This window comes from Microcoleus sp. PH2017_12_PCY_D_A (genome assembly GCF_020738565.1).
Classification (GTDB): Bacteria; Cyanobacteriota; Cyanobacteriia; order Cyanobacteriales; family Microcoleaceae; genus Microcoleus.
Window position 1 is genome coordinate 53,727 of record NZ_JAEQCI010000029.1, and the last position, 47,357, is coordinate 101,083.

General features: G+C 46.2%; 42 protein-coding genes (1 of these 42 only partly in view). 19 read left to right on the forward strand and 23 right to left on the reverse strand.

Going from position 1 to position 47,357, the window contains the following annotated elements:
* On the forward strand, positions 1-186 hold the final stretch of the coding sequence (locus JGK39_RS08595) for a TMEM165/GDT1 family protein (protein ID WP_293250756.1). The gene continues 282 nt to the left of window position 1, outside the view; only the last 186 of its 468 coding nucleotides appear in the window; its start codon lies beyond the left edge, outside the window; it ends in the stop codon at positions 184-186.
* A gap of 271 nt (positions 187-457) precedes the next feature.
* On the forward strand, positions 458-751 hold the full coding sequence (locus JGK39_RS08600; RefSeq protein WP_293250759.1) for a TMEM165/GDT1 family protein: 294 nt from the start codon (positions 458-460) through the stop codon (positions 749-751).
* A 154-nt stretch (positions 752-905) separates the two neighbouring features.
* Here the strand turns inward: JGK39_RS08600 and JGK39_RS08605 are convergent, their stop codons facing one another.
* Entirely contained in the window at positions 906-1,406 is a 501-nt protein-coding gene (locus JGK39_RS08605; RefSeq protein ID WP_293250762.1) for a DUF4149 domain-containing protein, read from the reverse strand.
* A 469-nt stretch (positions 1,407-1,875) separates the two neighbouring features.
* Here JGK39_RS08605 and JGK39_RS08610 point away from each other — a divergent pair, with 469 nt between their 5' ends.
* Together JGK39_RS08610 and JGK39_RS08615 are read left to right on the forward strand one after the other, a co-directional pair.
* A complete protein-coding gene (locus JGK39_RS08610) occupies positions 1,876-3,129 on the forward strand; it encodes an MFS transporter (RefSeq protein WP_293296016.1) in 1,254 nt (417 codons plus the stop codon).
* A 334-nt stretch (positions 3,130-3,463) separates the two neighbouring features.
* A complete protein-coding gene (locus JGK39_RS08615; protein WP_293296014.1) occupies positions 3,464-3,763 on the forward strand; it encodes a hypothetical protein in 300 nt (99 codons plus the stop codon).
* Here the strand turns inward: JGK39_RS08615 and JGK39_RS08620 are convergent.
* The gene (locus JGK39_RS08620) at positions 3,760-4,098 is read right to left on the reverse strand and encodes a hypothetical protein (protein ID WP_293296012.1); all 339 of its coding nucleotides are present in this window, start codon (positions 4,096-4,098) and stop codon (positions 3,760-3,762) included. The two genes, JGK39_RS08615 and JGK39_RS08620, sit on opposite strands and share 4 nt — an antisense overlap.
* Between JGK39_RS08620 and JGK39_RS08625 the strand changes: the two genes are divergently transcribed.
* On the forward strand, positions 4,088-5,596 hold the full coding sequence (locus JGK39_RS08625) for an iron uptake porin (protein ID WP_293296010.1): 1,509 nt from the start codon (positions 4,088-4,090) through the stop codon (positions 5,594-5,596). The genes JGK39_RS08620 and JGK39_RS08625 overlap by 11 nt on opposite strands.
* A 263-nt stretch (positions 5,597-5,859) precedes the next feature.
* On the opposite strand, the gene hisIE is transcribed toward JGK39_RS08625, so the two are convergent.
* Positions 5,860-6,510, reverse strand: coding sequence for a bifunctional phosphoribosyl-AMP cyclohydrolase/phosphoribosyl-ATP diphosphatase HisIE (gene hisIE / locus JGK39_RS08630; protein WP_293296009.1), 651 nt, complete (start codon positions 6,508-6,510; stop codon positions 5,860-5,862).
* Positions 6,511-6,837: 327 nt separating this feature from the next.
* On the opposite strand from hisIE, the gene hemL reads away from it, so the two are divergent.
* Positions 6,838-8,136: a glutamate-1-semialdehyde 2,1-aminomutase gene (gene hemL / locus JGK39_RS08635; protein ID WP_293250771.1), complete on the forward strand. Its 1,299-nt coding sequence runs from the start codon at positions 6,838-6,840 to the stop codon at positions 8,134-8,136.
* 288 nt (positions 8,137-8,424) lie between these two features.
* Here hemL and JGK39_RS08640 read toward each other — a convergent pair whose 3' ends face one another.
* The 10 genes from JGK39_RS08640 to JGK39_RS08685 form a co-directional block, all read right to left on the reverse strand.
* Positions 8,425-9,480: a tetratricopeptide repeat protein gene (locus JGK39_RS08640; protein WP_293250774.1), complete on the reverse strand. Its 1,056-nt coding sequence runs from the start codon at positions 9,478-9,480 to the stop codon at positions 8,425-8,427.
* A gap of 543 nt (positions 9,481-10,023) precedes the next feature.
* Positions 10,024-11,031, reverse strand: coding sequence for an MBL fold metallo-hydrolase (locus JGK39_RS08645; RefSeq protein ID WP_293250777.1), 1,008 nt, complete (start codon positions 11,029-11,031; stop codon positions 10,024-10,026).
* A complete protein-coding gene (locus JGK39_RS08650; protein ID WP_293250932.1) occupies positions 11,015-11,710 on the reverse strand; it encodes a hypothetical protein in 696 nt (231 codons plus the stop codon). Before JGK39_RS08650 ends, JGK39_RS08645 begins: the two co-directional genes overlap by 17 nt.
* 5 nt (positions 11,711-11,715) lie before the next feature.
* The gene (locus JGK39_RS08655) at positions 11,716-13,773 is read right to left on the reverse strand and encodes an ATP-binding protein (protein WP_293250780.1); all 2,058 of its coding nucleotides are present in this window, start codon (positions 13,771-13,773) and stop codon (positions 11,716-11,718) included.
* 166 nt (positions 13,774-13,939) lie between these two features.
* Positions 13,940-14,716: a BMC domain-containing protein gene (locus JGK39_RS08660; protein WP_293250782.1), complete on the reverse strand. Its 777-nt coding sequence runs from the start codon at positions 14,714-14,716 to the stop codon at positions 13,940-13,942.
* Between the two features lie 341 nt (positions 14,717-15,057).
* On the reverse strand, positions 15,058-15,744 hold the full coding sequence (locus JGK39_RS08665; RefSeq protein ID WP_293250784.1) for a carbon dioxide concentrating mechanism protein: 687 nt from the start codon (positions 15,742-15,744) through the stop codon (positions 15,058-15,060).
* 351 nt (positions 15,745-16,095) lie between these two features.
* Positions 16,096-17,730: a ribulose bisphosphate carboxylase small subunit gene (locus JGK39_RS08670; RefSeq protein ID WP_293250786.1), complete on the reverse strand. Its 1,635-nt coding sequence runs from the start codon at positions 17,728-17,730 to the stop codon at positions 16,096-16,098.
* A gap of 182 nt (positions 17,731-17,912) precedes the next feature.
* Positions 17,913-18,218, reverse strand: a complete 306-nt coding sequence (locus tag JGK39_RS08675; RefSeq protein WP_293150650.1) for a EutN/CcmL family microcompartment protein — start codon at positions 18,216-18,218, stop codon at positions 17,913-17,915.
* A gap of 278 nt (positions 18,219-18,496) precedes the next feature.
* The gene (locus JGK39_RS08680; protein WP_293250788.1) at positions 18,497-18,838 is read right to left on the reverse strand and encodes a carbon dioxide-concentrating mechanism protein CcmK; all 342 of its coding nucleotides are present in this window, start codon (positions 18,836-18,838) and stop codon (positions 18,497-18,499) included.
* A gap of 107 nt (positions 18,839-18,945) precedes the next feature.
* Entirely contained in the window at positions 18,946-19,257 is a 312-nt protein-coding gene (locus JGK39_RS08685) for a carbon dioxide-concentrating mechanism protein CcmK (RefSeq protein WP_006635059.1), read from the reverse strand.
* 624 nt (positions 19,258-19,881) lie between these two features.
* Between JGK39_RS08685 and JGK39_RS08690 the strand changes: the two genes are divergently transcribed.
* The 4 genes from JGK39_RS08690 (at position 19,882) to JGK39_RS08705 (ending at position 26,378) form a co-directional block, all read left to right on the forward strand.
* Entirely contained in the window at positions 19,882-21,756 is a 1,875-nt protein-coding gene (locus JGK39_RS08690; protein ID WP_293250790.1) for an NAD(P)H-quinone oxidoreductase subunit F, read from the forward strand.
* 565 nt (positions 21,757-22,321) lie between these two features.
* Positions 22,322-23,836 carry an NADH-quinone oxidoreductase subunit M gene (locus JGK39_RS08695; RefSeq protein WP_293250935.1) on the forward strand — a complete coding sequence of 505 codons (1,515 nt, stop codon included), beginning with the start codon at positions 22,322-22,324 and terminating at the stop codon, positions 23,834-23,836.
* Positions 23,837-23,969: 133 nt separating this feature from the next.
* Complete coding sequence (locus tag JGK39_RS08700; protein WP_293250792.1) at positions 23,970-25,136, forward strand: CO2 hydration protein; 1,167 nt, start codon at positions 23,970-23,972, stop codon at positions 25,134-25,136.
* Positions 25,137-25,268: 132 nt separating this feature from the next.
* Positions 25,269-26,378: a HEAT repeat domain-containing protein gene (locus tag JGK39_RS08705; protein ID WP_293296008.1), complete on the forward strand. Its 1,110-nt coding sequence runs from the start codon at positions 25,269-25,271 to the stop codon at positions 26,376-26,378.
* Between the two features lie 140 nt (positions 26,379-26,518).
* Here the strand turns inward: JGK39_RS08705 and JGK39_RS08710 are convergent, their stop codons facing one another.
* The 6 genes from JGK39_RS08710 to JGK39_RS08735 form a co-directional block, all read right to left on the reverse strand.
* Positions 26,519-27,238, reverse strand: a complete 720-nt coding sequence (locus JGK39_RS08710) for a PHP domain-containing protein (RefSeq protein ID WP_293250796.1) — start codon at positions 27,236-27,238, stop codon at positions 26,519-26,521.
* An 87-nt stretch (positions 27,239-27,325) separates the two neighbouring features.
* A complete protein-coding gene (locus tag JGK39_RS08715; protein ID WP_293250798.1) occupies positions 27,326-29,797 on the reverse strand; it encodes a bifunctional serine/threonine-protein kinase/ABC transporter substrate-binding protein in 2,472 nt (823 codons plus the stop codon).
* Between the two features lie 638 nt (positions 29,798-30,435).
* Positions 30,436-30,603 (reverse strand): hypothetical protein, encoded by a 168-nt coding sequence (locus tag JGK39_RS08720; RefSeq protein ID WP_293229160.1) that lies wholly within the window; start codon positions 30,601-30,603, stop codon positions 30,436-30,438.
* Between the two features lie 13 nt (positions 30,604-30,616).
* Entirely contained in the window at positions 30,617-31,852 is a 1,236-nt protein-coding gene (locus JGK39_RS08725) for a HetZ-related protein (protein ID WP_293296006.1), read from the reverse strand.
* A gap of 572 nt (positions 31,853-32,424) precedes the next feature.
* The gene (dtd, locus tag JGK39_RS08730) at positions 32,425-32,880 is read right to left on the reverse strand and encodes a D-aminoacyl-tRNA deacylase (protein ID WP_293250804.1); all 456 of its coding nucleotides are present in this window, start codon (positions 32,878-32,880) and stop codon (positions 32,425-32,427) included.
* A gap of 322 nt (positions 32,881-33,202) precedes the next feature.
* The gene (locus JGK39_RS08735) at positions 33,203-34,354 is read right to left on the reverse strand and encodes a GTP-binding protein (RefSeq protein WP_293250806.1); all 1,152 of its coding nucleotides are present in this window, start codon (positions 34,352-34,354) and stop codon (positions 33,203-33,205) included.
* Between the two features lie 102 nt (positions 34,355-34,456).
* Between JGK39_RS08735 and JGK39_RS08740 the strand changes: the two genes are divergently transcribed.
* The gene (locus JGK39_RS08740; protein ID WP_293250808.1) at positions 34,457-34,633 is read left to right on the forward strand and encodes a hypothetical protein; all 177 of its coding nucleotides are present in this window, start codon (positions 34,457-34,459) and stop codon (positions 34,631-34,633) included.
* A 92-nt stretch (positions 34,634-34,725) separates the two neighbouring features.
* Here JGK39_RS08740 and JGK39_RS08745 read toward each other — a convergent pair whose 3' ends face one another.
* Positions 34,726-35,127 (reverse strand): fasciclin domain-containing protein, encoded by a 402-nt coding sequence (locus JGK39_RS08745; protein WP_293250939.1) that lies wholly within the window; start codon positions 35,125-35,127, stop codon positions 34,726-34,728.
* Between the two features lie 665 nt (positions 35,128-35,792).
* On the opposite strand from JGK39_RS08745, the gene JGK39_RS08750 reads away from it, so the two are divergent.
* Both JGK39_RS08750 and JGK39_RS08755 read left to right on the forward strand, forming a co-directional pair.
* Positions 35,793-36,704: a ferritin-like domain-containing protein gene (locus tag JGK39_RS08750; RefSeq protein WP_293250810.1), complete on the forward strand. Its 912-nt coding sequence runs from the start codon at positions 35,793-35,795 to the stop codon at positions 36,702-36,704.
* Between the two features lie 287 nt (positions 36,705-36,991).
* A complete protein-coding gene (locus tag JGK39_RS08755; RefSeq protein WP_293250812.1) occupies positions 36,992-37,495 on the forward strand; it encodes a YbjN domain-containing protein in 504 nt (167 codons plus the stop codon).
* Between the two features lie 76 nt (positions 37,496-37,571).
* Here JGK39_RS08755 and JGK39_RS08760 read toward each other — a convergent pair whose 3' ends face one another.
* On the reverse strand, positions 37,572-38,030 hold the full coding sequence (locus tag JGK39_RS08760) for a divergent PAP2 family protein (RefSeq protein ID WP_293250814.1): 459 nt from the start codon (positions 38,028-38,030) through the stop codon (positions 37,572-37,574).
* 14 nt (positions 38,031-38,044) lie between these two features.
* Positions 38,045-38,974, reverse strand: coding sequence for a geranylgeranyl diphosphate synthase CrtE (gene crtE, locus JGK39_RS08765; protein ID WP_293250942.1), 930 nt, complete (start codon positions 38,972-38,974; stop codon positions 38,045-38,047).
* Positions 38,975-39,120: 146 nt separating this feature from the next.
* Here crtE and JGK39_RS08770 point away from each other — a divergent pair, with 146 nt between their 5' ends.
* The 4 genes from JGK39_RS08770 to JGK39_RS08785 all read left to right on the forward strand — a co-directional run bounded on the left by JGK39_RS08770 (position 39,121) and on the right by JGK39_RS08785 (position 44,551).
* On the forward strand, positions 39,121-39,276 hold the full coding sequence (locus JGK39_RS08770) for a hypothetical protein (protein ID WP_293250816.1): 156 nt from the start codon (positions 39,121-39,123) through the stop codon (positions 39,274-39,276).
* A gap of 159 nt (positions 39,277-39,435) precedes the next feature.
* Entirely contained in the window at positions 39,436-41,226 is a 1,791-nt protein-coding gene (locus tag JGK39_RS08775) for a hypothetical protein (RefSeq protein WP_293302347.1), read from the forward strand.
* 155 nt (positions 41,227-41,381) lie between these two features.
* A complete protein-coding gene (locus JGK39_RS08780) occupies positions 41,382-42,791 on the forward strand; it encodes a family 2B encapsulin nanocompartment shell protein (RefSeq protein WP_293250820.1) in 1,410 nt (469 codons plus the stop codon).
* 353 nt (positions 42,792-43,144) lie between these two features.
* A complete protein-coding gene (locus JGK39_RS08785; protein ID WP_293250822.1) occupies positions 43,145-44,551 on the forward strand; it encodes a family 2B encapsulin nanocompartment shell protein in 1,407 nt (468 codons plus the stop codon).
* Positions 44,552-44,641: 90 nt separating this feature from the next.
* Here JGK39_RS08785 and JGK39_RS08790 read toward each other — a convergent pair whose 3' ends face one another.
* The gene (locus JGK39_RS08790; protein WP_293250824.1) at positions 44,642-45,532 is read right to left on the reverse strand and encodes a LysR family transcriptional regulator; all 891 of its coding nucleotides are present in this window, start codon (positions 45,530-45,532) and stop codon (positions 44,642-44,644) included.
* A 111-nt stretch (positions 45,533-45,643) separates the two neighbouring features.
* On the opposite strand from JGK39_RS08790, the gene JGK39_RS08795 reads away from it, so the two are divergent.
* Together JGK39_RS08795 and JGK39_RS08800 are read left to right on the forward strand one after the other, a co-directional pair.
* Positions 45,644-46,132, forward strand: coding sequence for a GNAT family N-acetyltransferase (locus JGK39_RS08795; protein ID WP_293250826.1), 489 nt, complete (start codon positions 45,644-45,646; stop codon positions 46,130-46,132).
* A gap of 96 nt (positions 46,133-46,228) precedes the next feature.
* A complete protein-coding gene (locus JGK39_RS08800) occupies positions 46,229-46,993 on the forward strand; it encodes a methyltransferase domain-containing protein (protein ID WP_293250828.1) in 765 nt (254 codons plus the stop codon).
* The last annotated feature ends 364 nt before the right edge of the window (positions 46,994-47,357 follow it).

Below are 47,357 nucleotides of genomic sequence, written 5' to 3' on the forward strand. Positions count from 1 at the left end.
GCTGAATCTCGGAATCCTTGGATTGTGTTTGCGGGTGCGGGTTCGGCTTTGATTGCAACGAGTTTGTTGGGAGTTTTGCTGGGAAGGTGGCTGGCGACTCGCATTGCTCCGCAAACTTTGGAGAGAGCAGCGGGAGTGATTTTGCTGGCGATTTCGGCGGTTTTGCTGTGGGAAGTGCTGAGTTAGACGATTTGAGATTTTGGATTTTGGATTTTAGATTGGGGAATTACTGATGATGTTTGGGTAAGTCCAAAGAAACCGGGTTTCTGCCTAAATTTAGCGATTAAACCGAGGATTTTGGACAGAAACCCGGTTTCTGGGAGTTTGTGGTGGAAAGAAACCCGGTTTCTGGCTAGATTTAGTCGTCAAACCGAAGATTTGGGAGAGAAACCGGGTTTCTCGGAGCTTGTGAGTAAGTCGTATATTTGTACAAGAGCTAACTAATAACTAAAAAAACATGGATTGGCAACTTTTAGGAATAACTTTTATTACGGTGTTTTTGTCAGAATTGGGTGACAAAAGTCAATTAGCTGCGATCGCCCTTGGTAGTAGTTGCAACTCGCCGCGGGCTGTATTTTTCGGCACGGCGTCGGCGCTGCTGCTGGCAAGTTTAATCGGGGTTTTAGTCGGACAAGGTACGGCGGAGGTGTTACCCCAGAGGTTGGTAAAGGCGATCGCGGCGATCGGATTTGCGGTGATGGGTTTGCGCTTGTTGTGGCCAAAATCAGATGAGGCCCAAGCTTCCGAGTAGGATTTGCGAGAAAGTTGATACAGTTGACCTCTGGCAAAAATAATTAGGACGGGCTCTTCGGCCCATCCCCAAAAAATTAACGGCGGGCGTCAATTCACGCCCGCCGCTACAGATTGAGTTTTTTTCTAAATTCAATCTTTGAGGATTGTGTCGGTTAAACTTGGTTTTGGTAGCACCAGCCCAGCAGGGTAGCGCCGACAGCCAACTTCAGCGCTTCCAAGGCAAAATATCCTTGGTGCAGTAGATTCATGCCGGCGGGCGCTTCTGTGGCGGAGTCGAACAGATTTAGCTGCATTCCCAAGGCGCTCATTTGAGGTGTGAGGGCGTAGGTGTCAATCAGGGCGATCGCCAGAAGTACCAATGATAAAATAATTGCTGTGCGGCTGCGCTTCCCGAAGTCACCGAGTGAATTGCTCAAAACCATCAAACCAGTTGCTACCACGCCCGAACAGATTAATTCAACGCGGTTGAATCCCCAGAACATCAAATTTCCGGCTGCGGCAAAATCTGGAGATACCATCATGCCAGATACGTAGAGACTCGGCATGACTAATAGATCCAAAATCACGCTACCGCTGAGCCAGAAAATTAAGGCTACCATGACAATTGCTTGCCAGCGGGGTCTGGATTCCACTCTCGATGTAATAGCTGTCATAAAAATTAGACCCTCTAAAATTTTCTTCTGCCTTTTCTAGAGCTTAACGAACTTTTTTCGATAATCGTGTTAAGTATTTTTAAATTAATGGTAACTTTTGTGTAACTGATTTAGAAGAATTGTTAAGCTTGCAGGCTGTAGGGTGCGTCATCCGCAGATTGTTCGATCGATAATTGACGGCTAATCGCTGACGCACCCTACTGGCATTAGCTCGTCGGGCGATCGGGCGATCGAACAGTTTAAAAGTTTTGGCGCTCGTATTATTTATGTCATTGCGAGGAACGAAGCAAACAAGAGTGTCTATTTTTTATTAGTTCTAGGAAGTTGTAAGGTGCGTCAGCAGCGGATTGTTGTATCAATAATTAACGGCTAAAAGCTGAGGCACCCTACTAACTTAATTCTTCAGTGCTTGGAGTGGACGAAAGTTTGTGTAGTGGCGGTTTCCACCGCCGACTCTTATAAATAATCTATGCCTAAATTTCAACTATCATCTTGGCTTCCCCGTCTCCCCACTCAAGTCTGGATTCTCGCCGCCGGCAGATTCCTCTCGCAAAGCGGTAGCGGTTTTACTTTATTTTACGCGCCGATCTTTTTTGTCGATCGCGTCGGTTTATCTGCAACTGCTGTCGGGATTGGTTTGGGTAGCGGTTCAATTTCGGGAATATTCGGCCGCATTTTAGGCGGTTCTTTTTGCGATTCCCAATTTTGGGGAAGGCGGCGAACTTTATTGCTGGCGGCAATGATTTCGGCTGTCGCTTCTTGGATGTTGGCGGCGACTAATGATTTCCCAGGTTTAGTTGCGGCTAATTTATTGATGGGTTTTGGTGTGGGTTTGTATTGGCCTCCAACGGAAAGTATGGTGGCGGATTTAACTGAGGGCGCGCAGCGACAGGAGGCTTTTGCTTTGACGCGGCTTGCTGATAATTTGGGTTTGCAAGTTGGGATTATTTTGGGCGGTGTTTTGATTGCGGTGACGGGGAATTATCGATCGCTCTTTATCATCGACGGTATCTCATTTTTAGTGCTGTTTGCGGTGGTTTGGGGGGCAATTTCGGAAACCTACAAACCAGCAACTATAACGGATACAGGCAAAAAGAGTCTCAAAAATGGCTGGATGGTGGCGTTGGGCGATCGCACTTTGCTAATCTATGCTGTGGTAAATACTCTGTTCACTCTCTACATTTCCCAAATTCAAACCACGATGCCGCTGTATTTTAGCAAGTTTGTGCAGGCGGGGACATCGGGAACAGGCTTTTCTACGGGTACAATTACGGTTTTGTTTGCTTTTAGCACATTTTTAACTGTGGCTTTGCAGATGCCGGTTGTTAAGGCTTTGAGGCGGTTTTCTCACCCGCGAGCTTTGATGGTTTCGGCGCTGCTGTGGGGAATCGGCTTTATGGCGATCGGCTTGACGGGAATGGCTGCAACTGGCAATCTATTTTTAGCTGTTGTAGGTTTGACTTTTTTGTCGGTGGCGACTGTTGCTTATACGCCTTTTGCTTCGGCTTTGGTGGTGGATTTAGCGCCGGAGTCTTTGCGCGGCGTGTATTTGGCGGTTAATTCTCAATGTTGGGCGATCGGGTATTTAATCGGTCCGCCCCTGGGCGGTTTCGCTTTGGATCGAGGTAAATGGGGGGCGGATAATTTCTGGTTGGGCTTGGCTATTAGTGTCGGGGTTGCTATCTTTATTTTGCAAAAGGTCGATCGAATGTTAAAAAAATAATTGCAAAAATACTATAGCCTTTCGAGAGCTCAGATGAGGTACTATCCGGCCTAGGGCCTAGGGCCTAGGGCCTAGGGCCTAGGGCCTAGGGCATACCTCAGCTTGAGAACCGCTATACTTTTTTCGTGATACCGCAATCAACCAGATAAATAAATAGCAAAAAAAATGCCTAGCAGCCTTAGATTCTGATAGGCAATTGTTTTATTTATCTTATGGTAGCCATAAGAAATATCAATTTAATACACTCAAAACCTTCTGTTTTTTGATCCCGAATAGGTTTACACTCCCTAAAAAGCTAACAATAATTTTACAATCAATTGGGTGAGGTATTCTAGTGAAAACACGTTTACTATTTAGTGCTAGTGCAGTAGGTTTATTCTATATACTTGCCGCTTCTTTACCATTAGCTGCGATGCCTCCCGCCGCAGAAAAAGAAACATCTGGTCCTCAAGACTTAAAAGAGTTAGAGGCTAAAATCAGCCTGAACGCAACAGTTGAAAATCAGCAGATCAAAATTCCTGAAACATCCGAAATAAAACAACAAGTTGATTCAGTACAAGCTGACAAAACCATCTCAACAACAAATCAAAACGCAACTCTTCCCCAAGAAACTGCCAACCTCAATCCCCCCTAAATAACAGCATTAACCGCAGAAAATCCAGCGGAAAACTCTTTAAACATTGCCGAAACACCAGCAAACCCAGCCCCAGCAGAAGTCACAGAACAAGTATCTGTTGCCCCTTCCCCAAACTCGCAGACACCAGCAGAAGTCACAGAAAAAACATCTGTAATTCCCGCCCCAAACCCTGCACCAGTTATTGCCAAAACAGAAACCTCAACTTCCGAAAAAATAGCTGAAATCGCCAACAGCGATTCCTTAGAACCCGCAGCAACCAACAGCGAAACCCCAGAATCTACCGAACTCCAACAAGTAACATCTATCTCGCAACTCTCCGACGTGCGCCCCACAGACTGGGCCTTTCAAGCATTGCAATCTCTCGTCGAAAGATACGGCTGTATAGCGGGATATCCTGACGGTACATTCCGAGGCAATCGGGCAATGACTCGCTACGAGTTTGCCGCCGGTTTAAACGCTTGTTTGGACAAAGTTAACGAATTAATCAAAGCAGGTACAACCAATTTAGCAACGAAAGACGACTTAGCCAAACTGCAAAGACTGCAAGAAGAATTTGCAGCAGAATTAGCTACTTTGCGCGGTAGAGTCGATGCTTTGGAAGCGCGTACCTCCGAATTAGAAGCAAATCAATTTTCGACAACAACTAAACTCAAAGGCGAAGCAATTTTTAGTGTTGCCGATACTACCAAAAACAATCACAGCGATACTCAAACAGTCTTCAATTACCGAGTGCGCCTGAATCTGCTTACCAGTTTCACAGGGAAAGATACATTAATAACAGGCTTGCAAGCTTACAACCTTGGCAGTTTTGGCCCTGAGTTGGGTTTGTCCAGGGGGGCATTTAAAGGCTTGTCTGACAGTCAAGCAAAGCTGAGTTTTGAGCCGCAATTCCCCGGGATTAATCCTCAGAATCTATCGAGCATCGGCGCTAATACTGTTGAACTTTACAAACTGCTTTACGTGTTTCCAGTTTCTAGCAGCATCACTTTATTTGTCGGCCCGAAAGCTGAAACTTCAGACGCTTTTCAAGCAATCACTCCTTTTGCTGGAGAAGGGCAAGAATCTATTTCGAGATTTGGAGGTTACAACCCTGTAGTGCGCGTATCCGGCGGCACTTCTGGCAGCGGTTTAGCATCGGCAGGTGGGTTTATTTGGAACCTTTCTAAAAAGGTCAATCTCACAGCTTTGTACGGCAGTGTAAATGCTGCTTTGCCTAAGGATTTGGGCTTTCCAGCTACTCCGTTGGGTGCGGGTTTATTTGAGGGCAGTACCGTTGCTGCGGCACAGTTAACTATTAAACCAACTAGCAGTATTGACATTGGTTTGAATTACGCTTACAGCCGCCACCAATTGAATATTCTGGCCACTGGATTGTCTGATGCGGATTTGGGTTCAATTTTGGGAAGGGATAAAGAACCTGTTGGTGGCGGTGTGAGGATGAATTCGTTTGGCGGTACTGCTACTTGGCGGCTTTCTCCGAAATTAGCTGTTTCTACCTATGGAGGTTGGATAATTGCTGATGCTGAAAGAAGCAATGCTTCTACAACTTTTAACAGTTGGATGGTAGGTTTCCATTTCCGAGATATGTTCAAACAGGGCAATAATGCAGGTATTCTGTTCGGACAGCCTTTGGATCGGGATTCGGTAAGCGGCGGTGCTCGTTTTCAGGCAAATAAGGCAACTCCTTATCATTTGGAAGCTTATTATCGTTTCAAAGTTAACGATAATATCAGCATTACACCGGGTGCTTTTGTGTTGTTCAATCCTGAAGGTACTAAGGATAATGATACTGTAGGGGTGGGGGTTCTCCGCACTACTTTTAGTTTCTAGAGTCGTGAAAATCTGATTGGGTTACGGGCACTATCATTGCCGTAAGATTGGTTCGTAGTGCGGACTTTAGTCCGCAGCGTTTTGCGGACTAAAGTCCGCACTACAAACTGATCTATGTATTAGCTGTTAGCCTGCAAAGGTGGATAATTTTTGGTTGGTTTGGCTTTGGGTGTCGTGTCTGTTATCTTGGTTTTGCAGGTTCTCGATCGAGTTTTGAAGAAGAGGACTGAAGTCCTCACTACAAACCTATAATCAATTATTGACTATTTTCTGCGATCGCCCAATTTGCGGTAAACCGCCCTCAAATCAACCTGATGGTGAGCCAAAGCAACCAAAGCGTGATAAAATAGATCCGCAACTTCTCCGGCGATCGCGTCTTTGTCGTCGTCTTTGCAAGCCATCACAACTTCCGCCGACTCTTCGCCAATTTTCTTGAGAATCTTGTTATCGCCACCCTCGAACAACTTGCAAGTATAAGAAGTCTCGTTAGGATTGTCGCGCCGATCGCAAATTACGTCAAATAATTGAGATAACATATCCCCCGGCGGCGCCACAATTTCCCCGTCAACTTGGTGAAAACAACTTCTTTCACCCGTGTGACAAGCAATATCTCCCACTTGTTCGACAGTCACCAGCAAAGCATCGCTATCGCAGTCGTAACGCAGCCCTTTGACATTTTGAACGTGTCCCGAAGTCGCCCCTTTCGGCCACAATTCGGCGCGAGAACGGCTCCAGAACCAAGTTTGACCGGTTTCCATGGTTTTTTCGAGTGACTCCCGATTCATCCACGCCATCATCAACACAGTGCCGTCTAAGTAATCTTGGACGATCGCAGGCACTAAACCGCGATCGTCATAACGGATCTTTTCAATTGGGATCGATCGGCTCAAACTAGACACATCATTAACAGACATAATTTTATTGCAGCTTTTTAGATAAATTAACGCTTTGGTGTCGGATATTTTTTTTTATTAACCGCAGAGAGCGCAGAGAACGCAGAGAGAAGAGAGGAGATTAGGTGAGTGATGGGCAAATTGTCAAGAACTATTTTACAAAAAATTACACTTTAGGGCTAGGAGTGCGGGTTCTACAAAGCCTGAAAAACCGAAGCTAGTATTGCTACTGATTGGTTTGTATCCTAAGATCTACTATTATAGTTTCCTTGAATCGGCTTAGCCTTTAACCAGAAGTCGCTATATTAAGTATCCTACCAACAAAAGACCTTCACTAAGGAGAAAACATTGGTTTCCACAACCTTGAAAACGACCAAATCAGAAGAAATCTTTGCCGCCGCCCAGAAAATGATGCCCGGTGGCGTCAGTTCCCCCGTGCGCGCCTTCAAATCTGTAGGCGGACAGCCCATTGTCTTTGACAGGGTAAACGGAGCCTACATTTGGGATGTTGACAGCAACCAATACATTGACTACGTAGGTACTTGGGGCCCGGCTATCTGCGGCCACGCCCACCCCGAAGTCATCAAAGCCCTTCACGAATCTTTAGAAAAAGGTACGAGTTTCGGCGCACCCTCGCTGTTGGAAAATGTACTCGCCGAAATGGTGATTGATGCCGTTCCCAGCATTGAAATGGTGCGATTTGTCAATTCCGGTACCGAAGCTTGTATGGCCGTTTTGCGGCTGATGCGAGCCTTCACAGGCCGCGACAAACTGATTAAATTTGAAGGCTGCTATCACGGACACGCCGATATGTTCCTGGTAAAAGCAGGTTCCGGCGTGGCAACTCTCGGCCTTCCAGACTCTCCCGGCGTGCCGAAATCCGTTACCGCCAACACCCTCAACGCTCCTTACAATGATTTGGAAGCAGTCAAAGCTTTATTTGCCGAACATCCGGGCGAAATCGCAGGCGTGATGCTAGAACCTGTTGTAGGAAATGCCGGTTTTATTGTACCGGATGCAGGTTTTCTCGAAGGTTTGCGGGAAATTACCAAAGATAACGGTGCTTTGTTGGTGTTTGACGAAGTAATGACTGGTTTCCGCATCGCCTACGGCGGAGCTCAGGAAAAATTCGGTGTCACCCCAGATTTGACAACCTTGGGTAAGGTTATCGGCGGCGGTTTGCCCGTGGGCGCTTACGGCGGAAGGCGCGATATCATGGGGATGGTGGCTCCCGCAGGCCCGATGTATCAAGCTGGTACGCTTTCGGGAAATCCTTTGGCGATGACTGCTGGGATTAAAACTTTGGAATTGTTGCAAAAACCCGGCACTTACGAACAGTTGGACAGGATTACTAAAAAACTGTCCGAGGGATTGCTGAAAATTGGTAAGGAAGCGGGACACGCTGTTTGCGGCGGCCAAATTAGCGGGATGTTTGGCTTGTTTTTTGCGGCGGGCCCGGTTCACAATTACGAGGATGCTAAGAAGTCTGATTTGACGAAGTTCAGCCGTTTTCACCGCGGAATGTTGGAACACGGTGTTTATCTGGCTCCTTCGCAGTTTGAGGCGGGATTTACTTCTTTGGCTCATACTGAGGAGGATGTCGATCGCACTTTGGCCGCCGCCCGCGAAGTGATGGCCAGCATTTAAAGCTTGTAGTAAGGACTTTAGTCCTTGATGAATGCGGACTGAAGTCCACACTACGAACCAATTTTATAAAGGTGTTCGTAGTGAGGACTTTAGTCCTCTGATTTTATAACGAGCGGGCTAGAAACCCGGTTTCTATGATATTTTGTGTTTAGTAACGAGGAATATACGAAAAAACCGGGTTTCTGAGGAGTTTTTATTTTTTCGATAACCTATTTAATAACTAATGACTAATGACTAATAACTAATGACTAATGACTAATGACTAATGACTAATGACTAATGACTAATTCACTCATTGAGAAATTCACCTTCACAGATTATCGAGTCTCTGTTCTCCAAATCTTCTTGATTCCAAATCGCATTTAATGCTGCCGAACTTAAGGAACTTGAAATCGTATTTAATGTGGTGTTGTAGTATTCTACAGCATTATTCAGTTCCATCTGTGGGGCTTCTTTGAAATAGGAATTGATATCAGGGGTGCAGCGCTGGGCCTGGTAGTATAAATAAGCTTCAGCATTAATACACATTACGTGGTAAAAATCCCTATTTGCTGTTGCAATATCTCCCAATTTGTACAGCGCTAAACCCCGGTTGAGATAAGCTTTAACGTAGTTGGGTTCGAGTTCCACTGCTTTGTTAAAGTCTTCAATTGCTAGCTGCATTTGTTTTAATTTATAGCGAACGCAACCTCTGTTATAATAGGCATAAACATTGTTGTGGTCGATGCCCAGTGCTGTGTTATAATCGGCGATCGCCTGGGTATTGTCTCCTAATTGGTGATAACAGAGTCCGCGATTTATGTAAGCTTTGATATATCTGGGATTCAACCGCAGCGTTTCGTTAAAGTTCTCCGTTGCTGCTTGTTTTTCTCCCAAAAGGTAGAAAGCGCGCCCTCGGTTGTAATAGGTTTTATAATTTTGCGAATTGATAGAGAGAGCTCGATCGTAGTCTTCTATTGCTTCTTCGTAATGTCCTAAATTAGCAAGTACGAGTCCCCTGTTGTTGTAGATAGCGTGGCTGTCAGGCTTATTTACTAAAGCACAGTTGAGATCGTCAATGGCTTTTTCGTTTTCTCCCAGATGGCGCCAAGCATTGCCGCGATTTAAATAGGCCTCGAACAAATTAGGATTGATATCTAGTGCTTGGCTGAGGTCTGCGATCGCCTTTTGGTAGTCTTTCATATAATAGTAAACCAAGCCGCGATTGTTGTAAGCTTTGGCATCGGCGGGATTGACTTGCAGTATCTGATCGAAGTCCTCAAGTGCCGCTTCGTAGTTGCCTTGCTTGGCGCTGTGCAACCCGCGCTTATAAAAATGGTTGAGGTTCGATTCTTTGATGTTCATAGGTCAACTTTCATTCCTTGCTGGATTCTGGATTGATTCCTTTGCACTCAGTGTTGAGTTCGACAGGGGTTAATCTGTTGAAAGAGCATCCACCTGCATCTAGAGTAACTCTTGACTTATTCCAGGAAATCTACCCGAAACAGGATTTTAAGTTTATCTTAACAGGAATTTGATGCTCTTGAGATAGTCAGCACTCTCGGCTCGATTTACTTCCCGAGTTCGACAGCGTGTCATCTCAAGTTGTACTCAAAAGCATAATTTTAGTTGCCATTCTGTGTTTTGTCCTGCGAGTGCGAGCGGCTGCGTTCCGGTATCAATTGTTGCACGCACTTTCTCGGTGTAAACTTTATATCTTTTGGCTAAACTAAGTCTGAGTATTTCCCGCAGTACGCCTTTATAAATTAATACGGTTCAGTTAGCGCTTTTTTACGAATTGAATCTCATGATTGTGTGGGAGATACCTCTTTTGGCAGTCAGATTGTTCTTAAATGAACCGTATTGCTTTATAAACTAGGGAGGAGGAGAGGAAATAAGGATCGGCTCTTATGACTCCGTTCTAACTAAAAAACGCCGACATAGTGGATTATAAACTCGATCAATAAATTCTTTGTGTGGAGCAAAGCCCGCAGCAGAAGTCGTTCTATTGCCTTCAATCTTAATTGATACAGTTCCACCGCAACAACTGTTGCTTCTGCGCCCTCTAGCAGGTAGATTGTTTAAGTGTGTAGGCTCTAAATCAGGAACGCTGTCCGCACATTGGCTTGATAGTTGAGTACATAAAATATGAGCCATTGGCACAGAAGAAACTACACCTTCTACTATTTCCTCGCGGGGATTGCTAAATCGCCCCCGACCGATTGAGAATACTACTAGATTTGGTTTGACTAAATTGCATAACTGCTGAGCAAATGCTTTGCCATCTGCGCCACCCGGTCTACCTCCATGATGCGGAAAAACCAAGATGTCAGCTTTCAAATCACTTCTTTCCTTTAGAAGTTGATCTAATCCAACTTGGTCAATATCAGCACATAATATAGCCACTCTATGAGTATTGTGAACTAGACCAATAACAGCCGATGTCGAGTTAGGATTCAATCGACGCTCATCCACAGTTTTACCTACCCCACCAAGTAGAGCTAATTCAGGAGTTGGGGCAAGAATTTCTACCGTAACTTGACCGACATTCAACTGACCTGTTTTTGTTGTTGTCAGTTCACTTGAAACTACTGTACCAAAACGTTGTCGAGCATCTTTTAAAGCAATAATTAAATCCTTCCAAATTTCAGTTTTTCTCAGTAAATCTGGGTTTAAATGTACATTATTAATTTTTATTGTTTCATTTGAAAGTAGGTTAATTATCCCTGCAATGTGGTCACCATCAGCATGGGAAATTAAAATGTGTGAAATTTCTTGAATAGATAGATTTTCCAGTGTTTCTATCAAAGTAACGCCATGCGGACAGTCAATAATTATTACGCCATTTGTATCTCGCAGAATAGCACAATTTCCATGACCAACATCTAAAATTATAAGTTCAGGTAAGCTCATCATTATCATCTAGCTCAGGTGCTAACTGAAATTTCTCAAAATAAAGATCCTCAGATTTATCAGCTCCTATATTAACATGAGCAAATAAACGGACACCTGCTTTTAGTGCGTCCTGTCGAATTTTTGCGGGAATAAGCACAGCCGGAAAACGAACAGCCTCATGGGGATTCCAACCAGGAACTATTGCATCTAGAACATCTTCCCCAGATTCTTTATCAGTATTGGTGATTCTTACTAGCGTTCTATGAGGTTTTCTGTTACTGGGGACTTGACCACTAAGTTCTAAAACACAGTTTTCCATTCCTTGTTTTATAGTCGCAGCATTGGCTTCATCTCGAGTCAAAAGCACGGGAATTTTGCGCCGCGACTTTCTAATAGAGACATTGGCATCTATTGCAGTGTACTGAGTTATGAGAATTGATGGAATTTTTAGATCGTACAACGCTGCCACTAATGTCGAGCCAGAAAAATTAGTCCGCCCATAATTAGCCAAGCGATTATCGCACAAGGCACCTTGAGCATTTTTCGCAATATACGATGCAAGTAGATTCACTTCATCGAAAGAGCCATCTAGTATTATAGGTTTAAAACCAGCAGCTTCTACATCCCATCCAGTTGATTCAGCTAAGTCTTTTTCATCATCAACTATTGCTATTGTACCGAGAAAACTTGGTGAAATCATCACAGTTAACTTCCAGAAAGCGGTAATTCTACAGCAAACTCAGCTCCTCCCAATTCGCCATTCGCTATCGCGCGTACTTTCCCTCTCATATCTTTAACAGAATCTTTGACAATTGTCAAGCCAAAACCTGTACCACCCGGTGTAGTCGTGATACCGGGCAACCAAATTTCATCTAGTTCAATATCCTTGATTCCCAAACCATTATCTAAGACTTTTAGCCGCACGTTATTCCCTAAAATTTCAGTGCTGATAATTATTTGCCGTCCTTGATTGCGTGCGCCCTCAACCTGGAAAGCATTGATAGTATTTGTCAGCAGATTTGTCAGAATAGCTTCTACCAGAGCAATGCTGCCCCGGATGTGGGGTATTTGATTAACTTTTATTTTTTTTATTTTTATTTGAGATTCTTCAAAAAAAGGTTGGAACAGTTCAACTGTATCGTCAATAACACTGTGGACATCTACCACACCAGAGCGACGCTTTTCTCGTTTTAATAAATGCAGCGGAAAATTAGCAAAACGCTTCCAAGAACTACTGACTCGATAAAGCATTTCTACAGGTTCTTTCAGAGACTTTATATATGCCTCGTCACTCAGTAGTTCTTTTCCTTTACTTTCTATTCTCTTAGCTATTTTCTCGATCAGAGTGACAGGTTTACTAGATTCGTGAGCAAAAACTGCTGCCGTTGTTCCCGCTGTGGCCAAACTGCGATAGAGGTGAAGGTCATCGCGCAATGCTTTTATTTCTCGCTCTTTTGCACTTTCATACTGTTTAACTATATTCCGCACAATCGCCCGATTTTCTTGCGGTACTGCTTCTTCAATCGCTTTTTCAAGGCGTATTTTGACATCCTGAACATCTTGACTAAATTCTTGCTTGATGTCCTCTCGTTTTTTTTCTGTTTCTTTCAACCGCTCTTTAGCGATCCATTCCAACACATCGACAGCAAAGCGTCTCAGCTCTAAAAAAGCTTCATTCTCAATGAAACCGAGCCGATCGGTTTTTTGAATTAGGAAGTCATCAGGATCGCTCGCAATTACCCTGCCAATAACCGTGCTGGTGGAAGGACGCACCTCAGGGTTCCTAGCCCGTGCTAAATTTATATTCAGCCAATCATCGGTGCGATCGCCGTAAGGCTTGACCCGCAAACCTCGGTGGTAAAGATGAACACCTCCTACCTCAGTCAGCCAACTTCTGACTTCTGCGGAAGAAACTTTTTTGGCTGAGAAATTTTGAGGATTTAGCAGAAAAACCCACATCTCAAATTCCGCTGGAACACTTCTGTATGGTTCTTTAGAGGGATTTCGAGAAATATTTTCATGCTCAGCGCTAAAAATTAAATCTCCCTTCCAATCTAACAGTGTCGCTTCAGCAGTTCCCTTCGCATTCAAACTAGCTTTTAAATGATATTCAGCCGCCTCAAAGTAAGCCTCATTTACTTTTTTTTCGATATCAGAAAAGCCCGGAGCTATCAGCCGAGGACGAAAAGCGACACTATTATCAAATGGATCGGCTAAAAGTAAAAGTTCTCTTGCCAGTCTTTTAATCTCAAGTCTTCCCAACTTAACTTTTAAGTTGTGAATTATAATATCAGTTCCTTGACTTTTTTCAGTGGGATTTTTTTGAGCATCAAAAGAGACATCTTCTACGACATCAGCGCCTTCAAAAACATCCCAGTTAATTATGAGACTGTACTCAACTCCCGGCTCATTTTTAGGTCGGGTTTTTAGGTTAACTTGAGAACCTTGCCGTAAAGCAGCTAGCCTGCCTAATCCTTTATCGCCAACAGGTAAACGTCCCAGCAGTGTTGGCTCGCGGGCTGCTTTTTTTGAGCGGCCCAGTACCAACCATCCCTCACTAATGGCATCAGTATCCATACCTGTGCCGTTATCTGAAATAATTATTGAGCCACCTATATTGTTAGTATTAATAAGCTCTACCGTGCATTTTGTAGCATCAGCATCATAAGCATTCTTAACTAACTCGATAATACCTTGATCCGGGTTCGGAATCAGTTCTTCGCCCAGCCTGTTGAGGATGTTTGGTGAAAACTTAAAGTGCATGATATTTTCCGTTATTTAATATCACCAAGAGTTGCAAACAATCTCAAAATCTATACAGAACCTCTATATGTATTATGCCACAAGTACCTTACCAGATCGATTAAGTAAGATACAGCCGAACAATTGCCTAATTCCCAATTACCAATTCCCGATTACCCATTACCAATTACCGATTGATTTCCTCTTCCACATAAACTCTCAATTTCTCCAAATCTGGAAGTTCGACCAATTCTTTTTCCTTTTCCTGAACAGAGATAGGCATCATCACAGGTGTCCGCTGTTCTATCCAGCAACTCGCCAGCGGCAAAGTTTGTTCCAAATCTTCCAAAGGCCTGGGAATTACCATCACGGCGTTCAACTCGCCAATGCGCTCAGCTTCGTACATCCCGGCTTCTACGGCTACTGCGACATCTGCGACTGCGCCGCGAATAATTGCCGTGCACAAACCGGCGCCAATTTTCTCGTAGGCGGCTAAGTGTACGTCGGCGGATTTGAGCATAGCATCGCAAGCACCGACCATTGCCGGAAATCCCCGCGTTTCGAGCAAACCGATCGCCTGATTGCTCAATCGAGAATAACTACCGCTTTCCGACAGTTCAGTCAGGCGAAAGCCGATCGGCAAAACCACTTCCAAATTAGCCAAAGGCCGAGGAATCACCAGCTTAGAAACAAACTGGCCGAATTGTTCGGCTGTCTGAGCTCCTGCTTCCACAGCCAAACGCACGTCGGAAATTCTGCCCCGGACGATCGCCGTACAGTGACCGGAACCAATTTTCTCGTATCCTACTAAAATGACCCCTGCGGACTTCAGCATCATGTCAGCAGTCCCGACAATTGCCGGAAAACTCTTGGTAGATACCAAACCCAAGGCAGTGTCTTTGAAATATTCCTGGCGCTGCGATCGCCCGGAGTCACTGCTGTTACGATCTATTTGTCCGTTCATCTTCGATTACCCTTAGAAACTTCCAAAAATAAAAATTTGTTGATAGTTTTAGTGTCTCAGATGAGAAGACAAACTGCACGAGCTGCAAGATACATATTTATGCTGCAAGACCTTAAAGATTGCTGAGCTACCAATAATATGAGCTTACCTATTTATATTTTTTTGATTCTGCCTTAAGCATAACCGCCTTTTGTACAAATTACCACGCCCCAAAATGGATACCAGCACCCGACACTCATGAGGGTCGAGATCAAAAATTTAGACAATATTTTAACGTCTCAGATTCATCTGTGGAATAAATCTAAAATTCTTCAATTCTTTAATCTAAAATCGATTGACCTCTATCCGGTACCGCCCGAGAGTGTTTGACCGTTTTCCTGCGATCGATTAAAAGCTTGTCGGTGCGGAAACAGCGTCCCCAGCAACTGATTGATGTGAGCTTGACCGTACAGAATAGTTGGGACTTCTCCTGGTTGGGGAGGCGGATTGGCGGCGGTTTCTGGTGATGGATCTGGGGCTGTCTCCGGCGGTGTTTGAGGCTGTGTTTGGGCGGGTTCGGGCGGGTCGTCGATCGGGCGATCGACGGTTGGTTCAACTGGTGGCGCAGTGGCTGTGGGGGTTTCCGGTGCAGCGGTTTGGGTTTCTGCGGTTTCTGCGGTTGGTTCTGCTGCGACTTGGCGGCTGGTATCTCCGATCAGAGAACCTGCTGGCAAAATTTGCATTTGGTCGATCGCAGGATTAATCAGCGTTGTTCCCGCGCCAATACAGGCATTTGCGCCGATCGTCCCCGCACCTACCACCAACACTCCTGCACCCAGCATTGCGCCCGCTGCGATTTCCAGAGTACCCTCGCGGGCGTGAAGGATAACTCCCATACCGATACAGGCACCGGTGGCGATCGAGATCCGGCTACCCGGATCTGCTTGGAGGATGACTCCAGGGGCGATCGCCACACCTTCATTCACAACTACATCGCCACTCAGGAAAATCTGAGAGTTGCTACTTAATTGCAGTGGCGATAAATACATTCAACTTCACCTTGAAATGAGCTATGATTTTAGATAAAACGACTTTAATTTATCGCTTTTTAGAATGATTATTTTAACTCTATCAATCTAATAAACGATTATTTACTAATAATTAAAAGCTCGATTTGGACTTACAAATTGCCCGAAATAATTGGTTGAAAGCCGGAACCCTTTTAAGGAGAAATTAAAATCAGACGATTCATTACTCCAATCGCATTCCTTCTTTTGTCAACTGTCAACTGTCAACTGTCAACTGTCAACTGTCAACTGTCAACTGTCAACTGTCAACTGATTCTCCCGCTAGCCCAACGCGAGCACTTAACGGGAGAAACCAGCTAATTACCTGACAAATTATGGTCGTTGGATAATTTCTTCGAGTACCCGGCGCTTGGCCTTGGAGTCGATACCGAGCAAGCGGACGTACTCGCCGCTGTGTTGTTGGAGACAGCCTTCGAGAGCCGAAATTACTTCGGATTCGCGGTTGGTGGCGATCGGCGCGCAACTGCTCCAAGAACCGGTGCGGAAACGGCGCGCGTCGGCGTGTTCCGTGCCAATTTTGTAGCCTTGGGAAAGCAGGTTGCGGATTTGGTCGATCGTCTTTCCAGTCAACTTTCCGCTACCAGCCGCACCAGTCGAAGCTGCTGCTTTGAATCCCGATGTTGCACCCGGTTTAGCCGATTGAGCAACCGGGCCGTCGGGACGCTGAATCAGTTCTTCAACTACGCGGCGCTTAGCTTTCGGGTCAATGCCGATCAAACGCACGTATTCGCCCGGATATTGGTTCATCACAGATTCTAAAGCGGCGATCGCCTCAGATTCGTTTCTGACTTGCAGCGAAGCCCCGCTTTGCCAAGAACTGGTGCGGAAGCGGCGCGCGTCGGCGTGTTCTGTGCCGACTTTGTAGCCTTGAGCTAACAAGCTGCGAACTTGAGCCACAGTATCCGCGCTCAATTTGCCGTTGGATACAGAACCGCCATTTTGGTAAGCAGTTTGTGCAACTTTACCGTTAGATTGGTGAGTTGTGGCGCCGTTACCGTTAGAGCCGTTGTCTCCCGGTCTTTGGACGATTTCTTCTAATACGCGGCGCTTGGCCTTGGTGTCAATCCCGATCAAGCGGACGTATTCTCCTTGGTGATCGGCCATACAAGCCGACAAAGCAGCGATTACTTCTGAGTCGCGGGTTGAGGAAATTGGACCGCAAGTGCGCCAAGAACCGGTGCGGAACCGGCGGGCGTCGGCGTATTCCGCTCCCACGCTGTATCCTTGGGCTAGCAAATTGCGGATGCTATCGGTTAGAGAGGAACTCAATTGGGTGCCGGCATAGGTAGAATAATTCATTTGAGTGATATTTGAGTTTTTAGATTGCTCGTTGCGAATTGGTGCTAGACAGGCGATATTCTCAGCGCAGCGATAACCCGCTCTCAGAGCGTCATTGATGCCGATGACGTGGGTCGCAAATTTAACATCTGAATCTTGAACGTCAGGGAGGCGATCGGCTTGCTGCTGATTAGTGATGATGGCTCCCGAAGGTATGTACTTACCGGGGGGAATCTCCACATCTTGAATTAATACGTGCATCATGACAATGCAGCCGTTGCCCACTCTGGCATTGAACACCGTAGAGCGAAAGCCGATAAAGCAATCGTCGCCGACGTAGGCCGGGCCGTGAATTAAAGCCATGTGGGTGAGGGAAGTATTTTTCCCCACCCAAACCGAATAGGATTTGTCATCCTCTCCTGTAACTCTGCCTTGCTCTAAACCGTGAATGACTACTCCGTCTTGAATGTTGCTGCCCGATCCGATATAAAACGGAGTGCCTTCATCAGCGCGGATAGATGTCCCGGGGGCAATCATCACATTTGAACCGATCTGCACATCCCCAATAATGTTAGAAAAGGAATGTACGAAGGCGGTGTCGTGAATTTTGGGCTCAGCCAAGTTTTTCGACCAAGGCGTCGGGGGAGCCGCAACGTTGCGGACTGCCATAAATTAAGTTCTCCTAAACTGAAAAAAATTTTGTTAGTTGTTAGTTGTTAGTTGTTAGTTGTTCACTGTTCACTGTTCACTGTCAACTGTTCACTGTTCACTGTCAACTGCTTTCCTATCAACTGCTTTCGGAGTCAACTGCTTTCGGAGTCAACTGTCAACTGTCCACTGTCAACTGTCCACTAGCGGTACGGGTCGTCTTTTTTACTGTAAATGAGGCGATTTTCTACATTGACAGTATCTATAATGCCTACTACTAGAGCATCGATCGGACGGTCTTCGCTCCCGGGCGCGATCCGGGCCCCGCTGCCGCGGGTGACTAAAACCCATTCATCTATACCAGCGCCCACACAGTCAGCGGCTACTTCATAGCCGGGAACTGGCGAACCTTCCTCATTGATGAATTGCAGCAGTAAAAATTTCGATCCTCTCAGCGTCGGCTCTTTTTGGGTACTGACAACTGTGCCTAGAACTTTGGCCATTTGCATTTTAGGTAATTGGTAATTGGTAATTGGTAATTGTCATTTTTTTCGCCGTCACTTGTCTTTTTTAAATTAGCTTTATTCAGTCCCATGTCTTCATTTTAGATTTTTTGTCTAATGACTAATGACTAATGACTAATGACTAATGACTCGTGACTAATAACCAATATCCCATGCCTACCTCAATTAAAAATTAAAAATGCTAAATCAAAAACATCGCCATTTTTAATTTGTGATTTTTAATTTTTAATTACCAAACGCCCCAAACAGCCTTGAGCCTATCTTTAAGATCTGTTGAGAGGGCGAATGCCGCTCACGCCTTCGCGGAACTGTTCTACAGCTTCGGTGTAGCGAATTGGCAGCACGTACTCCAAGTTTTCGTGAGGGCGGGCGATAATGTGGGTGGACATCACTTGTCCGCCGTTAACGCGCTTCACTGACTCTACTCCGGCGGCGACGGAAGCTTGCACTTCCGAGACATCTCCTCTTACAATGACAGTAACGCGAGCGCTACCGATTTTTTCGTATCCTACCAAGGTGACGCGGGCTGCTTTGACCATCGCGTCAGCGGCTTCTACTACTGCGGGGAAGCCCATGGTTTCGATCATGCCAACTGCAATTGCCATTGGTTTTACTCCTAAATTGAATATTTGCGGAACTAAACAGTTAATTTTTGACGATCGCGCTGCTTTTCGTCAAACGTTTCGTCAAACGAATTTTGGGCGCTAAGAACTTAGTAGCCTCGGAACTGCTCTACTGCTTCTGTATAACGAATTGGTAGAACGTATTCTAGGTTTTCGTGGGGGCGAGCGATGATGTGGGTAGAGACGACTTCTCCGCCGTTCACCCGCTTGACGGATTCCACTCCTGCTGCGACTGAGGCTTGGACTTCCGACACGTTGCCGCGCACAATTACGGTGACGCGAGCGCTGCCGATTTTTTCATAGCCCACGAGGGTAACGCGAGCAGCCTTGACCATAGCGTCGGCAGCTTCCACAACAGCGGGAAAACCTTTTGTCTCAATCATTCCCACGGCAATTGACATTTTTGAATCTCCAAGTTGAGGATTAGCGGAATTACCGTAACAAATCTTTGAGAAATCTAAAAATTTGGACGGGGAGGCCCACATTATTTAGGAATGCAGTCTAAAGCTTCCTATCCTTATAGAATAGGGGAAGCTGTCCACCTTGACAATATAAACTAACATCATAATGTTTAATAACAAAAATTAAAATTTTTTATGTTACTTATAATATTTTAATATTTATTTAATAATCTTAATATAAAGCGGAGTAGATGCGGACGGGGAGCTAGCAGTCAACTGAGTACAAATACCTGTAAACTAGAGTTCGGTGGGTGAAGGCTGGGGGTCTCGGTATCGGGAAAGTTTGGGATTTCCCAAGGGGGATCGCGGGGAAAGGGGCAAAAAAGCAGTCTTAGCGATTTGCGGGCGTTTTTTTTCGGTGAGTGCCGATTCTGAGCAGCCTGTAATTTTCTAGGGAAAAAATTCTCAGTTTTGATGCTTTAATGTATAGTGAATTTTGGGTGCAAATTATTTTGCCAAAACTATACGATCGAGTTTAGTCAAAGTTTTACGGTGTGGCGCGATCGCCCGGAACTGCTTTTGTATCAAGGTAGCCGGTAATTTGAAGTTTAACGGATAAATTAAATGACAGAATTTCTCCTCCAAACCTGTTGGTGGATACCTTTATATGGCTTAATAGGGGCCATTCTAACTTTGCCGTGGTCTACGGGAACCGTTCGCACAACAGGGCCCAGACCAGCGGCTTACTTCAATTTACTGATGAGTGTGTTGGCTTTCATCCACGGATCGGTGATTTTTACAGCAACTTGGGATCGAGCGCCCCAACAGTTGCTCATCCACTGGGTGCAAGCAGCAGATTTAGATTTGTCTTTCGCCATAGAAATCTCCACGATCAGCGTCGGAGCAATGGAGCTAGTGACTGTTCTGAGTTTGCTAGCACAAATTTACGCACTAGGCTACATGGAAAAAGACTGGGCGCTAGCTCGATTTTTTGGGCTGCTCGGTTTTTTTGAAGCGGCAATTAGCGGGATTGCGATTAGCGACTCGCTGCTGCTAACCTACGGTTTGCTGGAAGTGCTGACACTCTCAACGTATTTGCTAGTCGGGTTTTGGTACGCTCAACCCCTGGTAGTAACGGCGGCGAGAGATGCGTTTTTAACCAAGCGCGTAGGAGACGTACCGCTGCTGATGGGAGTAGTGACGCTTTCAACTTTAGCCGGAAGTTTGAATTTTTCCGATTTAGAAGAATGGGCGGAAACTGCAACTTTATCTCCTTTAGTTGCGACTCTTTTAGGCTTGGCTTTAATTGCCGCACCGACAGCCAAGTGCGCTCAATTTCCGTTTCATTTGTGGCTCGACGAGGCGATGGAAGGGCCCAACCCGGCTTCGATTATGCGGAATACGGTGGTTGTGGGGGGTGGGGCTTATGTTTTGATTAAACTTCAGCCTGTTTTGGCGCTATCGCCGGTGACTGATGCGGTGCTGGTGGTGTTGGGTGCGGTGACGGCTGTTGGGGCTTCTTTGGTGGCGATCGCCCAAATCGACATCAAAAGAACACTATCGCATTCTACCAGCGCTTCTTTAGGTTTAGTGTTTATCGCGGTGGGGCAGAATCACGTTGACATTGCATTGCTGCTGCTGTTCGCGCACTCGATCGCCAAAGCACTATTATTCATGAGCATAGGCTCAGTGATTGTCACAACCAACACTCAAGATTTAACAGAAATGGGTGGGTTGTGGTCAAAAATGCCCGCCACGACAATGGCTTATTTAGTAGGCGCTGCGGGCATGGTAGCCCTATTGCCGATGGGTAACTTTTGGGTAATGCGACGGTGGCTGAACGGTTTTTGGACAGTGCCCTTGTGGTTAGTAGTTGTGCTGCTGTTAGTTAACGGTTTGACTGCGCTCAATTTAACTCGCGTATTCGCCTTAGTATTTGTCGGAAAACCGCAGCCCAAAACTCGCAGGGCTCCAGAAGTCGGTTGGCCGATGGCTTTGCCGATGGTAATTTTGACAGTGATTGGGCTGTTGGTGCCTTGGATGTTGCAGCAGTGGCAACTGTTAATTAGTTGGACTGGCCCTTGGGCGGAAACGGGAGATTTTGATGCTTTAAATTTGCTATTGAAGACTCTGGATATTCCGCTGTTGGTGTTATCTGGCTTGATTGGGGTTGGCGCTGGCGTGGCGATTTATTGGTACAACGTTTTACCTCGACCGGTACGTTTGCCGGTGCCGGCGGTGCAGGATTTGTTTGCTTACGACTTTTATATCGATCGAATTTACCGCTTGACTGTGGTTTGGGCCGTAGCTTCTATTGCGAAAATCAGCGCTTGGACTGACAAGTATGTAGTAGACGGGGCGGTGAATTTGTTCGGTTTTGCCACAATTTTCAGCGGTGAAGGTTTGAAATACAGCGGCACCGGTCAATCGCAGTTTTATGTGTTGACTATTGCTGCGGGAGTTGCTGCGTTGTTGGGGCTGATTATTTGGCAATTCTAAACCGCAGATGTTGGGGGATGAACGGGGATAAACGCAGATAAATTGTTTTTGGTTTGTCTGCTTGTTCCTCTAATTTTATTCAAACTCAACTGGCCACAATTCTGCAACCGGAACTTCCCAGCCGGGTAAAAGTTCGGGAAGTGAAATCGTGTCGTAGTGCTGTCCCCGCTCGCGAGTATTATACACCTCGCGAACGGGGACAGCACTTCAAGAAAAGATATTTTTTGCAAGAATGAGATGCTCCCATTTAATTTGCAAATCTTCTCGATCGCTAATAATTGAGGTCCTAGGAGGATTCCCGAGACATTGGCATCTATGTTATACCAATTTAATGGGGCGTTGCACATATTCCGATCGCCTTGCAGCCCTCTGGTTGGAGGAGCAAGAAAGCTCGAAATCTTATTCCCCCCTTATTAAGGGGGGTTAGGGGGGATCGGATTGGGGAGTATCCTCCTAAAAAATTGGTATTAACAAGAAAATATGCCGATCGCTATTTTATGCAGTTGCTTTGCGTTAATCTTAAATATAGTTCTAAAAACTGTGTAATAAGGGAAAGTTTTAATTGATGCTCAGTGCTTTAATCTGGATACCAATGTTGGCCGCCGCCCTGATTGGGTTTTGGCCCGGTGCGGTAAGTTCTAAAATAGTTAGGAATGCCGCGATCGCCATTGCGGGTGTAACTTTTATTCTATCGGTGATTGTGGCAGCTCAGTTTGATGCCAGTACAAGTCAGTTACAGTTTTCCGAATTTATTCCTTGGATCGATGATTTGGGATTTAATTACAATCTCGGCGTTGACGGTTTGTCTCTGCCCTTGGTAATTTTAAATACCCTACTGACAGGTGTAGCTATTTATGCTACGGATGAGGCGATCCGCAGACCTCGACTTTATTATTCTTTGATGCTGTTAATTAGCGGCGGCGTCACCGGAGCTTTTTTATCTCAAAACTTGTTGCTATTTTTCCTGTTTTTCGAGGTAGAACTAATTCCGCTTTACCTGTTAATTGCGATTTGGGGAGGAGAGCGCCGGGGCTATGCTGCGACTAAGTTTTTAATCTATACTGCATTTTCGGGAATAGTATTGCTGGTTGCTTTCTTGGGTGTAGCTTGGCTGAGCGGTGCTTCTAGTTTTGATATGGTTGGTGCAGCCGGCGCATCGCATTTGCAAGGAGGTTCCCCATTGCCTTTGGTAAGACAAATTGTGTTGCTGGCTGGGGTGTTGCTGGCTTTTGGAATTAAGATTCCTTTGGTGCCTTTTCATACTTGGTTGCCGGATGCTCACGTAGAAGCTTCGACTCCGGTTTCGGTGCTGCTGGCGGGGGTACTTTTGAAGTTGGGAACCTACGGGATGCTGCGTTTTGGTTTGGGTTTGTTTCCGGATGCGTGGGCGGTGGCGGCGCCTTGGTTGGCGAGTTGGGCGGTGGTAAGCGTGATTTACGGGGCGAGTTGCGCGATCGCCCAAAAAGATATGAAAAAAATTGTAGCTTACAGTTCGATCGCGCACATGGGCTACATTTTGTTAGCTAGCGCCGCAGCTACTCCGATTAGTATGCTGGGAACTGTTTTGCAAATGGTCAGCCACGGTTTAATTTCAGGGCTGCTATTTTTGAGTGTCGGTATTGTTTACAAAAAATCCGGCACCCGCAACATCGACGTGCTCAAAGGTTTGTTCAATCCCGATCGCGGTTTGCCGGTAATTGGCAGTTTAATGATTGTCGGCGTGATGGCGAGTGCCGGCATTCCAGGATTGTCTGGATTTATTGCTGAATTTTTGATGTTTAGGGGCAGTTTACCAGTGTTTCCCGTGCAAACTTTGCTCTGCATGATTGGCACTGGTTTAACTTCAGTTTACTTTTTAATTATGGTCAACCGCGCCTTTTTCGGCCGCCTTTCCGATTTGGTGGTGAATTTGCCCCAAGTCCGCTGGGGCGATCGCATTCCTTCGCTAGTGTTAGCAGTAATTATCGCCATCATGGGAGTGCAGCCCGCTGTTTTAGTTGGTTTGAGCGAGAAAACTGCGATCGGCTTAGTATCGGCTGTGCCGGCGCAAGTTAAACAAGTTGCTCAAAACTTAGACTAATATCTTCCCTAGGTTCGTAGTGAGGACTTTAGTCCTCAGAATTTGAAGAGGACTAAAGTCCTCACTACAAACCTTTCTCTGGATTCTGAATTTCTAGGTAATAAAACAGTTATTCAATGAAGGTTCAAATCAAATGACAACTACCGTATTAAAACCCTCTTCCCATCCCCTAGCCGCCTACATTGACATCTTGGAATCAGGCAAAGCTTTGCTTCCCGAATCGGCGGAGAATGTAGTAGAAGTTGTCGGCGTTCTCAAAAGTTACGGTGTAGTTCTCGATGCCTATTCTCGCAATCTCAACTACATCGCTGAAGAACAATTTTTAGTGCTTTTCCCGTTCTTTAAATATTTCAACGGAGAAGTGACAGTGCCGAAATTAATGCGCTATTTGTGGCACGATCGCATTAATTTTGAGTATGCCGAGTATTGCATGAGAACAATGCTTTGGCACGGCGGCGGCGGTATGGACAGTTATTTGGATTCCCCGGAATTTAGCAGCTTGGCCGAAAAGGCGATCGCAGCTAAGTTAAAAGGCAACTTTTTGATGCAGGGACTCCACAAAGCATTCCCAGAGTTTTTACCCGAACAAGTGCGGATGTTGGCTTATTACACGGGTTTGGGGCAGTTTTGGCGGGTAATGAGCGATTTATTTATCGATTTGTCCGATCGCTACGACGCCGGTACAATTAAGTCGATCGCAGAGATAGTAGATTTCGTCTTAGCCGGTTTGGTAAGCGCCGCAGCCCTACCAATCACCTACAGCGTCAAGATACGCGGCGAAGTCTACGATATCCTTCCAGCCTCAGCTAACTTGACCTTTTTACCAGATGTAGCAGTACCTTATGTAGAAGCAGTTTTCTTTCGAGGAACAGCTTTTTTTGGCACAGTTTCCTACAACGCCCAAGCGCACCAAATCCCCGAAAAACAGGGAGATTTTGGCTACGGGGCTTTGTTTGCAGATCCTTTACCCATAGGAGGTGCAGGAATTCCGCCAACTCAATTGATGCAAGATATGCGGCATTTTCTGCCCGATTATTTGCACGAAATTTATCGAACTAGCTGTCGCGGCGAAGACGATTTGCGCGTGCAAATTTGTCAGAGTTTTCAGAAGTCGATGTTTTGCGTGACGACAGCGACTATTTTCGGTTTAGCACCTCATCCCATGAATACCTCCGATCCTGAGGAAAAAAAGGCTAATCGGGCTTATTTAGAAGGTTGGATGGATCGATTTGGCACTTCTCGCTTAGATTGGGCAAATCAGCCAACTATCAGGGCTTGTCAGTTGTTCCCGGAACGGTAATTTTATTCAACCAACTGATATTTTTCACTTATCCGGTCAGTCCGCAAGGGGTTTAAACCCCTTGCTCAAAGCTAAAGTCCTCTGAAGAGGACTAAAATCATTCTTGACAATGCTGCTCTTGGGTGAGTTCTAATGACTTTGACATCATTGAATCAAGCTTTACATCGAATTTTAAAATGGTTAGAAGAACACAAGCCGGAAGCTATTTCATTATTACAACCAGGCTTATCTAATAGAGAAATTGAAGAACTTGTTAAGGACTTGCCGATTCATTTTCCACAAGAAGTTTACGATTTATACAAATGGAAAAATGGCTCAGAAGATAGTCCCGCACAAGAAAATGTTGCTTACATTTTTAATGGATTCAGCTTTTATCCTCTAGAAGATGCCATAAAAATATATCGACACAAGCTCATCGAGCGTAACTGGTCTACGCGAAATATTAATACTCCTGGTTGGATAGAAATATTTTTTTGTTATATAGGAAAAGAAGTGGGAGGTTACGTAGTTATTGACGGCTCTCAAGAAACTCGTCAGGTAATTTTCACTTATAATAAAGACGGTGATGAAGTTACCGCTCGATATACCAGCCTCACCAGCATGATAACAACGATAGCAGAGTGTTATGAAACAGGGGCTTATTCCATAAGTAAACATGAAGATTTTACAGGGACAGTAATTAAGGATTATCAAAAAGCTCATCAAATTTGGTGCAAACACAATTCAGAAATCGTAGATTCACTACTGGAAAAACTCCAAGAATTATCGTCTTATCAATCCTTTCTAGATATAGCAGCCGATATAAGGAAGCTAAAAGACCCAAGGACTGTAAAACTCTTAATTCGGGCTTTACAAAGACCAGTTTTGACTTACGATGATTTATGGATTCAAGAATTAGCTGCCAAGATGTTGGGAGAATTAGGCGATGCTGGGGCTGTTGAACCTCTCATTTCTGCTTTACAAAACGATAGCTGGATGACTCAATATTGGGCAGCAAGATCGCTAGGTCAGGTCAAATATAAACCAGCAAATGACCCTTGGATCGAACCTTTGAAAGATAGCCATAATCGAGTTCGACAAATGGCAGTTTGGGCCTTAGGAGAAATCGGAGATTTAAGAGCTGTAGACTCTCTAATTGATGCTTTGCGGGATAGCGATTATAGGGTAAAACAAGTGGCAAATCAAGCTTGGGATAAACTGGTTGCCAAATTCCCTGAAATTGATGAAGAAATTCCCTTTTAACCTAATACCGTTCAGATAAGAACAATCGGACTTCTTTTCATAAGTCTGCATCTCCCAGAGATTCATGAAATGAAGTTTGTCTGAAAGCGCTAACCCAAGCGTATTGCCTTTTAACCTAATGAGTAATTCATCTGTACTATCTAGATTCGGACTAAAAGACTCGGGCCGTGAGAATCAGTTCCGCAAGTTCCCAACAAACCATAGGTTTCAGCTAAATCCTTGACTAAAGCAGTTTGTTTGGGACTCGGTTTCCAAGGATTGGGATTACCGTAAGCATAGTAAATTTCTACGCCGTCAATGCCGAGACGGGCTGCTTCTGGGATTAGTTTATCTGCGATCGATCGATACCGGCAAGGATGTGCTAGAACCGCTAAACCTCCGGCTTCCTGAATCGCTTCAATTACCCTGGCCGCGGAATAAGAAGCGTAGCCTTCAGTACCTTTACCTCGCAAGTAAGGTGTGAGACTGGGATGTTGCGGATCGAAGGCGTAAGCGAGAATGTGTACGTCGTTGTTGAGCAATTCAGCGTTAATTTCAGCGCCAGTCCAAAGACTCGGCGCTGCGATGTTGCTGTCGCGATTGTTTAATTTCCAATTATCCAGCCAAATTTGAGCTTGAACGTAGCCTTTGGTGCTGTGGTGGTCGGTGATAGCTAAGCCTTTGAGACCACCTGCTATGGCTTGTTCCATCAACTTCTCTGGCTTCAATCGCCCGTCGGAGCAAACTGTGTGCATGTGGAAGTTATAGGAACCCGGACAGCTATCGGCATCAATCGTCTGCAAGACTTGTTTGAGTGCTGAGATATTCTGGGCTTCTGGTTTGAGGCTAGAACTTGTTGAGGGAGCGAGATTGACAGTCATAAGCATTATTATAAAAAAAACTAGCTTTGTTAACTATATCTAATTTTTTCTTTAAATGTTGGGGGCTGCTACAGGCACTGCAAAGCGTTAGTCACATTTTAAACCTGCGGCGGCGGCTGTCGGAAATTCGATCGGCACAAAGGTAAGGCCAAATTGTTCTCTAGCACACGGAACAATGTGCGCTAAGGCTTTAGGAGGGTTTTTCCGATTTCCAGTTGTCGAGTCAAACTCAATTATACCCGTGGCTCCGTCGGCTTTAAAGCCAGGAGATGCTAAGGTTTGTTGCATTCCTTCGCGGCTGGGTTCGGGCTGTATTTCTAAGGCTTTAATCAGGGTTTTAGCGGCGTCGTAGGTTAAAGCCGATCGAGTATTGACCGGGCCTCCCCACAATTTTTCAGCATTAACTGGAAACTTTTTATCAAAACTGATTAACGGATGCCAAAACACGGATACGGCGAGTTTTTCAACAGATTTTAGCTGTTTTACTGCTTTTAAAGTTCTCGGATCGTACAGAGTCCAAGGGCCGACCATCCAATTGCGATTGTTGTTGATTTTAATCATTTCGATCGCATTTTCTCCAGCCTTAGTAACTTGACCGTCTGGAAAGACAGCTAGGGCTGTTATTCCGGCTTTCTCAACTTCTTTGATTGCTGCTTCGGCGTTAAAATCATTTTTAGATAAGTCGTAATTACTGGTTCTAAAAGTAGAACCTCCTTGGGCTTCAAATTGCTTTTTGAATTCTTCCCACAAAGAAGCGCTAAACGGACTGTTGGGATTGTAAAAAACTGCTACTTTTTTTGCACCGACTTTAATCAGTTGATTTACTAAGCCTTCAGCTTCTTTGCTAGTTGTTGGGGCTGTCCGAAAGAAAAATTTCCGAGGTTTGCGCGTTAGTTCTTCTGTTGTGCTTCCCGGAGAAATGGCGATTAGTTTATTTTGATTGTAAATATCTACTGTTTCCACGGTCATGTCGCTGGTGTAGTGTCCGATGACGGCTAAAATATCGGGCTGAGTGACTAGGTAATTTGCCCTTTGCTTTGCGTAGGATTTGATATTGCCGTCATCCGCGATGATGATTCTGAGACCTTTTTTCCTAATAGCTTTTGGTTCGAGAAAGCCTTGACCGGGAAAATCTTTATTGCTGTTATTTGCAACGAGGAGACCTAAATTAACTTCAGTTTGAGCTTGAGCAAGACCTCGCAGCAGTTCTTCGGCTAAATCTGCGTTGACAATGCTACCGTCCTGATTTCTGCGGATGGGAACAACAATTGCGATGGTATAATACTCTGCATTGATTGCTTTGAGCAGGGCATTGTTCATGTAAATTAAAGTTTCTGGGTCTCTGCGGTCTTCTCGCCAGGACTGTTTGAGCAATTTTAAAGCTTCAGAATAATTGGCTTCGGCAAACTCATTGATTCCCCTTTGTTTTGACCAAAGGGCGGAGGTTTGCACTAGAAGTTTTTCGCCAGAACTTACACCATCTGGGGAGGGTGTAGGTAGCGTTTGTGGCTGGGAAATTCTGGGGATTAGCGGGTAAATTTTGGGGATTGAAATTACGATCGCCCCTGCCGCAATTACCGCAACACCTAACAGCAGCCACCGAAAGCGATCTCGCAACACCCGCTCAGGTTTTGGTGACTGAGGCCCTGGGTTAGCTGGCAGGGGCGAGATCGCTTTATGAGGTTTTGTTTCGGGTGGTGGAGGCGATCGCATCGCGTGCAACTCTTCCAAAACCTCAGTCACAGATTGGTAGCGATCTTTAAAGTGGTAGCGAACCATTTTATTAAGAATATTTTTTAGACGATCGCTAACTTGTAAAGTCTGTCGATTGTGCATCGAGTAATCCCAGATAATTTCACAAGTCTTGGGATCTTCCGGGAGATCTCTAGGATGCTGCCCAGTTAGAGCTTGAATGACGATCGCTCCTAGGGCGTAAATATCGTTATAAGGTTGAGCTTTACGCCCGTTGGATTGTTCGGCCGGCATATAACCGCTGGTGCCGATCGCCTGCGATGTGAATATTTTACCTGTAGAGTCAGCCGTCAAAGTGCTGATTTCTTTGACAGCCCCAAAATCAATTAAAACAAGTTTTTTATCTGCTTCGCGCCGAATTAAGTTAGAAGGTGTAATATCGCGGTGAATAATATTTTCTTTATGGACAAACTGTAAAATTTCCAGAATTTCTCGCAACAAGGCGATCGCCTCCTCCTCCATCCACTGTTTACCTGGAGTGAGTTCTTCCTTGAGCTGATTTCCTTTAATGTATTCTTGAACTAAGTAAAAATGGTCATTTTCTTCAAAAAAAGCGAATAATTCGGGAATGCACGGGTGATTGCCGAGACGGTACAAAGCGCTAGCTTCTTTTTCAAATCGCATCCTTGCCTTCTGCAAGACGCGCGGATCGTTCGATGAAGGAAAAGGAATTTCCTTAACAACGCACTCGGGATTTCCGGGTTTGGCTAGATCGTTAGCCCTGTAGGTGATCGCAAACCCTCCCCGTCCCAATTCCTTGATAATTTTGTAGTTTTCGTGGAGGATATGCCCTGACTTGAGACACATATATTTTCCAACACCTGTTGACTGGCTGAGGTCTTTGATGTTGATTATAAGCTTTTTTGTTACCAGATACAGCTTGGCAGTATATCAAATTTATGTGGGTGTATGTCAAAAAAAATATAACTGTCAGCAATTCCTCATTCATTAAGCAATTTTTTTAATTATTTATTTGTAGGTATTTATCTGTAGGGTAGGTGAGTTTGAGAAATATTTCAATTCCTAGTCTGAGATTAGATACTGATGCACTGCCACGATATTAGTCAGGTGCGTCAGTTTGTGATACTATTTTGACAAAAAAATGCTACACAATAAATATTATGTTTGTTTACACTGACCCTGTCGATCGGGTGCGTCGCTGTTAATACCAATTTAAAAAAAGAATGCAACAGTATTCTTCCCCCGCAATACAGCGGGGGGGCTAGGGGGGGTCGAAGAGTGTTGCACGATTTTAAAAAAATGGTACTGACCTCACCTCTGGTAAAATCATCTTTATAAGTTCGTAGTGAGGACTTCAGTCCTCGGATTTTTATGAGGACTGAAGTCCTCACTACGAACCATTTTTACCTTTTTTTATTACATAAAATATGATAATGATTCCTATAAAAAACAAATTCCCAGGCATAAGCTGGGAAGAAAAAATATTACAAATAATGTTGTTTTAATAAATTGAATTTCCCGGGAAGCGGCGATAATTTGGGTGATAATTGAGCAGCGCTGGTAGATTTGAGAGCGGACTGCGGGGCGGGCATTCCGGTTCCGGTGCCGCACCCGATCGCATTTTCCAATCTCAATAAAACACTTGCGTTCATGTTGGATCACCCGTTAAGCTTGAGTGCTGTTGCGAGTCTGGCTTGCCAGATCCAACAGTTGTGCCCAGCGTTTTTGGACTTGTTTGGGGGTGCATTTGAGTGCAGTGCCGATCGCCTTGTCGCATTCTTGATTCCGCTTCATTGCTAACAGTTGTTGTTGTTCGGGCGACAGTTGAGCGCGAAAATCTTCCCATTTGTCTGAAGTCATGCCCAGCTTTTGATCGACATCAGCACCCAGCCATTCGTGGACGAGTTTCCAGTTTTGAGTGCGGGCAAATTTTTCGACGTGGTACTTAAACCGTTGTTGCAGGTAGTCGCGCTGGCGGGAGGACAAACCGAGAACTCGATCGATTTCTGAAGCCGAAAGATCTTGCAATTTTAAAGTCAAGTAGTTCACGCATTCGGGCTGATTTTGAGCTTCCAGATAGGCGATCAATTCGGTGACTACTCGATCGCGCAACACAGCATCAGCCGGATCGACAGTTTCCGAAACCATTTGTTCGCGGACTTGTTGCAGCGCCGGAGAACGGCTGTAGATTTCTGCATCTTCTCCCTTGCCGGATTCTACAGCCATTTCAATGTCGATCGCAGTTTCAGGAGGTTGGCCCTTAGCAAATCCTTGAGCGCGCAGCACGATCAGGCGTTGGCGGTTGCGGCCCGGTAAACCGATTTGGCGCTTGGCGTATTGTTCGGTGAAAGCCATGTACTCAGCCAATTCAATCTGGGTGCGGGGAGTGTAGTTGAGATCCAGTTGGTGTTCGCGGCGGAAAGCCCGTAAAGCTTCGATGTAAAAGCCTTGCAAAAAGTCTTCAATCATGTTGTAGCGAGCTTGGAAGTTCAAGTTCGATCGAAACGAAGCAACATGACGGTAAATCATCGATGCGAGGTGAGAGTGCAGTTGGACGCGGCCTTGTTTGGAACCGAGGCGGTAGAATTCCAGAGTTTTTTGCAACCGGTGCTCGGCCAAGGTGATTTGCCAAGCTTCAACTTCGCCGGAAACTTGGATGCGATCGCTTTTTTGGCAAATCCGTTCGACTTCCTTAGCAATCCGCATCGCCACTGTTTGAGCGCTGCGGCTGGCAGTTTTCATTTCAGCTTCCAATTCTTTGAGCGCGAATTCAGCTAAAGCCAGGACATCGATGCTGGAAACTGTATTGATTTCGGCGGTTTGTTCGGTGGAGGCGGCCGGAATGAAATTGAGGTTAGAAGCGGTGTTGCAGTGAACAGGGGTGGCAGTTTTGACAGTCATGGCGTTTATCTGGTGGTAGCGCACAGCGTGCGAGGACATTTTTCAGGGAGCGAGGCGGCAGTGGCTGGCGGTTTCGCTTGGCACGGCTGATTCAACTCTCTATGTATTGAATATAAGGAAATACAGATAGGCACAGTGATGCGAGTGTTCCACTCTCTCATGCAACAGTTTTTGGCTGCTGTTTCTGATTCTAAGCGCTGGCTGTGGAAGATTGATTTTATTACCCTTAAAGCCTTACTGTACAAGCATTCTGAACTGTATTTCGGGTAGGGCGATCGCGACAAAGATTGACGGTGTTCCGGGGCCGCTGAGTGGACAATTTACCAACTGGCCTTTTGAGGGGGTTTTCGGCGTCGGAGATTGCGGAATTGAGACTCGGCAGAATGTAGCGAACTGCAATGTCTTCAGAACCTACGCTACAGCAGTTGGGAAACCCGGTGAATTTAGAAATTTGCTCTTAGTAAAACGGGCAACGGCTTTTTTTGAACGAACCGCGAAGACGCAAAGGACGCGAAGGAAGATCGGAAAAGTAGGGTGTGCATCGCGCACCGCTTCGCCTGTCTGCCAACAATTCACGCCGATTCTCTTTCCAACACCAAAGTGACTGGGCCGTCATTATCTATAGAGACTTGCATCATGGCTCCAAACGAACCTGTTTCGACTTTTAAGCCGCTGTGGCGCAACTTTTTGACAAATTTCTCATAAAGTTTTTCGGCGGCTTCTGGGGCGGCAGAGCGATGGAACGAAGGGCGCCGACATGAGCGACAGTCGCCGTACAGCGTAAACTGACTGACAACCAGCAACTCGCCGCCGATGTCTTGTACGGACTTGTCCCAGCGCCCGCCGTCGCTGGCTGAATCGGGAAATAAACGCAATTCTAGGCATTTGCGAGCCATCCAGTCGAGTTCTGCTTCGGTGTCTGTGTCCGCAATACCTACAAGCAAGTTGAGTCCGCGGCCAATTTTGCCGACAATTTCACCGTTAACTTCAACTTGAGATGATTTGACTCGCTGGATGATTACTCGCATGGGAAATCAGAAATATTTAAATTAAAAACTCACAAGGAAAAGGTAAACTTCTTTTTTTAACAGTCCTCGACGCATCAATACTATAGAAACCGGGTTTTTTACCAGCATTAAAGGCATTGATACAGTTTTTTGGTAAAAAACCCGGTTTCTGGCCACTCGTGCGTAAGTCCTTTTTAAGAGTAATATCATGTCCCCTTAAAAGACCATAATTAACATTGGTTTGTAGTGAGGACTTTAGTCCGCATTATCAGAGGACTAAAGTCCTCACTACAAACCTTTATATCTTGGTTTTCGCAGCCAAGTCTCTCGGCTTTTTAAAGGTTCAGTTTTTCCCAAAACCTTTGCCGCGATCGGGTGCAGGCATACAGAGACAGTTTTCTATTTGCGATCGCAAAGTCTCGGTATCCAAACCCTGACCGATCAGAACAAGCTGGTTTTTCGGCTCACCTTTCCACTGGTCGTCATCCATTGAAAACCGCTTGCCGCTCAAGTGAAATATATGCCGTTTCGGACTTTCTTCAAACCACATAATCCCTTTCGCACGAAATACGTTTGTAGGCATTTGGTGGTCTAAGAAATATTGAAATTTCCTCAGAGAAAACGGCTTGTCGCTCTGGAAAGAAATTGAGGTAAATCCGTCATTGTCTAAATGACCGGAGTGATCGTGATGGGCGTGATCGTGATGGCTGTGGTCGTGATGGTCGTGATGGTCGTGATGGTCGTGATGGTCGTGATGACCGTGATCGTGATGGTCGTGATGGTCGTGATGACCGTGATCGTGATGGTCGTGACTGCTAGGAGTTTCCTCAGATTGGAAATATTTGTCAGATTCAAACAATCCGACGCTGAGGACTAGAGGTAGGGGAACTTGCGATTTTACCGTTCGCAGAATTCGAGCACCTTGTTTGACATCGCGAATTTTAACTTCCAACAAATCTAAATCTGCTTCTTCAACCAAATCTGTTTTGTTGAGGATAATAATATCGCCATAAGCTATTTGACTGTAGGCTGCTTCTGAGTTGAACAAATCTAAGCTGTAGTTGGCTGCGTCTACTACTGTAACTATCGAATCTAGACGGGTCATATCGCGCAGTTCTGTCCCTAAAAAAGTTAGAGCTACTGGCAGCGGGTCGGCGAGACCGGTGGTTTCGACTACTAGATAATCGAGATTTTCTTGACGTTCTAAAACTTTGTAAACTGCATTAACCAAATCTTCATTAATCGTGCAGCAGATGCAGCCGTTGTTGAGCTCGACCATGTTGTCATCGGTGGTGACAATCAGTTCGTTGTCGATGCCGATTTCACCAAATTCATTGACCAAAACTGCTGTTTTCAAACCTTGCTGGTTGGTCAGGATATGGTTGAGCAGGGTTGTTTTACCACTGCCGAGAAATCCTGTAATGATTGTAACGGGCAATCCGTGTTTGGGAGCGTCCATCGCCGTTTCTGTCTCGGACTGAGTTGTAGATTGCATAGCTTGACTGTCAAATAATGTCGATCGCACTTTTCTTGTGGTTCTTATTGTATCTTATTTAAGCCGAGGCCCCATCAACCCGGTTTCGGGCAGAAATTGTGGGTGGGGCGGCATCGCATCTACGCATCCACCGCAAATTGGCCCCAGAGTACGAAGGCTATTGGCTTACTGCCTGTTTTTCTGGTAAATCCAGCGGCGACAAATTTGGGGCAGACGGACGCAAGTGCGATCGACCAATTCCCCCTGCTCTATCATGGTTTTTACGATCGAGTTGCGTAAAATCTTTATTTTTTAACTATCAATTAAAACAGGGCGGTGGCTCACAACAGCCACCGCCCTCAAGATAGTATTGCACTATTCTTTATCTGTGCTTACCCAGGAAGCAAGACTGCATCGATGATGTGGATGACGCCATTATCAGCAGCAACGTCGGCTGTTGTAACGGTAGAATCATTAATTTTGACGCCGTTGGAAGCATCAATTTTAACTTCAGAACCTTCAACTGTCTTGGCAGATTTCAGCTTGACTACATCAGCAGCCATAACTTTGCCAGAAACGACATGATAAGTCAAGATTTTTGTGAGCTTAGGAATGTCCTTAAGCAGTGCTTCTACAGTACCTGCGGGAAGCTTAGCAAAAGCATCGTCTGTAGGTGCAAAAACTGTGAAAGGGCCGGCGCCTTTGAGAGTATCTACTAAACCAGCAGCTTGCACGGCAGCAACTAGGGTTGTAAAAGAGCCTGCCGAAACGGCGGTATCAACGATGTCAGCCAAGTGAGTCACCTAGGTTTTGTATTCCGTAAATCAATATATAGCACTTCTCAGAAAGATGAGGTACAAGTTTAGATTAAAGAATTGAAGAATTTTAGATTTTAGATTGGGGGATTGGAGGATTGGAGGATTGGGCGATTCGGGGATTTTGTAATTTTGTAATTTTGTAATTGCTAATGAATTGGTGAATACCTCATCCTAAATTTTCCTTTTTTTGGGTCAGTTTTTCTGATATAAATAGCCAAATATCTTTATATAAATAAGTTAGTAAATACCTGTATAAAGGTAGATGAAAAATTCTATGTTTTAGGGTATCTTAAAGTCAAAACAATGCGATCCTAAATACATTAATAAGCCGATCGTCCAGGCGCAGTGTGAAACGTCAATGCAGGGCGATCGACATTTTGACTAACTTGGGATCGCAAATTAAATAACTTACAATTTTAATTGTTCTTGTGGGATGGGCGGGAGAGCCCGTCCAGAAAGAACGGGCTCTCCCGCCCATCCCACAAATATGTGTAAATTATTTAATTCTCATTCCTTGGCAAAACATTCAACTATCGATCTTTGCCAAAAGCTGACAAAAACTTTCTGCCTGGTGAGGCAATTGGTTGTCCAAAAAACTGCGTTACACTTATATAGGTATCTTTACAAAACAACATAAAAGCATGACAGTTGCCTATCCCCGCAAGCTACGCAACGGTATGGGAGCGCGCGAGATTTTAAGTCAAGTGGTGCGCGATCGCGAAATCCACCTGATCACCCTCAACCGCTACCGCTTCAGCGAACAGCGCAGTTGCAAAGACCTCACCGACTTGATCGAACAGCTAGACGGCGAACCGGCCGAACTCGTGCGGGATCTTTCCCGGCATATCTCGGACGAAGCGCGACACGCCATGTGGCTTACCGACTTGCTGGTAGACATCGGCGAGAAGGTAGGAACGCCGCCGGGAGTCTCCTACATTGACGAATTTGAAAGGTTGCTCGACAGCGACCAAAAAGACCCTACCAAAGACCGCGAAGATTTTGTAATTTCTTCCCTAGCGGCGATTAATGTCACCGAGAAGCGGGGATGCGAGTATTTCTCAGCGCACATCCACGCCCTCAAAAATGCTCCCCAAACCGACGAAAACGTCAAAATCCGCGAAACCATCGAAAAGATTTTTCCCGAAGAAGCTGGTCACGTCCGCTGGGGCAACCGCTGGCTGGGTGCAATTGCTGCGAAGAGTCCGGCACACCGCGAGAAGGTGGAACAGGCGAAACGCAAGTATGCGGCGATCGAACAAGCAGCATTTGCATCGGGAATGGATATCATGCTGGGAGCAGAACTGCGTCGCGTCACCCGTCTCGTGGACATTGCTAACACGATGCCCATGTGGGAACGCCCGCAATATCTGATGGAACGCTTGCCGGCAACCTTGCTCGCCCCCGATTTGCAAATGACCAGAGTCGATGTAGCTCAACGGGCCTGGAACCGAGACCCGCAGGCCTTTGTGGAGAAATTTGTGCCGATGTTCCTCAATGGCATGAATAATACCCAGAAGAAGCCGGCCGCGACTAAGCCGAGTCAACAAAGCTAGAGAAACCGGGTTTCTGGAGATTTGGGCTTTGATGCTGAGTCTGGAGGAGAGAAACCCGGTTTCTGGGTTTCTCGGATGCAAAGCGGCCGCGAGAAACCGGGTTTCTGGAGATTTGGGCTTTGATGCTGAGTCTGTGGAGAGAAACCCGGTTTCTGGGTTTCTCGGATGCAACAAAACTAGAGAAACGGGGTTTCTGATACTCTGGGCGAATCCAAGATTTTAAATCTACAATCTCAACCTGTAGGAAGTACACTGATTAGTGGAAAAGTGTCCGTCAAATCACAACCATGACTAACAGCGAGCCGAACCTACAAACAGCTTCCGCAGAAAGCCTATCTAGCGAAAGCGCGATCGCCTCCGAGCAGGTCGAAAAAGCCACAGCAGTGAGCTATGCCGAAGAAATTGAAACTGTGATTGCCAGCATGGCTGTAGACCAAAAAGTGATGGTCGGTCAAAATGAAGCTGGCGGACATCTTTGGAAATTTAAGTACGGCAGCGTTGAAGTGTTCGTGCAACTCACGGGCGAAACCGAAAATGACACTTTGACTGTTTGGGCTTTTGTGCTTCAGTTGCCGGCAAAGAATGAAGCTGAATTAATGCGGAAACTGCTAGAAATGAATTGGCTGGCTACTTTAGAATCTCATTTTGCGATCGTTGACAACCAAGTTGCGGTAGTATCGACTCGGACGATAGCCGAAATCTCCACCGGGGAAATTTCTCGGGTGATTACTATTGTCGCCACCATCGCCGATGACAACGACGACTTACTGCAAGCTGAATTTGGTCAGTAGTTATTAGTTGGTTGTTAGTTGTTCTTTGTTAGTTGTTGATTGTAACAACCAATAACCAATAACTAATAACCAGTAACTAATATGCAGGCCCTGCGATCCAAGAAATAGCGATTCCCAGCCCCAAACCGACGAACACTTGAAAAGGAGTGTGTCCCAGCAACTCTTTCAGGCGAGCCTCATTAAAGTTGTGGTCTTCCTCAAAAAACTCGTCAATAATTTGGTTGAGGATTTGAGCTTGCTTGCCTGCTGCTTGGCGGACTCCAGCAGCGTCGTACATGACAATAATTGCAAAAATGGCTGCGATCGCAAATTCTGGACTTTCCCATCCCATCGTTTGTCCGACTCCCGCAGCCAAAGCGCCCACAAAAGATGAGTGAGAGCTGGGCATTCCGCCAGTTGTTACTAAATACCGCAAATTAAACTTGCGATTTTTGATTAATTCGATCGGCAATTTAATGATTTGAGCCGACAGACAAGCGATCAAAGCAACTATCAGTACATGATTGTTTAAGATGCCGCTGCAAATTTCCTGCATATTCTTTAGTATTTCTAGTTACTGCGGCTGGTAATAAAATCGGCGATCGCCAATAGCGGTTGGGCTTTATTCCCAAACACTGTCAATTGAGCCTTAGCATCAGCAACAAGTTGTTTAGCTTGACGCCTTGACTCCTCAATTCCCCACAAACTAGGATAAGTCACCTTTCCGGCTTGAACATCTTTGCCAGCGGTTTTGCCCAATTCTTCGGCAGTAGCAGTAATATCCAGAATGTCATCAATTATCTGGAAAGCCAGCCCAATATTCTTGGCAAAACGAGACAAACGCTGCAAATCCGCAGCCGACGCGCCAGCCAGAATTGCCCCACAAACCACGCAGGCTTCTAACAGCGCGCCGGTTTTGTGAGCGTGAATGTAGGTCAAAGTTTCTATAGAAACATCTTTCAATCCTTCCGATTCCAGGTCAAGTACCTGACCGCCTACGAGTCCAGGAGCGCCGGACGCGCGCGCCAAATGGGCGATCGTCTGCAACACCTGTTGGGGGGGTACGTTCTGAGTTTGAGTGGCGATAAATTCAAAAGCATAGCTCAACAAACCATCGCCGGCCAAAATGGCGATATCTTCGCCGTAGACTTTGTGGTTTGTCAGTTTGCCGCGCCGGTAGTCATCATTGTCCATTGCGGGCAAATCGTCGTGAATTAGCGACATGGTGTGGATCATTTCCAAAGCGCAAGCTGTGGGCATTGCCATTTGGGAAGTGCCACCGGCGATTTCGCACCCTGCAAGACACAGGATCGGACGAAGCCGTTTGCCCCCTGCTAGCAGTGAGTAGCGCATGGCTTCGTAAATTTTCTCTGGGTAGATGACCTGGATCGCACTGTCGAGAGCTACCTCTATCGCCTTTTTCTGTTCGACTAGGTAAGTAGATAAGTCGAAAGCGGATTCCGGTTGAGACGAATCCATTTCTGTTGCTGCAAATACCATCCCTTGCTCTCTTGTACTGAATGTGACGAAAGGATACTTTGATTTATTCGGGTCGATCGCGCCGACTTTTAGGGGGGCGATCGATCGAAATCTGAGACTCAATTTAATCATTCTACGGGTGTTTTTGCACAGAAACTTATTGCAGTGTGGTGAATGTCAAGGATTTAGTTTTGCTTGAGGGTTGGGATATGAAGTTGTTGACACCGGAACAGATTCGGGCGAGCATCTGCTTTTCTGAGCAGTCAGGAGATGTGCGATCGCTCGCCCTGCTTCACCAAAGTATTTTGTTAAATTTTATTTAGTCGGGCGCTACCGTGGATATAAACTAGCCTAGAGTAAAATCACAAACAAACCACATATGGGACGTGGCCAGGGCTGCGAGAAGGCTCGCCAACCGCCACAGAGCGGCCGTTCGTCAGCAAAAAATAGCAACAATACTCAGTAGAAGCTTACGGTAGATCATGCAACCCTTTAAACTGCCAGAATTTTATATGCCTTGGCCCGCGCGGCTGAACCCAAACCTGGAAGCCGCGCGAGTTCATTCCAAAGCATGGGCCTACGAGATGGGCATACTTGGCTCAAAAGAAGAAGCCCAAGGCCAGCCTATTTGGGACGAACGCAAATTCGATGCCCATGACTACGCCTTGCTTTGCGCTTATACTCATCCAGATACACCAGGTACGGAATTAGATTTAGTAACAGACTGGTATGTGTGGGTATTCTTTTTTGACGATCGTTTCTTGGAAATCTACAAATGCAGTCAAGACATGATTGGTGCGAAAAAACAATTTTTTATCATTTTAGGAGGCCCAATGAATCAGTTTATCATAAGACCGGTAGGGCTTGGCAGCGCGGTTACGCGTGTCAGCCGAGCGGGATGTGACGTCCGCGCGGGTAAGCCATTGCCCAGCCAGATACAACCTCGATTGCAGGACATCAATTTTGGTTGCCCCTGGCCGTTGCGGGAGAGTCCGCACCTCGAATCGGCGCGCGCCCACGCCCTGTCCTGGATGGTGGAACTCAGGCTCGTCAAGGATCCCGAGGCCAACGAGCGGCAGTACCGCGACTGGAAGCTCGCGGAGTGCGCCGCCTGGTTCTATCCGGATGGCACCGCCGACGGCGTGGCCCTCGTGGCCGATCTGATGGGATGGTACTTCGCCCCGTTCGACGATCAGTTCGATGGCGAGCTCGGCCGGGCTCCGAGCGTCTCCGCCAAGGCGATCGGTAATCTGATCGAGATCTTGGATCTGCCCGAAGGCTCAGTGACGCGGGCCTCGTACCCGGTCGCGCTGGCCTTCGCCGACATCTGGCAGCGCAGCAGCCGGCACATGTCGCCCGCGTGGAGGCAGCGCGCGGCCTACCACTGGAAGCAATACCTGATCGGCCAGCTCGGAGAGGTCGTCAACCGCGCCCACGAGCGCAGGCCGGACGCGGAGAGCCACCTCCGGCAGCGCGTCGCGACCACCTCGAGCCCCGTGCTGTGCGATCTGATCGAGTCAGTCGCCGGATTCGAGCTGCCGTCCGAGGCCTGGCACATGCCCGTGATGTATGAGCTCCGGCAGCTCGCGGCCGAGATCGTCAGCATCACGAACGACCTGGTGTCCGCGGAGAAAGAGGAAGCGGCCGGCGACACCGACAACAACCTGCTCCTGATCCTCGAGAACCAGGAGGGGTATTCTCGGCTGGAGGCGATCGAGAAGCTCCGGCAGATGACCCACACGCGCTTCGAGCGCTTCCTCCGCCTGGAGCAACAGGTCCCCGACATCGACGACGTCCTCGACGACGCGGGCCGGGTCGTCCTCCGGCGCTACCTCCAAGGTCTGCACGATCTGGTGGCCGGGGACAACGAGTGGGAGCACACATCCGGTCGCTACGTCGTCGATCGACCGGCGCCCGCGATCCCGGGCATTACCCTATCCGAAGGCATTGGGGGAGCCGGTCTCACCGGGCTAGGGACTTCGGCGGCACGGATTGGAAGACCATGTATACCGATCGAGAATGCTGAGTCAATTATTTCCCCCAAAAAGTTGGTTGGTGTCCTCAATGGGCTAGGTACTTCGGCGGCAAACATTGGAATGCCATCTATACCTGAGACTGATCGGGAGAGCATTCAGTCAATGCCGATCGTCGAGAATGCTGAGTCAATTATTTCCCCAAAACAGTTGTTTGGTATCCTCAATGGGCTAGGTACTTCGGCGACACAGATCAGCTCGTTGGTCGGTTCGGACAATCCTGTTGCAAATAATCGGTAAATTTCAATCGAATTGTATCTTTTTGTCAAAGATACAATTCGATTGTCTATTTTTACAAGACAATCTGTCTTGTTGACTTCGGTTTTTGTCGCTCGCCATTCGGTCAAGTAAAACCAAGTTGTTTTTTGAGTAACTAGAAAGTGAAGAATTAGTTTATGACCTATTCCAATGATTCGGGTTCAGATGTTGAGAATCAGCAGCCTCAGTTGAGTTTAAGTACAGCAGCGGCCCGTAATTTGGCGACGACCACCAAATCTGTACCGCAGATGCAGGAAATTACCTCGCGGTGGTTGTTGAAACTCTTGCCGTGGGTGCAAACAAAGGGTGGTGTATATCGAGTTAACCGTCGTTTAAGTTATACCGTAGGTGATGGGAGAATTACTTTCACAAATACTGGCGCAACTGTACAAGTAATTCCCCAAGAACTTACTGAGTTGCCATTGCTGAGAGGGTTTGAGGACACGGAAGTTTTAACTGCGTTGGCGAAGCAGTTTGTGCAGGAAGAGTACGCCGCCGGGGACACGATCGTTGAAATAGGTCAAGCAGCCGATCGAGTATTATTGATCGCCCGTGGTAAAGTTAACAAGATTGGTCTTGGCAAGTATGACGAGCAGGTTGTTTTAGATGTACTCGCTGATGGCGATCGTTTCGGCGATGAGTCTCTGGTAGAGTCTCAAGACACCTGGCAGTATACCCTCAAAGCTCTTACCAGATGTATTGTATTAGCATTACCTCAACAGGCGTTTGAGCAAATCCTTAACCAGTCCGAAGCTTTACAAACTCAGGTTGATAAGTTCCGTTCCCTCCTGTGCCAGCCACAAACTACAGAAGGTGAAGCTGCTATTAATGTATCTGCGGGTCATCGCGGCGAGACTGAGTTACCTGGTACTTTCGTAGATTACGACCTTTCACCCCGCCAATATGATTTGAGCATTGCCCAAACCGTGTTGCGGATCAGTACCCGCGTTGCGGATCTGTACAATGAACCGATGAATCAGACCGAGCAACAATTGCGTCTGACTGTTGAGGCATTACGGGAACGTCAAGAACACGAAATGATCAACAACCCCGAATTTGGGTTGCTGCATAACGCTGACCTCAAACAACGCATCTACAGCAGCAGTGGCGCACCTACGCCGGACGACATGGACGAATTGCTGGCTACGGTATGGAAAGACCCAGGATTCTTCCTGGCTCATCCCCGCACGATCGCTGCCTTTGCTCGCGAGTGCAATCGCATAGGGATCTATCCACAAAGCATTGACATGGGCGGCCAACAAGTTCCGGCTTGGCGTGGTGTACCGATCTTTCCCTGCAACAAGATCCCCATCACAAATACCCGCACCAGTTCTATCCTCTTACTCCGCACAGGTCTTGAAAAACAAGGCGTTATCGGTTTACATCAAACTGGTATCCCTGACGAATATCAACCTAGCTTGTCTGTCCGCTTCATGGGCATCAGCGAAAAGGCAATTATGTCTTATCTCATCACAGCTTACTACTCCGCAGCCGTCCTAGTACCTGACGCCCTCGGCATCCTCGAAGATGTAGAAGTCGGTCGTTAATTAGACCTCGACCATATTTATTGTGGAACAGGCATCCTGCCTGTTCAAAACTTGCTTATTTGGAGAGGTCTATTGGTGCTGAGAGGTTAAGGTAAATGATTTTTGTCGATCGGTAATTACGCTCTCTTTTAAGCGTTAAATACAGTAATTATTGACAAAAAAATCGCCTTAAGCTCTCATATCATGTCCGGTCGATTACCATAAAAAACCGTTTGTAGTGCGGACTTAAGTCCGCTCGCTTGTTGCGGACTTAAGTCCGCACTACGAACCAATTTTATAGTGGTCGATAGACCGGACATGACGATATCACCTATTAGAGCGGGTATTTTTGTTAGTAAGTAAAGGATGAGGTAATGACATATTCTAATGATTCGAGTTTGGAAGTTGAAGGTCAGCAACCTCAACTGAGTTTAGGTACAGCCGCAGCCCGTAATTTGGCGACGACAACCAAATCTGCACCGCAAATGCAGGAAATTACCTCGCGGTGGTTGTTGAAGATGTTGCCGTGGGTGCAGATCAAAGGTGGTACTTATCGGGTGAACCGTCGGTTGACCTATACCGTAGGTGATGGGAGAGTTACTTTCACCAATACAGGCGCGACTGTGCAGGTAATTCCTCAAAAACTTTGTGAATTGCCCTTGCTGCGAGGGTTTGATGATATTGAAGTGTTGACCGCTTTGGCCAATCGGTTTGTACAACAGGAGTTCGCACCCGATGACATCATAGTGCAGTCAGGTCAGCGGGCCGATCGGCTTTTCCTAATTGCTCATGGTAAAGTTAATAAATTTGGTATTGCCAAATACGAAGAAGAACCTTTATTGGGCGCGTTAGCCGATGGCGATCGTTTTGGCGATGAGGTTTTAGTCGCGTCTCAAAGCAGTTGGAAGTTTACCGTTAAGGCCCTCACCCGATGCACTGTATTAGCGCTACCACAACAGGCGTTTCGGGAAGTGCTTAACCAGTCGGCCGCTTTGCAGGCTCATATCGATCGAGTCATAACTCGCGCACAATTACCGCAGAATAAGCAGGGTGAAGCCGCCATTGCTTTATCTTCGGGACATACTGGAGAAACTCAATTACCAGGGACTTTCGTTGACTACGAACTCTCCCCCCGCGAATATCAGTTAAGTATTGCCCAAACTGTGTTAAGGATAAATACTCGCGTTGCTGATTTGTATAATGAACCGATGAATCAGATGGAACAACAATTGCGGCTGACTGTTGAGGCATTGCGGGAACGTCAAGAATATGAGTTGATCAACAACCGTGAATTTGGTTTACTGCACAATGCTGACCTTAAACAGCGTCTTCACCCCCGCAGCGGCCCTCCCACACCTGATGACCTCGATGAACTGCTTACCCGCCGTAGAAAGTCTAAGTTCTTCCTAGCCCATCCCCGCACTATTGCAGCCTTCGGCCGGCAGTGTAACCGCTTGGGCATCTATCCACAAAACATCGACATGGACGGAAGTAAAGTTATTGCGTGGCGCGGTGTACCTATTCTTCCTTGTAATAAGATACCCATCACCAAGAACCAAACCAGTTCTATCCTTGTGATGCGTACTGGTGAGGAAGATGGGGGCGCGATCGGTTTACAGCCAACGGGGATACCTGACGAATACCAACCAGGTCTATCTGTTAGATTTATGGGTATTAGTGAAAAGGCCATTATGTCCTACCTTGTTACTGCATATTACTCCGCAGCCGTGCTAGTACCTGACGCGCTTGGTATCGTTGAAGATGTTGAAATCGGGCGCTAGGAGGGATTCCGGTTGGGATTAATCGATGAGTGATTAAGGTCGATCGCGCCGACTTTTACCGTGGCCGATCGATCGGTACGCCTCTAATCGCTAATATTGAAGACTTGATAAGTCTCTGGCTGTCTCCAAAAACCGTAGCACCGCCTCTGTGGGATGACTCAGCCAAATCAGAGAAATGGAGACGATCGGACTTGGTTCTTGTAACTCTTTGTAAACAACCCCGCTGCGCTGGAAATTTTGCATCGATGCGGGGACGATCGCCACCCCCATGGAGGCTGCTACCAAGCTGATAATTGTCTGCATTTGAATCGCTTCTTGACCGCAGATCGGGCTAAAACCGGCTTGCTGACACAGACTGACGATCGGATCGTACAATCCTGGAGCGAGGGAACGGGGAAATAAGATGAACGGTTCGGCAGAAAGTTCGCGCAATTCCACAACAGCGCGTGAATCTGCCTTAGGATGCGTTTCTGGCAGCGCCACGATCAGAGGTTCTCGAAAAACGATTTCGGAATTTATGCCATCTTCCTCGATCGGCGGACGCACGAAGCCGATATCAATGCGCCCTTCCCGCAGCCGCTGCAACTGTTCGTTGGTTGTGAGTTCGTGCAGTTCGAGTTTGACGGCGGGAAACCGAGTGCGAAACGCCTGCAAGATGGCTGGAACTACATTGTGTGCAGCGGAGCTCACAAAGCCTACAGTGAGTTGGCCGAGTTCGCCGCGACTTGTCTGTTTGCCGAGTAGAATGGCGCGATCGACTTGCTGCAAAATTTTCTGTGATTCCTCAAAAAAAACCTGTCCCGCTTCCGTGAGCACAACAGTCCGCTTCGTGCGGCGAAACAGTTGAAAGCCCAATTCCGCCTCCAAATGCTGAATTTGTTGGCTTAGCGGAGGTTGAGCCATGTGCAGTCTTTCCGCTGCGCGAGTGAAATTCAGTTCCTGTGCAACGGCAATAAAGTAACGCAAATGTCGCAGTTCCATAGCTTCCCAATCATTAATATTTTAAAAGTATAAGTTGTTAGTTGAAAAGATATTGGACATTAATGATGGTATTTAATACAGTGATTAATAGTCGAAGTTGAGATTTAAATAATGGCTAATTTGGATACAAAAATTAGAGAAGCCGAACTTGCAGACTTGGAACTAATTCTGACTTTTATCGCGCAAAAAAGCGAATTCGATGGAGCGAAAGATTTGTTGGCAGCAACCGCAGATCAATTGCAGCAAGCTTTATTTAGTCAACCTCCGCTAGTGCGGGTAGTATTGGCTGAAGTTGCAGGCACTGCTGTAGGATTTGCGATGTTTTATGCTACCTATTCAAGTTTGTTGACCCAGCCTTGTCTGTGGCTTGATGATTTATTTGTGCAAGCTCCCCTGCGCGGTATGGGAGTCGGTACAGCTTTGTTGAAACATTTGGCACAAATTGCTGAATCCACAAATTGCGGGCGAATTGAATGGACTGTTAATGCTAAAAATTCAGCGGGAGTTGCTTTTTATGAGAAGCAGGGAGCGCGGATTTTGGAAAATATTAGGGTTTGTCGGATGGATGCAAGTACGATCGCCCAACTCGCTAATACATAATTTGATTGGTTTTGTGAAAAAGATTTTTTTTCCCGCAGAGAACACAGAGAACACAGAGAAAGAGAAGACAGAGAAGGCAGATTTAGGGTAATTATCATGTCACAACAATCTTGGAACACAGCTCTTTACGAAGAGCAGCACGCTTTTGTTTGGCAATATGGCGAATCGCTGTTAAAATTACTTGCTCCGAAGGCTGGAGAGCGCATTGTAGATTTAGGTTGCGGTACGGGACAGTTAACTGCAAAGATTGCTGAAAGTGGTGCTTTTGTGCAAGGTATTGATTCTTCTTTGGCTATGATTTCTACTGCTAAATCTAATTATATTGATATTAATTTTGCGGTGGCGGATGGCAGGAATTTTCACGTGGAAGAGCCGTTAGATGCTGTGTTTTCTAATGCGGTTTTGCACTGGATTAAAGAGCCGGATGCTGTAATTAATTGCGTGGAAAAAGCGCTGAAGCCGGGAGGGCGTTTTGTGGCTGAATTTGGCGGTAAGGGGAATGTGGGGGCGATCGCCCGCGCGCTTTTGAGCGTTTTGTCGGAATTTGGCTTGAAGGAGCCTGAATCGCTTAATCCTTGGTATTTTCCGAGTATTGGTGAGTATGCTCTGCTGCTGGAAAACCACGGTTTTGATGTGGGTTATGCGGTTTTGTTCGATCGCCCGACTCCTCTAGAAGGCGGTAGCGCTGGTATGGTAAATTGGATTGAGATGTTTGCAGGCGGGTTTTTGTCGGGTTTGTCACCGTTCGTGCGATCGGGCGCAATCGATCGAGTTGAAGAATGTTTGCGTCCCGCCCTTTACCGCGATGGTAATTGGAGTGCAGATTATCGCCGAATTCGCGTTGTTGCTGTCAAGAAATAGACCAGATTCCCCAAATAGCTAGGAAGGACGCTGCTCAAAGCCCATCCCACAACTTTTTATTCTTGTGGGATGGGCTTTGAGCAGCGTCCCAAAAATTGATTAAAAACTTTTGCAATCTTGTCTAATAGTCGGCGTAGGCGGCAGAATTAGCCTGTATGGTAGCGAATTATATTCGTCCGTCATTTGTGGTTTCATTCATCGAATTTGGTATTAAATAAATCGCATAACCTCTATATGTAGTAGTAGTAGGGTGCGCAGTGCGCACCTTACCTGAATAAATCGCATAACCTCTATATGTAGGGTGCGCAGTGCGCAGCTTACCTGAATAAATCACATAACCTCTATATGTAGGGTGCGCAGTGCG

Excerpts from the sequence above, each read along its gene's own strand:
- JGK39_RS08675 (WP_293150650.1), bottom strand. The coding sequence starts at position 18,218 with ATGCAAATGGCCAAAGTTCTAGGCACAGTTGTCAGTACCCAAAAAGAG.
- JGK39_RS08715 (WP_293250798.1), bottom strand. The coding sequence starts at position 29,797 with ATGTGTCTCAAGTCAGGGCATATCCTCCACGAAAACTACAAAATTATC.
- JGK39_RS08645 (WP_293250777.1), bottom strand. The coding sequence starts at position 11,031 with ATGATGAGCTTACCTGAACTTATAATTTTAGATGTTGGTCATGGAAAT.
- JGK39_RS08690 (WP_293250790.1), top strand. The coding sequence starts at position 19,882 with ATGACAGAATTTCTCCTCCAAACCTGTTGGTGGATACCTTTATATGGC.
- JGK39_RS08670 (WP_293250786.1), bottom strand. The coding sequence starts at position 17,730 with ATGGCAGTCCGCAACGTTGCGGCTCCCCCGACGCCTTGGTCGAAAAAC.
- JGK39_RS08705 (WP_293296008.1), top strand. The coding sequence starts at position 25,269 with ATGACTTTGACATCATTGAATCAAGCTTTACATCGAATTTTAAAATGG.
- JGK39_RS08700 (WP_293250792.1), top strand. The coding sequence starts at position 23,970 with ATGACAACTACCGTATTAAAACCCTCTTCCCATCCCCTAGCCGCCTAC.
- JGK39_RS08795 (WP_293250826.1), top strand. The coding sequence starts at position 45,644 with ATGGCTAATTTGGATACAAAAATTAGAGAAGCCGAACTTGCAGACTTG.
- JGK39_RS08605 (WP_293250762.1), bottom strand. The coding sequence starts at position 1,406 with ATGACAGCTATTACATCGAGAGTGGAATCCAGACCCCGCTGGCAAGCA.
- JGK39_RS08685 (WP_006635059.1), bottom strand. The coding sequence starts at position 19,257 with ATGTCAATTGCCGTGGGAATGATTGAGACAAAAGGTTTTCCCGCTGTT.
- JGK39_RS08735 (WP_293250806.1), bottom strand. The coding sequence starts at position 34,354 with ATGCAATCTACAACTCAGTCCGAGACAGAAACGGCGATGGACGCTCCC.
- JGK39_RS08680 (WP_293250788.1), bottom strand. The coding sequence starts at position 18,838 with ATGGCAATTGCAGTTGGCATGATCGAAACCATGGGCTTCCCCGCAGTA.
- JGK39_RS08775 (WP_293302347.1), top strand. The coding sequence starts at position 39,436 with ATGCAACCCTTTAAACTGCCAGAATTTTATATGCCTTGGCCCGCGCGG.
- hisIE (WP_293296009.1), bottom strand. The coding sequence starts at position 6,510 with ATGTCTGTTAATGATGTGTCTAGTTTGAGCCGATCGATCCCAATTGAA.
- JGK39_RS08710 (WP_293250796.1), bottom strand. The coding sequence starts at position 27,238 with ATGACTGTCAATCTCGCTCCCTCAACAAGTTCTAGCCTCAAACCAGAA.
- JGK39_RS08600 (WP_293250759.1), top strand. The coding sequence starts at position 458 with ATGGATTGGCAACTTTTAGGAATAACTTTTATTACGGTGTTTTTGTCA.
- JGK39_RS08785 (WP_293250822.1), top strand. The coding sequence starts at position 43,145 with ATGACATATTCTAATGATTCGAGTTTGGAAGTTGAAGGTCAGCAACCT.
- JGK39_RS08610 (WP_293296016.1), top strand. The coding sequence starts at position 1,876 with ATGCCTAAATTTCAACTATCATCTTGGCTTCCCCGTCTCCCCACTCAA.
- JGK39_RS08660 (WP_293250782.1), bottom strand. The coding sequence starts at position 14,716 with ATGAACGGACAAATAGATCGTAACAGCAGTGACTCCGGGCGATCGCAG.
- JGK39_RS08665 (WP_293250784.1), bottom strand. The coding sequence starts at position 15,744 with ATGTATTTATCGCCACTGCAATTAAGTAGCAACTCTCAGATTTTCCTG.
- JGK39_RS08755 (WP_293250812.1), top strand. The coding sequence starts at position 36,992 with ATGACTAACAGCGAGCCGAACCTACAAACAGCTTCCGCAGAAAGCCTA.
- JGK39_RS08720 (WP_293229160.1), bottom strand. The coding sequence starts at position 30,603 with ATGAACGCAAGTGTTTTATTGAGATTGGAAAATGCGATCGGGTGCGGC.
- JGK39_RS08750 (WP_293250810.1), top strand. The coding sequence starts at position 35,793 with ATGACAGTTGCCTATCCCCGCAAGCTACGCAACGGTATGGGAGCGCGC.
- JGK39_RS08780 (WP_293250820.1), top strand. The coding sequence starts at position 41,382 with ATGACCTATTCCAATGATTCGGGTTCAGATGTTGAGAATCAGCAGCCT.
- JGK39_RS08790 (WP_293250824.1), bottom strand. The coding sequence starts at position 45,532 with ATGGAACTGCGACATTTGCGTTACTTTATTGCCGTTGCACAGGAACTG.
- JGK39_RS08760 (WP_293250814.1), bottom strand. The coding sequence starts at position 38,030 with ATGCAGGAAATTTGCAGCGGCATCTTAAACAATCATGTACTGATAGTT.
- JGK39_RS08655 (WP_293250780.1), bottom strand. The coding sequence starts at position 13,773 with ATGCACTTTAAGTTTTCACCAAACATCCTCAACAGGCTGGGCGAAGAA.
- JGK39_RS08640 (WP_293250774.1), bottom strand. The coding sequence starts at position 9,480 with ATGAACATCAAAGAATCGAACCTCAACCATTTTTATAAGCGCGGGTTG.
- JGK39_RS08800 (WP_293250828.1), top strand. The coding sequence starts at position 46,229 with ATGTCACAACAATCTTGGAACACAGCTCTTTACGAAGAGCAGCACGCT.
- dtd (WP_293250804.1), bottom strand. The coding sequence starts at position 32,880 with ATGCGAGTAATCATCCAGCGAGTCAAATCATCTCAAGTTGAAGTTAAC.
- JGK39_RS08725 (WP_293296006.1), bottom strand. The coding sequence starts at position 31,852 with ATGACTGTCAAAACTGCCACCCCTGTTCACTGCAACACCGCTTCTAAC.
- JGK39_RS08650 (WP_293250932.1), bottom strand. The coding sequence starts at position 11,710 with ATGATTTCACCAAGTTTTCTCGGTACAATAGCAATAGTTGATGATGAA.
- crtE (WP_293250942.1), bottom strand. The coding sequence starts at position 38,974 with ATGGTATTTGCAGCAACAGAAATGGATTCGTCTCAACCGGAATCCGCT.
- JGK39_RS08695 (WP_293250935.1), top strand. The coding sequence starts at position 22,322 with ATGCTCAGTGCTTTAATCTGGATACCAATGTTGGCCGCCGCCCTGATT.